Source organism: Chroococcidiopsis sp. [FACHB-1243], assembly GCF_014696895.1.
Lineage (GTDB): Bacteria > Cyanobacteriota > Cyanobacteriia > Cyanobacteriales > Chroococcidiopsidaceae > Chroococcidiopsis.
Genome location: NZ_JACJQX010000037.1, coordinates 1 through 57,671 on the forward strand (window position 1 = coordinate 1; position 57,671 = coordinate 57,671).

The window sequence follows — 57,671 nt, forward strand, 5'->3', positions numbered from 1 at the left end:
GGTATCATCAATCGTTAACATTTATTATTTCTATTCAGCTCAAAAGTTATCACATTTTGGGCTGCTTTTTTATGGCGATTTCTTAACATTCAACACTTCTGCTTACATACTAGAAAGTAGGTAGCAGCAATAATTGGGATCGGAAAACTTCTCAACTAATTTTAAAGAAAAGATTAAATAACTGTGTCTGTCCGAAAAGTAGGTTTATAACCTCGCTGTTTCCAACCTAGTTTTTTTCGGTAAAACCAATGAATCATCGGCAAATCACAAGACGGCTAGCAATTGCTCTAGGGTTAAGTACCTTTGCAGGTGTAAGCGTATCACCACTGCTGAAACTTGACAATCTAAGCCAACAGGTTGAAGCAGTAGAAAGTGGAACGCAAGATTTTACGGTTGTCGGCAATGGAAGTTTACGCGATCGAGCAGCAGCCAAAAGATTTCTTTTTGGCGCAGCAACGGGATACTATAAACTAACCAACGATGCAGCACTCAATACGAAATTTCGCCAAGATTGTGCCATTTTAATGGCAGAAGAAGATTTATTATGGGGTGCGCTTCGTCCAGATGCAGACACTTTTGCTTTTACTAAAGGTGATTGGCTAATTGATTACGCTCGCCAACACAAAATGTTAGTTGGTGCTACTCATTTAGTATGGCATGAATATATGCCTCAGTGGTTGGAAGAAAAGCTGAATAAGCAAAATGCCGAACAGATACTACTTCAACATATTAATAAAGTCGTGACACGCTATGCTAAAAAGATTCATTTTTGGTCTGTAGTGAACGAAGCAATTTTAACTTCCGATAAACGACCGGATGGGTTAAGAAAAACGCCGTGGTTAGAATTTTTAGGACCCGATTATATTGAGATGGCATTTCGTGCTGCTGCCGCTGCAGATCCGCAAGCTTTGTTGTTATACAATGACAACGCTTTGGAGTATGACATACCCTATCACGACGAAAGACGAGCAGCAGTATTAAAATGGTTAGAAAAATTGAAATCTAAAGGTACTCCCATACACGGTTTAGGTTTACAATCTCATATAGGTAAATTAGATAATTTTAGCCCTAAAAAACTGAAAACTTTTTTGCGTGATGTGGCTAGTCTGGGTTTAAAGATTGTTATTACTGAAATGGATGTTGGAGATGCAGGAATGCCGACAGACATTCAAGTGCGCGATCGCATGGTTGCTGAAGTTTACAAACAGTTTCTCTCGGTAGTCTTGGAAGAACCAGCAGTTTTAGGCGCAATTACTTGGGGATTGAGCGATAAGTATACCTGGCTTTCTAATTATGCACCTAGAGAAGATGGCACGCCAGTACGCTCGCTACCGTATGATGCTGAAATGAATCGTAAGTTAGCTTGGAATGGCATTGCTCTTGCTTTTGAGCAGCTTAAACAGCGTCGTAAATCTTCTAAACTTTGGCTGGCATGGAGAAGGCTTCAAACACAAGTTTAAAAGTGAGAGTTGTTTAATCAATATTTGATGACTACGCCGCAGAAGATCCCCCCAACCCCCCTTAAAAAGGGGGGCATTGTTTCCCTGATTATGAAGGAAAGCATTATTTTTTCCTCATTAACACAATAATTATTTCTTCCCTCATTAAGGAAAGTGTATTGTTTCTCTCCTTAATAAGGGGGGATAGGGGCGGCTCTTTGCCATCATAGGCAGAATTATTGTTAGTGGCTAGCAATGAGTGGCAAGCCTTTTTCATCTAAAACTCACGACGAGAGAACACAATAATTGCGATCGCTAACATTAACACTGTATAAACTACACCATAGATAGCATTAGTTATTAGCGTCATCGCATCGGGTAAAGCAGAAAAGCCATAAACAGCTTGATTTTTTAAATCTAGTCGCGATAGATCGGGTAAGACAAGATACAAATTCCTCACTAATTGTTCGATCGCGGGATTTTTACTCAAGCGTCCAAACTCTAATAAATCTTGACTCAAATTTCCCATTAAATAAACGCCAAAACAGAGTAATGTAGCAAGAACTGTACTAGTAAATACTCCTAAAACTAACGCGATCGCAGTTATTAAAGATAACTGCAAAAATAAATAAACGACTGCTAAAAGTATGCTACCTAAAGGATAGGCTAATTGATTTAATTGCAGCAAAGCGAGAAAAATAGCTGTCATGGCTGTTAGCAAAGCGCCTAAAACAGATGCTAGTCCTAAATGTTTACCCGTAATAAACTCGCTATGACTGATAGGTTTAGCAATTAATACTAATACGGTACGTTTTTCAATCTCTTTATTCACCAATCCCGTACCGACAAACACCGCGACAATTAAACCCAAAATATTCATCGCCGCCAAACCGAAATCCAGAATAATTTTATCCTCAGCCCCTCCTGCAATTTGAGGAATTAGCATCACCGCCCCACCCAAGAGTAGAGCATATAGAGCGATGATATAGAGAATGCGATCGCGCACCACTTCCCGAAACACATTCGAGCCAATTGTAAACACCCTAGTTGGATTCATGTCAGTTATCAGTTATCAGGGAACGAAGAGCCTCTAATCAATGACCAATGACCAATGACCAATGACCAATTCTGTTTTAACTGTTGTAATTGCTAATGCCCAGAGGATAGAGGCTTCAGTTACAATTTAAGACGGCACGCCAAGAGGGGACGACTGTGAGTAGGAACGGTATCGGAATAAAAACGGCTCAGGTGCGATCGCAGCGGGTTGTCGGTCAGATTCACGTTTACGATGGCGCGGGTAAAGGTAAGTCTCAAGCGGCTTTAGGCGTGGTTTTGCGATCGATTGGCTTAGGAATTCACAGCCGCAACGATACCCGTGTCTTGCTACTGCGGTTTCTTAAGGGACCAGGACGGGCTTACGATGAAGATGGGGCAATTAAGGCTCTACAACAAGGTTTTCCTCATTTAATCGACCAAGTACGGACGGGACGAGCCGAATTTTTTGGTCCTGACGAAATTACCCGTTTCGATCGCCTAGAAGCACAGCGGGGTTGGGATATTGCTAAAGGGGCGATCGCTTCTGGTTTATATTCCGTGATTGTTTTAGACGAACTCAATCCGGTGTTAGATTTAGGTTTGCTACCTGTGGATGAAGTTGTCAGCGTTCTCTCCTCCAAGCTAGAAGAAATCGAAATTATCGCCACAGGACGCGGCGCACCCCAAAAACTGCTCGATATTGCCGATCTCCACTCAGAAATGCGCCCGCACCATCACCCTACAGCTGAGATGCAGGGAATTGCTGGAATTGAAATTTATACGGGGGCGGGTAAAGGTAAGTCTACCAGCGCCCTTGGTAAGGCACTGCAAGCGATTGGCAGAGGGATTAGTCAGGATAATTCCCACCGCGTTCTGATTATGCAGTGGCTCAAAGGTGGTAGCGGCTACACTGAGGATGCCGCAATCGCGGCTTTACAACAAACTTATCCGAATTTGGTTGACCATCAGCGCTGCGGACGCGATGCGATCGTCTGGCGCGGACAACAGCAAGAACTCGACTATGTAGAAGCCGAACGGGGTTGGGAAATTGCTAGAGTGGCGATCGCTTCTGGTTTGTACAAAACTATTATCCTCGACGAGTTGAACCCGACTGTAGATTTAGAATTGTTGCCAATTGAGCCAATTATGCAAGCGCTACTGCGCAAGCCCCGCGACACGGAGATTATCATCACTGGGCGCTGTCACAATCCCCCTGCTTATTTCGACTTGGCTGAAGTTCACTCCGAGGTATACTGTCACAAGCACTATGCTAATAGTGGAGTAGAACTCAAAAGCGGCGTTGATTTTTAACTGTAGAGATGTTGCGTGCAACGTCTCTACAAAGTACCCATAAAAATTCATGGAAAATACTCAAACATTAGATCTGATTACTGGTGGCATTGCGATCGCGATCCTAATTGGCGGTTATTTGATGATGTTCACCGATATTTTTACTAGGAAAAAGAAGTAGTTTCTTCTGTTGAAAGTATTGATATAGCTTGGTTTGAGCGCTAGCCCTCGTAGCAATTTTCTGTTTTTACGAGTTTTTTAGTATTGACTAAACAACCTAAATGCTATACTGTTATTATTGCTAATCGCAAGAAAATGTTATGACTTAAGAACTGAAAGCGACAAAACACGCTAAAGGTAAACTGAGTTATTATTGGCAGGTTATCTAAAAATTGCGCGAATTTCCTAGCCTTTAGCTGCAAAGCACAAAAACAAGGCAACTTTTATGTATTATCAAGCAGGAATACCTGATATATAGCTATTTTTCTAAAACGCTTTGTAAGATTTAGCGTTGTGGCTGTCATTGGTCATTAGTCATTGGTGACTGATAACTAGTGACAATAATAACTGTTGCCTTCAGTTGCCGCGATCGCAGCGAATAAATTTAGAGTGTTTCTGTCTAAAGTTATAGCTGGCACTGAACATAGGTTTTAAATCTTTTCTCGTTGATTTCAGCTTCTCTTCTGATAACTGCTAGTTTCCTTTTGGAAGGCGATCGCAGTTATAAGGGTTTAGTAGTGCCATCTTCTTATATGGTGAAATCTGCATAGACATAAATATTTTTTGCGCCTATTTTTTCGGACTTGAGTTAAGCCTGAAAATATCTGGTGTTTGAATCAGTTTTGGTTTGTAGTGGGCGTTGCCCACACGACTAGTTCTGGTGTCTCAATCAATTTTAGTTTGTATTTGGCGATGCCCTACAAGCTACTGATAAATGACTGACCAATTACCATTTACCATAAGATGAAAAGTTATGCTGACCCGCAGAAACTTCATCGAACAAGCAATTATTACTCCAATTCAAGCTGTAGCAGCCGCCAAAGTTTTTAGTTTATTTTCAATTAATTACAAACCAAAAGTTATCATTATTGGTGCTGGGTTATCAGGACTCGCAGCAGGATACCTTTTATCTCAGAAAGGAATCGATTTAACTGTTTTAGAAGCACGTTCTCGCCTGGGCGGGCGCGTTTATTCTCAGACGATTGATGAAAATGAAAATTTAGCAGTGGAACTGGGTGCAGAGTGGATTGGTGCTTCTCATCAGCGAGTTATTTCTCTTTGTCAAGAATTAGGATTAGAATTGCACAATAATCAATTCAATACTCATTTGTTATATCAAGGTAAATATTTTCGTCAAAATGAATGGGATTTTTCCGATGCTTGCAATCATAAATTAGATAATTTGCTACAGGCTTACTCAAATCTAAGTGAAGCCAATAAGATGAAATTGGATAAGATTGACTTGTGGCGTTATTTAGTTGACAACGGTATTAAAGATAAAGACTTAGACTTTATCGAGTTAATTAAAAGTACAGATTTGGGTGAAAGTATTCGTTTTGCTTCTGCTTTTCTTGCCTTAGATGAATATGTTGAATCGCAAGAAACCTATCATATGGACTATAAAATTAAAGGAGGTAATAGTAAGCTAGTCAAAACTTTAGCGGAGGAAATTGGACGAGATAATATTCTACTCAATCGTCAAGTTATAGCAATTGAACAAACGGGGCGATCGGTAACAATTACCTGTGCTAATGGAGACAAACTCGTTGCTGATAAAGTTATTTGTACTTTGCCGACAACGGTAATGAAAGATATTCGCTGGAATCCAGTTTTACCAGCAGATAAATTAGAGGCGATCGACGCATTACAATATAGTCGAATCAATAAATATGCCACTTTGTACAATCGTAGATTTTGGCAGGATGAAAGCTTCGATCTGATCACTGATGGACCCGCTCATTACTTCTACCACGCTACTAAAAATCAAGTTTCTACCAAAGGTGCATTAGTCTCTTATACGATTGGTGATAAAGCTGATATTTTTGCTAGGCAATCCAATGCGGGGAGAAATGCATTAGTTGAAAGTGCGTTAAAACCAATTTTTGGTGATACAGAACAGTATGCTTTAAAGCAGATTAATCATTATTGGGGAAATGATGAATTTGCGAGAGGAAGCTATGCTTTTTACGGCAAAAATCAGTGGTTTAATATTCGTCCTATTTTGCAAAGAAAGTTTAAACACGTTCACTTTGCAGGGGAACATATAGCTGATTGGCAGGGATATATGGAAGGAGCAATTGAGACGGGTGAAGCCGCTGTTGCTGCTATTTTGGGATAAATATCTCTCCCTAAATTCCCCTTGAAAAGGGTAGAACCGAAATCCAATACACGCCAAGATAGACAGGACTGATATTGTTGTATTCAATAACCTGATGCCGGAGTACACTTCAGATAGATATAGCACTCGAAGCAAAGGATAGGAAATAATAGAAGAGAAGTAAACGAAGTCAACAGATGAAACAATAGCAAGTTTTGATGACAAGTTAACGATAATTGAGTTATAGCTGCTCAATTTCATTGCGAGGCTAAAACGAGTAAATCGAGTTGGTTTACTTTTTTTCTGTCTATCTATTTAATTTTGTGCTTGACTTTGTTTCACACTCCACACGGTCACTTGTGTGCGGGGATTTCCTCCGTTGAGCAAAGTGACCTCCTCTATGCAAGCTCAACCCTCTATACGAACAAGTTGTTGCGCTTCGCTTCAAAGCTCTAACTTGCCTAGCAGATGAGTGCGGTGAAGATATATCTCTATCGCTAAGTAAGAAATGCGATCGCATTTCTTAAGTTTAAGAAAGTCGAATATGACAGATGTAATGGATTTGACGTGACATTTATTCGATGCGATCGCTCGCTCCTTAGCGATAAATTAAGGCTAACGAACGAGGGAAACCTCGCCGCCCAACAAAACTAGCAATTCAATAAAAAACCATACCTTCAGGAGACGAAACATGAAACTGACCTATCGCGGTATAAGATAGGATCGCCATCCTTCTCAAGCTGACAATCGCCCATTTCAACAAGTTCGCGAACCTGGAGCAGCTGATGATCTCAGTTACCGTGGCGTGACCTATCGGCTCGATCCTAACGCCCAACCTGTAGAATCTGCACGACCAGTAACCTATCAAGCAATCTATCGAGGCATCACCTATTTTGTTCGCAAAACGGATTGTTTATTAACACCTCCAGCTCATTTACAAGATTTGATGGTAGCAATGGCTGAAAATCCAGAAATTATCAAAGATTACTTACAAGGTTTCAACCATCCACCTAGCTTATCCCCCTGGTTTTTTGAACCTGTTGCTGCTAAGAATTATTTAGCACAAAAGAATGCAATGCCCAGTATCTATTGCAAAACTGTTTTAGCAGTATGAATTAATTGCGTTCGCATTCAAACAAATTATTCAGAAACCAAGAAATATAAAAGATGAAACGACTAATTGTATGCTGCGATGGGACTTGGCAAAACTTATCTAGCCCGTATCCAACTAACGTTGTTAAAATTGCCCAAGCGATCGAACCTATAGACAGTAATGGAATTCCTCAACTTGTCTTCTACGATGAAGGTATCGGAGCGGGAAATCAAGCAGAAAAGCTACTTGCTAGAGCTGATAGAATTCTGGGTGGAGCCTTCGGAATTGGTATTGACACTAATATTCAGGATGCCTATCGCTTTTTGTGTCTAAATTATGAGATTGGTGACGAGATTTACTTATTTGGTTTCAGTCGAGGTGCTTATACTGTACGCAGTCTCGCGGGATTAATTCGTTGTACCGGAGGTTTACTGCTGCGTCAAAATATCCGCGAAGCACCTTATATGTATCAGATATATCGCGATCGCCAACTCACTTTGCAGGAGAAAGAGAAATTCCGCCAAGTACCTAGAATTCCCCAAAAAGGCGCATATAGTTCTGAAGCAGAGCAGGTTTATCAACAGCAAGATCGGCTTTATCAAGAATGCCGAGATCGGGCGTATCAAATTTATCGCGATCGCCGCTTTCTTTCATTAGAAGAAGCAACAGAAAATCCTGATTCAGAAAAAACACGACAGGATTTGCAACAGAAAGAGGAGAAAGTGCGAGAATTATTAAATCGCGCTCAAATTCCACTGCTAGGCGATCGAGAGAGTAGACGCGAGGTTAAGATTACCCTCTTAGGATGTTGGGATACAGTTGGAGCGTTAGGCGTACCCGATCGAATTCCGGTTCTGAGCAGATTAATAAATCGCAAATATAAATTTCACGATACCTATCTCAGTTCAATTATTCAGAATGCCTTGCACGCTATAGCAATTGACGAGATTCGCAGAGTCTTTAATGTCACCCCAATGCAAAAAAGTTCTAGAGCGGGCGATCAAACGCTGGAGCAAGTATGGTTTCCAGGCGCTCACGGCTGTACTGGTGGTGGTAGTTGGAATGAGACGGGGCTATCAGATGCAGCTTTAGCATGGATGATGGATCGAATCACAGGTCTGGGTCTAAAGCTGGAGTTCGACCGGACGGCGGTTGAAGGCGGAATTAACTACAACTATCGGGCTGCATTCAACAACGAAGCCGATATCTTTTATAGATTAGCAGGGGGACATTGGCGCGAAATTACTGGAGTTGCCAATTTAGAATCTGCCCAATTTCATGAGAGTGTAAAAAACCGCTGGCATTACGCCTTTAACAAAGATAACCCTCCTACTAAACTTTATCGACCAAAAAATCTTGAGAAATATATTCAAGAATATCCAGAACAGTTTCCAGGCTGGAAAATATAGCGTTTCCATGTATGTGCAATATATCTTTAGGGGCGCACGGCTATGCGTCCCTAAAGAATTGTAGGACAATCCACTTCACTCACTTGCCGTCGATCGTAGAATGTTTAACTTGACTACCCAACCCTAATCTATCCAACAAAAACGCATAATCAAAAGCAGTTTCCTTCAAGCTTTCATAACGCCCAGACGCACCTCCATGTCCTGCACCCATATTCGTTTTGAGTAAGAGAACATTGCGATCTGTCTTGAGTTCTCTTAACTTTGCCGTCCATTTCGCTGGTTCCCAATATTGCACGCGAGAATCATTCAAACCTGCATTAATTAGTAAATCTGGATACTCCTTCGCCTCCACATTGTCATAAGGAGAATAAGATTTGATGTAATCGTAATAAACTTTGTCGTTGGGATTTCCCCATTCATCCCACTCAATTGTAGTTAGTGGCAAAGAAGTATCGAGGATAGTTGTCACGACATCGACAAACGGCACGTCAGCAATAACTGCTTTAAATAAGTCAGGACGCAGATTTACAACTGCACCCATTAATAAACCACCCGCGCTACCACCAGAAATAGTCAAGCGATCGCTATGCGTCCAGCCTTGAGAAATCAAATACTCCGCACATGCAATAAAATCAGTAAATGTATTTTTCTTGTGCAAAAACTTACCATTCTCATACCATTTTCGCCCCATTTCGCTGCCACCGCGAATGTGTGCGATCGCAAATACTACACCGCGATCGAGTAGCGACAAGCGATTAGAAGAAAATGCAGCGGGATAGGAATAACCGTAAGAACCATATCCGGTTAAAAATAATGGATTTTCTCCATTTTTTTGGATTCCCTTTTTATAAATAATTGAAATTGGCACTTGTACCCCATCTTCCGCTGTTGCCATCAGCCATTCACTTTGATATTGAGTGCGATCGTAGCCTCCTAGCACTGAGGTTTCTTTTTTCAACTCCCGTTGTTGAGTTTCCATGTCAAAATCGAACACGGAATTAGGAGTAATTAAAGAAGTGTAATTGAAGCGTAAAGTTTTAGTATTAAATTCTGGATTACTTCCTTCATAAACGGCATAAGTTGGTTCGGGAAAAGTCATTTCATATTCCTCTCCCGTGGCGAATTTTTGGACTCGTACCGTTGGCAATCCACTTTGGCGTTCGTAAATGACTAAATGTTCGCTAAAAGCACTCACACCCAATAAAAATATGTCTTCTTGATGAGGAATTATCGTTTCCCAATTATCTTTTGTTGGGGAGCTAACGGGAGCTTTCATCAATTTAAAATTGATTGCCTCGTCATTAGTTGTAATATAAAAATTATCGCTGTGATGCTCGATATCATACTCCATCCCATCTGTACGCGGATGGATGAGTTGAAAATCACCTGTAGGATTATTTGCTGCCAGATAATGCACTTCCGAGGTAATCATGCTGCCTAATTCTAGTAGGATATAAGCTTGAGAGCGAGTTTTACCTACAGATAAATGGAAGGCTTCGTCAGTTTCTTCATAAACTAGAATATCTTCAGCGAATGGTGCATCTAATGAATGTCGCCAAAGTTGAAACGGACGGTTAGCATCATCAACTTTGGTGTAAAAAACTGTACGGTTATCGTTTCCCCAAGCAAAAGAATAATAAGTATCTTCGATGCTTTGCTCGTCAAGCTGCGATCTGTTTAAATCTAAAAAATACATCGTGTATCTTTCAGCACCAGTGGTATCAACTGAGTAAGCTAATAGCTGATGATTGGGACTAACTTGCAACACACCAATATTGAAAAACTCGTGTCCTTCTGCAAGTAGATTTTGATCTAGCAAAATTTCTTCAGCAGCATCTAGACTACCTTTTTTGCGACAATAAATTGGATATGCCTTTCCCGCCTCAGTACGAGAATAATAGTAATATTCATCTTTGCGATAAGGAACAGATAGATCGGTTTCCTGAATGCGATCCAGCATCTCTTTATACAGTTTTTCTTGCAGAACTTCTGTATGCTGCATCATTGTTTGAGTATAAGAATTTTCCGCTTCCAGATAAGCAATAACTTCAGAATTTTCCTTTTCTCTGAGCCAATAATAGTTATCTACTCGTTCGTCGTTATGTAAAATCAGCGACTGCGGCTTTTTTGCAGCAATGGGTGGAGTTAACTTATTTTGTGGAAGACGATCCTGACTCATAATTTGTAATTATTGAAATTTGTGATTTTTGACACTAAAGATGATTCGATAAGTCTCCTTTGAAAAGGAGGACTTTGAGATACTCTTTAAAAAGAAGGACTTTTGTATCGCTTCAAGACGGAATCAGCGAAAGTATCTTTTAGGCGATCGATCGCCACGAAACGTAAATCGCGCATTTGATAAATTAACTTGACATCTTTTTGCTTAAAATTCAAAAATTCTAGCCCTTGTTCTTGACCGCTCATCAAAAAATCATTAATTGCTACGCGGTAGTTCTTGTCTTTTTCAAGGGGTTCGCCATTCACCATCCAAGTACCAATATCAGCTTTTTTACTTACATTTGCTGTTTGTAAAAACCCACCCGTACCTCTGTTAGCTTGTCCTTGTTCTAATACTTTTTCTAACAAACTTCCCTTCATTTCTACAGCTAAGACTTTACCTCCAAATGGCAAAACTCGAATAATATCGTATTGAGTAATTCTTCCTGGGGGAATGAAATCGTCAATCCGAATTGACCCACTATTAAATATAGCTAAATCTGCTTGATAAACCTCTCGCAACATAGCTTGAGCGATTAATGCTGTGAGGTTGGTGGCGCGATTGCGGACGCTCGATTCTAAACCATCTAAAGCAATATTTGTAGTTGCGATCGCCTCTTCTGGAGTAAAGCCCTCTGCCCTAAATCCCTGATATGCTTTTTCTATCCATGCATTCACGATTTTTGCCACGCGAGGATCTTCAGGAATTGTCTCTGTAACTGACTGTAATTGAGAATCTACAACTAGTTTTTTTGTCTCGGTATCGTAGCGCAAATTGTGAATATAAACGCTACGCGCATTTGCGTCGGCTTTAAATAAAGGTGTAAAATCTTCTCCCCGCCATTGTTGAATATTTTCATGTTCGTGTCCCCCTAAAATCAAATCGATTTCTGGGACTTCTGCGGCGAGTTTTTGGTCTTGAGCCAGGTTTAAATGAGTTAAAGCAATAATAAGATCGGCTTGACCTTTAAGTGCTGCAACTTGAGTGCGGGCGGCTTGAATTGGATCGGCATAGCTGACATACTTTTGTTTATTACTATCTATCGTTAATCCGATTAAACCGACTCTAACGATTGTACCGCGATCGCTTTTTACATTTAATATTTGCGATTCTGCGACACCAGGAAAAGATTTACCTCGATTATCCCTGACATTACTAGATATCCACTTAAATTGAGATTCTTTTAGGCGTTGTAAAAACTCGGATTTGGCTAAATCGAATTCATGGTTCCCAAAGGTAGCGTAGTCGAAACCAGCAGCGTTCATCACCGCCACCATTTGTTGACCAGCCAAAGGTTTACCATTCACCTTCGCAGTCCCCAAAGCCGAGGGGCTAAAAGCGTCTCCAGCTAGTACGGTGTAGGTACGAGGATTTCGGCTAAGTAATTCTTGTTGCAAAGTTGCAACCCGCGCTAATCCGCCTCGTTTTCCCCCTTCCACTGGGGCGATTTCATAAACATCGTTCAGATGTAGCAAAGTAATCTCTACAACCTCAGCCAACGCAGGGCTAGCGATACATAAAGCTACAATTTGCAGCACCAAACCCCATGCGACAGAGAACGATTTCATCTTCGGTTACATATTTAACGCCAAGCGTCTTTGTAACACAATCATCACCAAATTGGTAATCAAACAGGTGCTAGCGAGTCCTAGTAGGATGTATGTAGGAGCCATCACCACCCCAATTGATAGCCAAGTTGCGACGTGCAGGATCATAATAAAGGCAAAAAAGCCAGCGACTCCTGCTGCTTGCCAAACCCGCGCTTGAGGGTGGCGCAGCGCCGTGAAAATCATCGTCGCCATAGTCGCAACTAAAGTTGCTGGAACCAAAAAGGCACAGATACTAACGCAGTGGGTGCGCGAAAACTCCGCCATGACATGTAAATCCAACATTAGTTCTCCCGATCGCGTTGCCAAATATTACAACAGTTACCACCCCAGACTCTAGCAACTTTAAACTTTTTGAAACAATATGAGGGAGTAGGGAGTTGGTAGTTGACAAGTTGTGAGTTCTTCTCCGTTCCCTGTTCCCTGACAGATGATAATGCGATCGCTTGTTTTTTACATGATTAAGCGCTGGATTCAAGGTAAGTTTCCGACTGTGAAGTGGTTGAAGACTCGACAGTTGGTAGGGTGGTTGCGCGATCGCACTCAGCCGCAGCCGCTTTTACTCGATGCCCGCACTGAGGCAGAATATCAGGTTAGCCACCTGCCGCAAGCCCAGCGCATCGATCCGCATCATCCTAACTTAGAGGATATTGCTGTGGATAAAGATGTACCTGTGGTCGTATATTGCTCTATAGGCTATCGCAGCGCCAGAATTGCCCAGCAACTCGAACTGTCAGGATTTACGAATGTTTACAATCTGGAGGGCAGCATATTTCAATGGGTAAATGAAGGCAACCCAGTCTTTCAAGGCGATCGCCCAACCGTTCGAGTTCATCCTTACAATGCTAATTGGGGCAGATTGTTAAAGGCTAAATATCGTAGTGAGGGGTAATTGGTAATTGGTAATTGGTAATTGGTAATTGGTAATTGGTAATTGGTAATTGGTGAGAGGCAAGTAGCAAGACGTATAGTTTTGACTTTTGACTTTTGACTTTTGACTTACTTTAGTCCTTTTTCAGTACAGATAGCATGTAATGGAATATCCCAAGGATCTGTGGGGAGGTGGGGTAGGTAGGCAAATTCAAACACGATGCCGATAGTGGGTTTCGATCGCCACTCAGGAGAAGATAGGAGGCGATCGTAGTAACCGCCACCGTAACCTAAGCGATAGCCGCGATAGTCGCAAGCAACTGCTGGAACGAGGATTAAATCGACTGCTGAGGGTGATATGGTGGGGGCTGTGGAGAGGGGTTCGCAAATCCCATACGCGCCAACTTGAATTTCATCCCTAGGTTTCCAGATGTGCCAAGCTAAATTTTCGCCGACACAGCGAGGAAGTCCCCAGTTGTAATGATTATGGTGAAATAAGGAATTTAGATCGGGTTCTTGACGACAACTAAAATAAGCCAGGATGGTTTTATTTGCGGTAAATAAGGGTGAAGCGAGCAGATGGGAGACAATTCGATCGCTTTTTTCGCGCCATTCTTGCTGAGATAATGATTTACGTTTTTGAAGTAGCGATCGCCTCAACTCTACTTTATCCATGACTATTTATCCGTGACTACAAAATTCCGCGATCGCTTGAGCCTTAAGTTTTTCTAATGGGAAGCTATTAGGATAGGTCGAAAACATTAACATAATACCTTGGAGCGTTGAGGAAAAATAAAGCGATCGCTGTCGCGGTTCTGCGACTCCAAGCTGGACAAACATGTTAGTCTGAATTTCAAATTGCCTTGCTTGCTCGTCCATCAACTTCTGGCTGTATTTTGCTACCACTGGATCGAGACGCGGCTGGGTAAATAAATTTAGGTAGAATCGGAAGACTTCGGGTTGACGGCGGACATCTTCGAGCGCACCTTCAACAATATACTGAATTTGTTCGGCAGGGGTTTTTTTAGCTACAGCCGCGTTCATCACGACTAAAACATCGTTGATTCGGAGATCGACTAGCGCCGCTAGCAAATCTTCTTTGCCTTTAAAGTAGTGATAGAGCAGCCCTTTTGAGATCTGAGCTTGCTTGGCAACATCATCAATTGACGTAGAATAGTAGCCCTTCTCACAGAACAGAGTCATGGCTGTTTTAAGAATCTGTTCTGTGGTGGCGCGACGGATGCGTTCGTTTTCTGTTGGAGTGCGTGGCATTAATATTAATCTTGTGACTCGCTCAAGAATTGAATGATGAGACGATACACCTCTTGCGGATGTGTCAGCGTGGGTATATGGTCTGCGCCTTCAATTTGGGCAAAGCGAATGTCGGGAACCTGTTTGAAAAATTCAGCGATGCGGTAGCAGTCTTCACTATCTTGAGTACCAATAATGAATAGCGTTTTGGATTTTAGCTCATTTAGCCGTTCGATCGCGGGTGGTTGTGTCCAAACTTGGTCGAAGTTTTTCCATTCAAATGCTCTTAAAACATTGTGATGTTTTATTTGGTAAAAGCGATCGCGCTGCGGGCTGTTCATGACAACGTGGACGGCATACACTGGAGAGTTCAAAGTCACATCAAGCATTTTCTCTACATCTGGAACTGCTGCCCAAATTGCTTGGACATAGCGATCGAGTTCTGGTGAGAATTGAAAACCTGTCAACCCAGGAGCGACAAGCACGAGTTTGGTGACTCGTTCTGGATTACCTAAAGTAAAATCGGTGGCAATTTGTCCGCCAATCGAATGACCTACCAAAACAGCTTTATCGATCTCTAAAGAGTCTAGTAGCTGTCTAAAATCCTCAACGTGATTTACAGGTTCGAGCCGTGGCGATGACTTGCCAGCACCGCGTTGGTCGTAAGTAATGACTTGATGAGTTTGAGCCAACTGTGGGGCGATAAACTGCCAGTCACGCGAATCGACTCCGCCACTATGCAGCAGGACGACCGGATCGCCCTTTCCTTGAATGTCATAATGCAAATCCATTTTGACCTCCTGTACCTCAACGCCGTGCTAGTAGCTGAGAGCGCTGTTTTTGCTCATTGTTGCGATACTACTAGCTTATTTTAGACTGAATAGTCAGTCAACATAAATTCGAGTTTAGTAACCAATACGGTTCAGATGAGACAATTCCCCCAACCCCCCGCAGGATCGGAGGGCTATGATTCCCCCCTTTTTAAGGGGGGTTAGGGGGGATCTTCGAGGATCGATCGCTTTTTAACTTTTGACTTTCTTACTCACCAACACAAATCCCCGCGTCTTACCTGAAACCCGATCTTCTGTATCCATTGCTTGCCATAAATCCGTTGCTTTTACCCATACTGGAGGATATTTATAGCGCGAAACATCGAGAATTAAAAATCGATCTGTTTGTTGGTTATAGGCGGCGAGAGGAGAAATATGTCCGCCTCTTTCTTGTCCAATTTTGCGACGTAAGTAATTAATCAAAACAAAGTTATTTTCTTGGCGTAAATTCTGTGCGACAAGCTGACGAAACTGCTCTAGATTAGTATCAGTACTGTGATAAACTTTAGCTTCTACACCATAGCTAGCAAGTAGCTGTCCTAACTGTTCTAAAGTCATACCTTGACGGGCAACAACTTCAGGTGCAAGAACTTTTTTAGTGGATGCGTTATTAAAAAAGTTTGCCTGGGTAAATACTCGATAAGGTGTATATTCAGGAGCAATGGGAGCGGGAATTGAGAGGGCATTTAATACCATTACTATACTGGCAACCCCACAGTAAGCTTGAGTATTTTGGGTGACATACTGCGTACTCAAAGCCCAAAAATCTTCTCGTGCTTTACTTTGTAGTAATAATTGTTCTCCCGTTTCGGAGTTGAAGGAAATTAAATTATTAGGTAAGGGTAGTGTCTGCGTCAATACGCTATCCCCAACCAGAAACAACGCGACTGCGCCAAATTTAATTAGTGAAGCAAACGTCTTGATTGTCATTTGTTAGTTGTCATTGGTGAGTAACTAGTGATTAGACTCAACTCTTGTCACCAGCCACTAGTCACTAGTCACTGATAACTGATTTTTCAGTCTCCTACTTTACCAAACCTTTTGCAGTTAAAAATTCGCGCACGACTTCCTTAATGTCGCGAAATTCACCTTCGACTTGATAATTTAAATTGCGCATTTCCTCTTCATTAATCTTTCCACCGAGTTGCGCGATCGCCGGACGTAGTTTGGGATACTTTTTCAAAGTTGCCTGTCGCACGATGGGAGTTGCTTCATAAGGGGGGAAATAACCCTTATCATCTTGCAGAATAGTTAAGTCTAAACGAGCGATTTGAGCATCAGTAGAGTTCCCTGCAACTATATCTACTTGTTTATCAATTATTGCCCGATAAATTAACCCCAAATCCATCACGCGAGGTGGTTTATTTAACTTCAGATCGTAGGTTTTTGCTAATCCTGGAAACCCATCCTCGCGGCTGATAAATTCATAGCCGAAGCCAGCTTGCCACTGGGGTGCGTATTGGGTAGCTTGCGAGAGAGTGCGAAGATTGTACTTGCGTGCATCTTCGCCGCGAATAATCATGGCAAAAGTATTTTCAAATCCTAAAGCTGGGGTAACTTCTAATTGAAACTGCTCGTAGCCAGATTTTACCCGCTGATAAACAGCATTTGGATCGCTAATTGGCTTTTGTTTTAAAATAGTTGTAAATGCCGTTCCCGTATATTCGATATAAGCATCAACTTGTCCGGCGAGCATTGCTTGATGGCAAACAAACGTTCCTCCTAAATCTAGACGACGAGCGACTTTTAGTCCAGTTGCAGATTCAATTTGTTGCGCTAATAGTTCGCCTAAAATATTTTGTTCAGTAAAATTTTTGGAAGCAACGACAATCTCACCATTACCCTCAGAAGTGTTAGGATTGCAACTGGCGATCGCCAACACCAAACTCACAGTAATTAAACATAAAAGAATAAATTTTTTCATGTTTCATAATATTTGTTCTTGATAAGATTAACGGTAATTTGCTAATAATTGCGGAATGTAATCGTACCCATCTACACCGATCGCAGTCATAAATTGCGGTCGATATTGTGCCAATACTTTTTGAAAAGCATCCTGTCCCATTTGCCCTTGTAGTATAGTCAACAAACCTGCTGCTTGTCGCCACTCAGGAGAAGCAATACGCTCTAACATATACATACCTATACAACCAACATAAATCGCTTTTTCTGTCTGTTGTAAGCCATAATATGCTTCTGCTAAGTTAACTAAGTTGAGTCCTTGAAGATACAAATCGCCGGAAGCTTGAGCGGCTTGAAATCCAGATTGAAGATAATCGATCGCCGCTTGAGGTTGAGATAAAACTAAATGCGCTGCACCAAGGCTACTGCAACATAATGACAAGCTTTGTCTGTCGTTTAACTGCTGAGATAGCTTCAATCCTTGTTGTAAATAACCGATCGCCATTTCATAAACTTCTGGTTCCGATCTTTCTATAGCCTGAGCCGAATACACCTCACTGTAACCCAAATTTGCTAAAGCATTGGCTTCACCTAATTTGTCTCCTACCTGGCGACTGAGAAGTAATGCCCGCTGGCTGTAATTAATTGCCTCTGCGTACTGTTTCTTAGCCACGCAAATTCGGCTGAGATGATTTAAATCGGCAATTTCACAAGGTACATCCTCCGCAGCACGGGCAATTTCCAAAGCGCGATCGTAAAACTGGGTTGCTTGCTGATAATTTCCCACAGCCTGCTGCGAATAACCTAAAAGTGTCAAAATTCGCGCTTTTTCCTGAGTTCCTTCGACTTGTCGTAAAGGTAAATCTAAATAGTCGAGGGCAGATTGTAGGTGTCCGCCATTGAACGAAGCAAAAACACCACCGTAGAGGGGAAAGTATTGCTTTTGAGCAAAAGCGCGTAAAATTTGCAGTGCAATCTGAAAACAACCATCCGCTAGCCGTTCGCGATGGCTGGAATTGAGGCTAGTTGCTTGCATGAATCCATTCGCTAACTCACCCCAAACTGCGGCAAACGTGAGAAAGCAAGAAATTGCTAGACTTGACCCCAGCTTGGCATCATAAATTCGCTGTTCCGTCCACCCAACGAGTCCCCGTTGCAAAAACTGCAAAATCAGCGCAATTTCCACCCAATCATCGAGATGGAAATATTGCTGAGTCGTCCATTCTAATAGAGATTGCTCTAGAGCCAGAGTTTGAAATAATGCTTGTGGAATCGGACTATTAACCTGTTTTGCCCACAGCGCCCAAGGTCCGCGTTGTCCTGGTACGTTCTCAAAACCGATCGCGCTTTGCCCCCCATCGTACACCCAGCTAACTAAATATCCTTCCAAATGCTGCCAAGACTGCAAGCCGCGATCGATCCCCATCGCAACTTGTTGCACCTCCGCCGCCATTTCTGGATCGATTTCAGTTGCTTGTTGTTTTAAAGCCGCAGCTAATTGTTTGAGTTGGGCGATTGTCAGTGCTTGCTTTTGATTTGGATCGATAACTTGTAATAAATCGGCAAGTAAATAGGCTGGTTCGGAAGCGGCGATCTGTTCCGCTGCTTTAGCGATCGCGCTAGCGGCTTGATTTTGGGCGGCGGCGCGTTCCCATTCGCTAGCGATCGTTTTGATCGCTCTTTGGGAACGAGTCGCTTTCGCTTGCTTTAATTCATCCTTTACCGTCTCGATCTCATGTTCGATCTCCATCGTGCGTTCGTCCAAACAGCGCTCGAAAATCTCTGCCGTACCGGGAACGACTTGTTGCGCTAGCATTTGATAAACTTGCTCTTTAGAACGAATTTGCCCTTTCAGGGTAATTTGTACGATCTGGTCTATCAACGCCAAATAGCGATCGCGCAGCGTCGGAGAATTGGAATGAGATAGAGAATCGGACATGATTGTTGGTAGTTGGTAATTGGTAATTGGTAGTTGGTAGTTGGTAATTGGTAGTTGTTGGGAGTTACCGATCGTTATCATTATCCTAACCCTTCACTCCTCACTCCTCACTCCTATGTTCCGCAAAATTGTATTAATTGCCACGATAAGTGCGATCGCTGCCGCTATATTTCAATTATCTAATTCGGCTCGAACGCAAAATGTTGCCCAAATTTATGTTTTTGGCGATAGCCTTTCCGATCCTGGCAATGTGTTTAAAGCGTCCCAAGGACAATTTCCACCCAGTCCACCTTATTTTCGCGGCAGATATGCAGATGGTTTAGTTTGGACGGAATATCTCGCTCAACAATTGAAATTAAACGCTAATTCCAATACTAATTTTGCTTACGGTGGCGCTACCACAGGCAATTCACAGGAAGTTCCGCTAGGATTGCTAGCACAAATCGATCGCTATCGGGCTAGTCATGCCTCTACTTCTAATAATGCTTTATACATAATCTGGGCTGGAGCAAATGATTATTTGGGAGGTGGAAATGACACAGATCGACCAGTTAATAATTCAGTTGAAGCTGTCAAATTCCTGGTTCAAAGTGGCGCGAAAAATATTTTAGTGGTTAATCTGCCAGATTTAGGCAAACTACCAGGAACGCGCAATACCCAACAATCTGAAGTACTAAGCCAACTAACTCACAAGCATAACTCTCAACTAGCTAATGCTTTGAAGAACTTACAGCAACAGCTTAAATCTGAACCCAATATTATTTATTATGATGTCAACGATCTATTTAATCGAGTTATGAACGAGCCAACTAAATTTGGCTTTCTCAATGTTATGAATACCTGTTTAAATGGCGAACTTAGCCAATATATGATTTGTTCCAACCCAGATAAATATTTATTTTGGGATGATATCCATCCCTCTACTGCTGCCCATAAATTGTTAGCCACAACAGTTGCTAACAGGTTAAAATCTGCGACTACACAAACTCAGTCTGCTTATGCCAATTGAAAACAAGATTAACCCGCTCCAGCAGATTTCGTCTGTGTAGTTCTGCAAACTCTATTCGCGCAACATCTGAAAACTTCAGTTAGATTTTAAAGCTTCGTCTAGCACTTTTCGCGCTTCTTCTGCTTTAGCTTTTGCTTCCTGATAGCGGACATTTGCTTGAGCAAAAGTTTTTAGTACTTTAAATCCTTCCTTTAATCGGGCGATTTCTTCATCACTAACAGATTTATCAGTAAATAGCACGTCAACCGCTTTACGAATTTCCAACGCCTCCGTGCGAGATTCTTGTACCTTCAGCTTTAAGGTAGCTAAGTTATTGAGTATCTGTACGGCTTGGGTAATTGCATCCTCATCGCTACTGAGATTATCCATCGGCTGTTCTTTGACTTCAATCAATTGCTGCGAACTAAATCCCTCCGCTAAATCGGTGGGTAGTTCCCCAGCATCGATTAGTTCCATCAGCCGATCCATCGCTTTATCGCGAGCTTTGGCTGAATCTTTACCAGAGACATTCAGGACAACTTCTGGAGCTTGGGGGAGAGTATATTTCGCCATAACCTAATTATATGCAAGAAGAGTTACGCAGCTACACTGTTTTAGCCAGCGCGATCGCGTTACATGCTTTATTTTACGGTAAAAGTCAACTGTCATAGTACATGGGTATTAATTTATCATTTGTCATTTATCATTTGGTAATGGGTAATGGGTAATGGGTAATGGGTAAGAAAGTAGTGCGTGGTGCGTGTTTTAATTGTGAATTGTGAATTGTGACTTATGACTTGTCGCTCCTAGCCTACTACCATTACCCCATCTTATGGAAATTAGCTTACTACTACGGGGACTAGCAATTGGTTTAGCGATCGCCGCACCTGTAGGACCAATTGGTATCCTCTGCATCCGTCAGTCACTTGCATTCGGTTGGCTACATGGATTTGCAGCTGGTTTAGGCGCAGCAACAGCAGACGCAATGTATGGTTGTGTGGCTGCATTTGGACTTACCTTCGTCACTAACTTCTTAATCGAACAACAGTTTTGGCTGCGGTTAGTTGGCGGTGCTTTCCTTTGCTACTTGGGAGTCAAAACATTTATTAGTATTCCATCTGAAACTACGGCATCCACCAGAGGCAACACTCTTACTGGAGTTTATACGTCAACATGGATGCTCACACTGACAAATCCCGCAACAATCTTAGCTTTTGCAGCTATTTTTTCTGGATTAGGCTTAGCCAGCATCAAACAAAATTACCTGTCAGCAATTCTCCTAGTAATTGGAGTTTTTGGCGGTTCTGCACTGTGGTGGCTGCTATTGAGTACTACCGTCACGCTAGCAAAGACAAAACTGAATTTGAAATGGGTTAATCGCCTCTCAGGTGTCGTCATCACAGCATTTGGAATTATCGCATTGCTAAATTTGTGACACCTCACATAAAAATCCCCTTTGTGTTCTTCTTTTTTGCGTCTACTCTACGAGAACGCTGCGCGTATGCGCCTTTGCGCGACACAAAATCATTTTTGTAAATTTTTATATTTATCGTATAAATGTTGCACAAAAGACAGAAATTCTGCTCGGTATAAGCAAATAAAATTCACTTCCGACCCGCGATCGCGAGAACCTTCTATCATTTTTGCAAGCAAGTATTAAATTAGATAAAGTTAAGTAAACTAAGTTAAATGCACCTGCCAAAAATCATCAAGGGGTAGTATTTTTTGGTAGGAAAATGGTACTCTGTTCGCTTATAGCTATAAATTAAATTCTCACAATAAACTCTCATAGATTCGTTTCCATCGTTCGCGATCGCAATCTAACTGGAACTACCGATCTTTAAAGGCTTACCCACTGTCTTCTTTATCGATCGATCGTTCCTGTCTGTATCGTTTGCCCAAAACACTAATCGAACTCAGGATCTATGTTACTGAGCATTGCTAATACATTCATTAAGCGACCAGTCTTAACTACAGTCTGTACCGTGGTTATTCTTTTACTAGGAGCAATTTGCATTCCGCTGTTGCCCTTAGATAAACTCCCAGAAATGGCATTAAAACAAGTTACCGTGACGGCAAATTATCTCGGTAGCGATGCCAAAACCGCAGAAGAAAACGTTACCACCGTACTAGAACGACAAATCAACGGTACTGAGCGGGCTGTATATATGTCCTCTCAAACAACAAATAATGGTGATACGACCATTAACGTCTCCTTTCCTACGGAGATGGACAGAAATACCGCTCAAGTCCTCGTTCAAAACAACGTCGCCGTTGCTGAAGCAGAACTACCAGAAGAAGTGAATCGTACGGGTGTCGTTACTCAAAAACAATCTCCAACAATTACTATTGCTTATGCCTTTTATTCAGAAAAAAACGAGCAAGGTAACTATATCTACGACAACGTATTTATTAGTAATTATGTCGATCGCCTGATTTTTGATGAAATCAAACGAATTGAGGGCGTAGGCAATTTAAGAATAATTGGCGAACGAAGATATGCAATGCGGATTTGGCTCAATCCCGATGCTTTGGCAGCGAGAAATTTATCAGCCCAAGATGTCATCAATGCCATTTCCGAGCAAAACATTCAAGTAGGGGCGGGTAGGATCGGTCAGCAGCCTACCCAAGCCAAACAAGAGTATGAAATCGCCTTACGCGCGATCGGTCGCTTTACGACTCCCGAAGAGGCTGAAGATATTGTCGTCCAAGTGGGTCAAAACGGGACACTAACTCGGCTCAAAGATGTCGGTCGTGCTGAAGTTGGGGCGCAAGACTATAGCGCTACGACTCTATTTGATGGCGCTCCTTCAGTGATTTTGTTAGCCTATCAATTGCCTGGAAGTAATGCTTGGAATACAGCCAACTTAATTAAGGCGAGGATGGCGGAGTTAGAGCAAAGTTTTCCGCCAGGATTGAAAGCAACGGTTGGTTTAGATAACACGTTGTTTGTCTCAGCTTCCCTAGATGAAGCCTTTAAAACTCTAATGGAAGCGATCGCCTTAGTCTTTTTGGTGATCTTTATTTTCCTCCAAGACTGGCGCACCACAATTATTCCCGCCCTGGCAATTCCCGTGTCCTTAATTGGGGCGATGGCGTTTGCTTTTATGTTTGGGTTTAGCCTGAATCAGTTAACGCTATTCGGGGTAATTTTAGCCACAGGTCTAGTTGTAGACGATGGGATTGTGGTTGTAGAAGCGATCGCCGCTAAATTATCTCAGGGAATGCGACCAGTGCAAGCTGCGATCGATGCGATGGGAGAACTCACTGGAGCAATTATTGCTACATCTGTGGTGCTGATGGCAGTATTTATTCCCGTTACTTTCTTTCCAGGAACGACGGGAATTGTCTACAGACAGTTTGCCTTAATTATTGCCTTTGCGATCGCTATTTCTACCTTTAACGCCCTTACCTTTTCCCCTAGCATGTCAGCCATCATCATGCGGCGACAACAGGAGGTGCATGGATCCTTGGGCTGGTTTTTTGGGTGGTTTAATCGCGGGTTTGACTGGTTTAAAGCACAGTATGGCAAGTCAGTAGAGTTTTTGATCCGCCTACGAATGATAGTTATCCCAATTTTTCTAGCAGGTTTAGTTGCTACGGGTTGGCTTTACCAGACTACCCCCCAAGGATTTATTCCCGAAGAAGATCAAGGCTATTTCTTTGCGATCGCCGAAGCTCCTTCGGGTGTCTCTTTAAATTACACCACCAATCTCGTCCAAAAAGTTACCCAGATTATCAAACCCCTACCAGAAGTCGAACACGTTGTTGGCAACGCTGGCTTTGGTTTTCAGGGTAATGCGAGTAACAAAGCGCTGTTTTTCGTCAAGCTTAAAGATTGGAAAGAACGCCCCGGTGCAGACAAGTCAATTTTCGGACTCCTGCAACAAATTAACCAAAAATTGCAGGCAAACGTTCCCGAAGCCAGACTAATCGCTGTCAACGCACCACCAGTGGATGGTTTGGGGAGTACGGGTGGTTTCGAGATGTACATCCAAAACCGCCAAGCCTTACCAATGGAAGCCTTAATTGACAACACGCAAAAAGTGGTCGAAGCAGCAAGAAAGCGTCCAGAGTTAGCGGGTGTATTTACTCAATTTACCTTCGGTGCGCCCATGATGGAAATCTCCATCGATCGCGAACAAGCTAAAGCCTTGAACGTCCAATTAAGCGATATTTTCAATACGATGCAGACATATTTGGGGGCGAGATATGTCAATCAATACGTTCTCGGCGGACGACTGTATCGCGTGCAAGTGCAAGCAGAAGAGACATCGCGCTCTAATCCCGATGATATCGGTCGTTTGTACGTCCGTTCTGTAGATGGGAATTCCGTACCACTGAGTAACGTGGTGAGAGTCGAGCAAATGACCTATCCACCAATTATTACTCACTACAATGTTTATCCATCGATCAATATTCAAGGCGCACCCGCCCCAGGTTATAGTACCGGACAAGCGATGACAGCGATGGAAGAGGTAGCAGAGCAAGCGTTGCAACCAGGATTCGGTTACGCCTGGACGGGGACGGCTTTTCAAGAAAAAGCTTCTGGTGGTGCTGCTCCGATTATTTTTGGTTTAGCCTTTGTGATGGTGTTTTTAGTGTTGGCGGCGCAGTACGAAAGTTACGTTGACCCCATCATCATCATGATTACCGTACCTTTAGCAATTTTAGGCGCGATCGGGGCGTTGCTGCTCCGTGCCAATTTGCTCCAAGCAGGTTCGGTTTGGCCTGTTGTCAACAATAACATTTACGCTCAAGTCGCTCTCGTCATGCTTATCGGTCTGGCAAGTAAAAACGCAATTCTGATCGTAGAATTTGCCAACCAGTCAGCAGAACTAGGCATGAGCTACACCAAAGCAGCAATTCGAGCCGCAGAGGAACGCTTGCGACCGATTCTGATGACAGCCATTTCTGGTTTAGTTGGTTTTTGGCCCTTGGTCATAGCGGCGGGTGCAGGAGCCATGAGTCGCTGGTCTTTAGGAACGGCACTATTCGGCGGCTACCTATTTTCGACGCTGCTCAGTCTGTTCTTAGTTCCGGTGCTGTACGTTGTCATTAAGAATATGGAAGAAAATTTCTTGAAACCAAGTAAACCAAAACAGATTCAGCCTAAAGAAGACAGACAGCCGCAACCATTGGCTAGATAGTTGATGGTTAATGATTGTTGGTTGTCAATTAATTGTAACTTCTGACTCTTGTGCGGGCGGGTTTTGGACGCAGCGCTCTTGCTATCAGCCATGAATCTGTTGCTAAACCCGCCCCTACAACTACTGACTGACCTCAGACTCTTGTGCGGGCGGGTTTTGGACGCAGCGCTCTTGCTATCAGCCATGAATCTGTTGCTAAACCCGCCCCTACAACTACTGACTTACCCATTACCAATTACCCATTACCAAATCATGTTTCGCAACTGGACTCTTGACGACTGGATCAACCACGTTTTGTTTATAGCTACAATTCTGTATCTGTTTTACTCCTTCTTTTTGCATCACTGAGCAGTTATCAGGGAGCAGGGAGCGCACGAGCAGGGAGTAGGGACAAATAGATAAATGACTAATGACCAATGACCAATGACGACCCAAAAACAGCAAAATAGTAATTGAGGATACATCTGTAGGAGCGATTCATGCATTCAAGCACCCAGCCGCAGGATTTGGCGTGGCAGTTCTGGCTGGCTTTACCACTCTATCCATTTGGCAAGCGGCGGACGCTTTGCACGGAAGTTGTGCAGGATACGATCTGGACGTTTGACCAACTTCAGGGCTTTTTCTATGCGGTTGTCACGATTCGGATGACTGTTGTTAAGCTTAATGCTGGTGGTTTGCTGATCTATGCACCCGTTGCTCCAACAAAAGAGTGCATTCGCATGGTGAATGAGTTGGTGGCAAAGTATGGTGATGTGAAGTATATTATTTTGCCTACCAGTTCGGGATTGGAACACAAGATTTTCGTTGGTCCTTTCGCTCGATGCTTTCCTCAAGCCCAGGTTTTTGTGGCTCCGAATCAGTGGAGTTTCCCGCTCAATTTGCCTCTATCGTGGTTAGGATTTCCCCGAAAACGCACTCAAGTACTACCGGAAAACTCTAAACAGGCTCCCTTTGGGGCAGAATTTGACTATGCCGTGTTGGATCTGGACTTAGGCAAGGGATCTTTTGCAGAAGTCGCACTTCTCCACAGGCGATCGCGCACTCTACTATTAACTGATTCCATCATTTCCATTCCAGAAGAACCACCCGCGCTGTTGCAGTTAGACCCCTATCCCTTACTGTTTCATGCGAGAGACAGTGGGGACGAGGCAATAGAAGACACTCCCGCCAATCGCCGTAAGGGATGGCAGCGGATTTGCTTGTTTGCAATTTACTTCCGTCCTAGAGCGGTAGAAACATCTGGGCTGGTGCAAATGTGGCGCGATGTTGCCAAAGCCAAAGAGCGATCGCGACAAGCTTACTTTGGCTTATACCCGTTCCGTTGGCAAGCGGGTTGGCAGCAGTCATTTAATCAGTTGCGTGGCAACGGTCGTCCGTTTGTCGCTCCAATCTTGCAAACTCTAATTTTTCCCCAAGCACCAAAACAAGTCTTAGACTGGGCAGATAAGGTAGCAACTTGGGATTTTGGCAGAATTATTAGCTGTCACTTGGATGCACCGATCGCTACAACTCCTGATGAATTCCGACAGGCTTTTGCTTGCCTAGAACAAAATGCCCGCACGAGCCAAAATGCGCCTCTACCAGAAGAAGATTTTGGATTCTTGCGGCAACTAGAAACATTTTTAGTCAGATATGGCGTTGCCACACCAGTTAAAGAAAAAGTTTAACAAACAGTTATCAGTCAGTGTAGAGACGTTACATGTAACGTCTCTACAAAGTTATCAGTTGACTTGTCCTCACACCCCACACCCCATTCTTCACCGATCGCTGGTTCAATGCGGCAGTATATACTGTATGTCAGGAAGCGTCGCCAGCTGTGATTCATGAACTCAGAATTGTTGACAAGATTGCGCGCTTGCTGTAGGGATGAAGCGGCATTCGAGCAGATGCAACAACTTCTGATTGACAAAATTCAACCTTTAGAGCAAGAAATCGATCGCGGGAATTTTCAGGTGGAACGACAAAAAGCCTTGTCCAACGCGATCGCCCGACTCCAAGAAACCCTCGATCTGGAAACAATTTTTCAAGCCACTGCTACCGAGGTGCGTCAACTTTTGGCAGCAGACCGCGTGGGTATGTTTCGCTTCTATGCCGATTCTGGGTGGAATGATGGAGAATTTGTGTCTGAGGATGTCGCTGCCGATCTCGCCTCAGCGATCGCGCAAAAAGTTCACGACCATTGCTTTGGCGAGCAATTTGCCGTCCATTACCAACGGGGACGGGTGCAGGCAGTTGCCGATATCTACAACGCGGGGCTGAGCGATTGCCACATTCAGATCCTCGCCCAATTTCAGGTGCGGGCTAACTTGGTCGTGCCGCTCTTGCAAGGTCACAACCTCTGGGGATTGCTCTGCATTCATCAATGTCGCGCCCCGCGTCAGTGGCAGGAAACCGAGATCGAATTTGTCCATCAGATTGCCGATCGCTTAGGGGTGGCTCTCCAGCACGCTGAACTACTAGCAGAACTGCGGGCAGAGATTGTCGAACGACAGCAAGCCGAACAACGCGCTCAGGAGTTGAATCAGGAATTGCAGCAAGCGATCGTCGAACTGAAGGCGGTGAATAAGGAATTGGAAGCCTTTAGCTATTCAGTTTCCCACGATCTGCGCGCGCCCTTACGCAGCATTGATGGCTTCAGTCAAGCATTGCTGGAAGACTGCCTTGACCAATTAGATAACACCGGACAAGACTATCTGCATCGCATCCGTTTCGCCACCCAGCGAATGGGGCAGTTGATTGACGATCTTCTCACCCTATCGCGAGTCACCCGCAGCGATATGACTAGGGAAGCAGTCGATCTGAGTCAATTAGCCAGTCGTATCTGCACGGATTTACAGCAAGCTCATCCAGATCGGCAGATGGAGTTTGCGGTTCAACCTGGCTTAGTCGTCCAAGGAGATGCCCGGTTGCTGCAGGTGTTGTTGGAGAATTTACTGAATAATGCTTGGAAATTTACCTCTAGGCAGTTGCAGGCAAAAATTGAATTTGGGGCGATCGCACAAGAAAATGGAATTCCCGCCTTCTTCTTGCGGGATAATGGCGTAGGTTTTGACATGGTCTATGTTGACAAGTTATTTAAACCGTTTCAGCGATTGCATGGCATGAATGAATTTTCTGGTAATGGGATTGGACTTGCTACGGTGCAGCGAATCGTGCATCGGCATGGGGGACAGGTATGGGCAGAAGGGGCATTGACACGAGGAGCGACTTTTTATTTCACGCTCTTCACAGAGGAGGTCGAGGCATGAATGGGAATGGCGATCGCAAAGTCATTCTTTTGGTAGAAGATAATCCTGACGACGAAGCACTGGCAATCCGCGCCCTCAAACGCCATCACATCGGTAATGATATTGTCGTCGCCCATGATGGAGTCGAAGCCCTGGACTACCTGTTTGGCACGGGCATATATGCACAACGAGATGTCAGCAGCAAACCAACAGTAGTTTTGCTAGATCTAAAGCTGCCTCGCGTCGATGGGCTTGAAGTTTTACGCCGTTTACGGGAAGATGAACGCACTAAACTATTGCCCGTGGTAGTTTTAACGACTTCTAGCGAAGAGCGAGATTTGCTCAATAGTTACAGCTTGGGGTGCAACAGTTATATTCGCAAACCCGTGGATTTTCTTCAGTTTTCGGAGGCAATTCGGCAATTAGGGATGTATTGGCTATTGATGAACGAACCACCACCGCTTTAGGAAAGCGCGATGAACCTTCACCTAAGCATTCTAGTTGTTGAAGATTCGGAAGACGATATGCTGCTAATGCTGCGGGAACTGCGGCGGAGCGGCTATAGCGTGGATTACGAGCGGGTAGAGACTGCTGCCCAGATGCAGGCAGCGCTCGATCGCCAGTCGTGGGATATTGTCATTGCCGATTACACTCTACCTGCGTTTAGCGCCCCAGATGCCCTAAAACTACTGCAAAGCCAGCAGCGAGATTTACCGTTTATCATTGTCTCCGGTACGATTGGTGAAGAAACTGCTGTTGCTGCTATGAAAGCAGGAGCGCACGACTACATCACCAAGGGTAATTTAGCTCGGTTAATGCCTGCGGTGGAGCGAGAACTGCGCGAGGCGAAGGAACGACAAAAACGACATAACGCAGAACAGGCATTAAGAGAAAGCGAAGAACGGTTTCGCCAATTGGCAGAAAACATTGCTGAGAGCGTGTTTTGGATGTCAGACCCCAAAGCGCGTCAGCAACTCTACGTCAGCCCTGCCTACGAACGTATCTGGGGGCGATCCTGCGAGAGTTTGTATACCAACTTTATGCAATGGTTAGAGGCAATTCATCCTGAAGATCGGCAACGCATTCAAACGAACTTCTTCGAGCAGGCTTTAGCAGGTCATTATGATGAAGAGTATCGAATTATCCGTCCCGATGGTTCGATCCGATGGATTCGCGATCGCGGTTTTCCAATTCAAAATGACTCTGGTGCATCTTACCGCGTGGTAGGCATTGCGGAAGATATCACTACTCGCAAGCTGACAGAAGCAGCCCTGCGCCACGCCCAACGTTTGGAAAGTCTGGGGACTCTGGCAAGTGGCATTGCCCACGACTTCAACAACATTCTCACTCCGATTCTGGCAACCGCTCAACTGCTATCTTTAAAACTCCCCCTAGACGAGCAGGATCGACACCTACTCCAGCTGATCGAAGACAGTGCCAAACGCGGGGCAGATTTGGTCAAGCAAATTTTAGCCTTTGCCCGTGGGGTGGAAGGCAAGCGAGTGCCACTGCAAGTTCGGCATATATTGTCAGAAGTCATGCACGTTGCCCGCCAAACCTTCCCCAAACCCATTGAAATTTATACAGACTTTCCCACTGCTAATCTTTGGACGGTTGCTGCCGATGCTACCCAACTGCATCAGGTATTCATGAACCTCTGCGTTAATGCCCGCGATGCCATGCCCAATGGTGGAACTCTCGGGCTTGCAGCTGAAAATAAACTCGTTGATGAAGCCTGTACTCGGATGAATCCAGAAGCTAGCCCAGGTTCTTACGTGGCGATCGCGATTTCGGATACAGGAACGGGAATTCCAGCCGAACTGTTAGAGCGAATTTTTGACCCCTTTTTCACGACTAAAGAAGTAGGCAAAGGAACGGGACTGGGTTTATCCACTGCGTTAGGCATTGTGAAAAACCACGGCGGTTTTGTCAAGGTGTACAGCGAGGTGGGAAGAGGGTCGCAATTTAAAGTATACTTACCTGCGATCGAAGATGCAGAAACTCAGCCAGCAGCAGAACTCGCGCTTTTGACTGGCAACAACGAGTTAATTCTGATTGTGGAAGACGAACTATCGATCCAACAGGTGACTCAAACCTCCTTGGAAGAGTACAATTACAGGACTCTGATTGCCAAAGATGGGATTGAGGCGATCGCTCTCTATGCCGCTCGTAAGTATGAGATCGATCTCGTGCTGATGGATGTGATGATGCCGTTGATGGATGGGTTAACTGCAACTCGCACCCTACAAAAACTCAATCCTAAAATCAAGGCGATCGTTACGAGTGGTTTAGCATCGAATAGCCTGATGGCTGAAATAACCGAAATTGGTGTCAAAGCATTTTTACCCAAGCCCTACACGACGAAAGAATTATTAGACGCAATACATAAAGTTTTGCAGAATTGGTAATTGGTAGTTGCTCCCTCCGCCCCTCTGCTCTCTCGTCCCTCTGCTCGTGCGCTCGTGCGCTCCCGATTCCTGTAAGGGCGGGTTTAGCAAATAAATTAACTGCGAGAACCGAAAATTTTTGGTCAAAACCCGCCCCTACGATAACTAACAACGGATTTACAACTCAAATTCTACTTTGACGACATCTGCTGCTCGATGCAGGTAGAAGCCGAGTTTTTCGCAGACTTTTTGCATGGCTCGATTTTCGGCGAGAATTTCGGCAGTAATGCGATCGAGTTTTTCGTCACGTCCGACTTGTAATAGACGACTCAATAATTCCGTACCTAACCCTTGTCGCTGATGGCGATCGCCCACTAACATAGCAAACTCTGCTTCGTTGTAACCGTGTATTTTACTCAGACGACCAACTGCCAATATTTCTCGTGTTGCTGTCTGTGGATCGTGGTACTCTGCGACTAATGCCATTTCGCGATCGTAATCGATAAAGCATATCCGCGTTAGTCTTTCGTGTGCGATCCGCTGACTCAACTTAATTAAATGAAAATAGCGAAAATAGACACTTTCTTCCGATAAAGTTTGATGAAACTGCACCATTAAAGGTTCGTCTTCGGGACGAATCGGACGAATAGTAACGATCGTGCCATCTCTCATCGTCCATTGATTCACGTACTGCTGGGGATAGGGACGAATCGCCAGTTTCGGCAACCGATCTTCTGGTGTTTCCGGTGAGTGCAAAACGATCCGCGCATCCAGTGCAAGGAGAGAATCAGGACGAGCTAGCAACGGATTGATATCAATCTCCTTAATCCACCGTTGTTCGACTACGAGTTGACTGAATAATACTAAAAGTTGTTCTAGTGCTTCTAGATCGATGCTTTTTCTACCTCTGACTCCTTGCAATGCTTTGTAAATTTTGGTTTGTTCCATCATTCGGCGTGCCAGAGTGGTATTTAAGGGAGGTAGGGCGATCGCTCGATCTTTGAATACCTCCACTAACTGTCCCCCTAAGCCAAATAGCAGCGTAGAACCGAATTGTGGATCGAGACTGCTGCCAATAATCAATTCGTAACCATCCAATTTCAGCATTGGTTGAACGGTAACGCCTAGAAATGGGGTGTAGGTAGGGGCGGGTTTGGAAACCCGCCCGTACCCCAGTTGTGAGTCGGGTGTTGTAGGGGCGCACAACCGTGCGCCCATACCGGAGTGAGGAGGATTCTTTTGGACGTATTGGTTGACAGAAGTTTCAATTTTGTGGTAGGCAGAACGAACGGCATCGGCATCGGGTAAATTTAACTGCACACCGCCGACATCGGTTTTGTGGGTAATGGTTTCGGAAAAGAGTTTCAGGACGACAGGATAACCAATGCGATCGCTATATTCAACTGCTTCTGCTTCACTTCTGGCAATGTAAGTCGGAACGACGGGAATACCGTAAGCAGCTAGCACTTGCTTAGATTCAACCTCCGTCAAAATCGTGCGTCCCTGCTGTCGTGCTGTATCAATAATTTGTGTCACCAGGGAACAGCTGTTGCTATCTGCTAAATTTACTGGTAGAGCAGGAGTTTCATATATTCCCCGCAAGTTGTAGCTATAACGCCACATGAGACTGAATACGCGGGCGGCTGTATCTGGATATTGATAAGTAGGAATGCCAGCATCGTTAAGAATCTTTTCCCCTTCGATGACATCTGCACCGCCCATCCAACTCGCCAGAATCGGTTTATCTTGTAGAGACGTTACATGTAACGTCTCTACATAAGATTTCAATGCTTCTGCCGTCTTGGTAGGGTCAGTCATAGCTTGTGGGGTCAAAATTACCAACAAACCATCACTATTTGGGTCTTTTGCTGCGACCTCTAAGGCTTGAGTGTAACGCTGGGGTTCGGCATCTCCTAGAATATCAATTGGGTTGCTGCGGCTCCAGTGGGTAGGTAGGAATCGATTCAATTCGGTGCGAGTCTCCTCGGTTAATTCTGACAGTTCTCCCCCCGTAGCAATTAAGGCATCGGTAGTCAGTACCCCAGGTCCACCAGCATTGGTCAGAATCGTTAAGCGCCGACCTTTGGGACGGGGTTGTTTTGCTAAAACCTCCGCCATATCAAATAAGTCAGAGATCCGGTTGACTTGCAACACGCCGGAACGCCGGAAAGCTGCATCTAATACCACATCGCTACCAGCTAGCGCTCCTGTATGGGAAGCCGCCGCTTTTGCTGCTGCCTCCGTCCGACCTGCTTTGAGGACGATAATTGGTTTGGTCAGTGCAACTTCCCTAGCTGCCGAAAGGAACGATCGCGCATTACCAATTGATTCCATATAAATGACGATACTTTTGGTATGAGGATCGTCACCGAGATAGTAGATTAAATCGCCCCAATTAACATCGAGCATGGAACCGATGGAGACAAAGGTGCTAAATCCAACATTTTCTTGCTTGCTCCAATCGAGGATCGCCGTGCAGAGCGCTCCACTTTGGCTGATGAAACCAACATTACCAGGTCGGGCGATCGCGCTGGCAAACGTAGCATTTAACCCTGTATGCGGACTCATTACTCCCAGGCAGTTAGGTCCGACAATTCGCAGATTGCCTCGACGTGCTTGTTCCAGCACTTGCCGTTCTAACTCAATCCCAGCTACTCCAGCTTCTTTAAATCCAGCAGAAATAATAATTGCACCTTTAACTCCTGCGGCGACACACTCTGCGATCGCCCCTGGTACGGCGGGTGCGGGGATGGCTATGACTGCGAGATCGACTGGCGCGGGAACATCTTGAATGGTGGGATAAGCTTTAATTCCCAACACGCTAGGACGTTTAGGATTGACGGGAAATACAGTTCCACCAAATGGATTGCTGATGAGATTCCATAGCAGGGTACGCCCGACGCTACCTTGTTTTTCGCTAGCTCCAATTACAGCAACGTTCTGGGGAGCAAAAATTGAGTTGAGGGGGTTGCTCGACTGCTCGGAGCGGAGAATGTCATGAGCGCCTTCGGCGATCGTTTGTTGTCTCACTGCGGCTCACCTTTGCTAAGTCAAAAGTTGTAGGGGCGGGTTTTGACCAAAAGTCGAAGGCTTTGCTGTCAATCTATCTGCTAAACCCTCCCGTACAAAAGTCAAAATCGGTAATTCTAGCTTTAGTTGAGATCCATTTTTGTTCTCTGTAGAGATGTTACATGTAACGTCTCTACACATGTAACATCTCTACAGAAAAATGTTCGTATATGGATTCAATAAAGTTCTGCAAAATAGGCGATCGCTCGTCCTTTTGCCATGCTACAGCAATTTCAATTTCAGGGGTTGGTTCTATAAGCGATTGATATATCACTCCGGCTCGCTGTAAATTTTGTAGAGAAGACGGTACTAGCGCCACTCCTACACCACCTGCTACTAAACTAATGCTAGTTTGTAGTTGTATTGCTTCTTGTACTGCTATTGGACTAAACTCCGTCTGTTGAAAAAATTGCCTAATTTGATTGTAAAGTCCACTACCTAAACGGGCAGGTGGCAAAATGAATAATTCTTGACTCAAGGCTCGGATTGATATTTGAGTGGATGTAGCGAGAGGATGAGTTTCTGGAATTGCGATCGCCATGCCTTCTTTTAACACGGAAACTATTTCTAACTCTATTTCTTCTAAATCGATTGGTAAGTAAAGAATACCCGCATCAATTTGCTGTTGTTGTAACTGCAAGATTTGTTGCGGCGTTGTCAATTCATGTAAATCCAATACTACCTCTGGACATCGTTCTCGAAAGGCTTTTAATAAGGTGGGTAAAACGCTATATGTCGCCGAACTATTAAACCCCAAGCTCAAACGCCCAATTTCGCCGCGACTTGCTCGTTGTGCTGCTTCCACAGCTTGCTCGATTTGCCTAAGTGACTGTCGTACTTTTTCTAAAAATACTCGACCCGCAGCAGTCAATTCTACACGTCGTTTAGTGCGATCGAACAATCTGACTCCAATTTCAGCTTCTAAATCGCGGATTTGCTGACTTAACGGTGGTTGAGCAATATGCAGGCGTTCGGCAGCGCGACTGAAATTTAATTCCTCCGCGACAGCGATGAAATAGCGTAGGTGGCGAAGTTCCATGATGGTAATTGGTAGTTGGTAGTTGGTGGTTGGTGGTTGTAGTTATCCTCCGTGTCTTCCTTGTCCCCGACTCCCGACTCCGTACAGGCGCACAGAGAAAGCGCTCCTACCGACTCCCCGTATTTATATCTTTAAAGTATAAATATTGCACCAAATATATATTGGACATATGAAAAAAGCTTTTCTACAGTACGGGTAAGTAAGTAATGGATACATCAAATGAGCGATATAAATATTCAAATTCGATTGGCAACAGTTGAGGATTTAGAGCAAGTATTTTCGTTTATCTGTCAAAAAGCAGCATTTGATGGATATCTGGACGAACTGCAAGCAACTCCCCAGCAGCTAGAGAAAACATTATTTGGGCGATCGCCACTAGCGAGAGTATTATTGGCAGAAGTCGATAACTGCGCGATCGCATTTGCCTTATTTTTCTACACCTACTCCAGTTTTCTCGGTAAACCGAGTATCTGGCTCGACGATTTATTTGTACAGCCACATATGCGCGGACAAAGAGTCGGAACCGCATTACTCAACTACTTATCAACCCTCGCCAGCGAGAACGATTGCGGACGCATAGAATGGACAGTGAACGTCAACAACAATCGCGGCATCGAATTTTACCAAAAACAAGGCGCGCAAATTCTCAACAACCTGCGCTTGTGTCGTCTCAGTTATTAGTGACTGGTGACTAGTGGCTGGTGGCTAGAAAAGAATCCAGTCACTAGCTACTCACAAATGACAAATGACTAATGACTAATGACCCTTAAAATTATTTACGGCACACATGGAGATCGATCGTGGCAAAGATTAACGATAACTACCTGAAACTCAAAGCAGGCTACCTGTTTCCTGAAATTGCGCGGCGGGTGAATGCATTTGCTGAGGCGAATCCCGATGCGAAAATTATCCGGTTGGGAATTGGCGATGTCACCGAACCATTACCAGAAGCTTGTCGTAGCGCAATGATTCAAGCTGTAGATGAAATGGGCGATCGCGCTACTTTTAAAGGCTACGGTCCCGAACAAGGTTATGCTTGGTTACGGGAGAAGATTGCTAGCCACGATTTTCAATCGCGAGGATGCGATATTGACGCATCAGAAATTTTTATTTCTGATGGTTCTAAGTGCGATACGGGCAATATTCTCGATATTTTTGGCAAAGATAACACGATTGCCGTTACCGATCCTGTATATCCCGTGTATGTCGATACGAATGTGATGGCTGGACATACGGGAGAGGCAAATGAGAAAGGCGAGTATGGGGGGTTAGTCTATCTTCCCGTGACGGCAGAAAACAACTTTACTGCCGAAATTCCGACTCAAAAAGTCGATTTGATTTATTTGTGTTTCCCTAACAACCCTACAGGTGCGACGGCAACGCGGGAACATCTCCAAGCGTGGGTAAACTACGCCAAAGCTAACAATTCCATTATTTTCTTCGATGCTGCCTACGAAGCATACATCACAGATCCCGATCTACCCCATTCTATTTATGAAATTGAGGGGGCTAGAGATTGCGCGATCGAATTTCGTTCTTTTTCTAAAAATGCTGGCTTTACAGGTACGCGCTGCGCTTTAACTGTCGTACCCAAAACCCTCAAGGCAAAAGCTGCTAATGGTTCCGATGTAGAACTGTGGAAATTGTGGAATCGTCGTCAATCCACTAAATTTAATGGTGTATCTTACATCGTGCAGCGTGGTGCTGAGGCAGTTTATTCGGCAGCAGGTAAGGCACAAATTAACGCTCTTGTCAATTTTTATCTAGAAAATGCCAAAATCATCCGTACTCAACTGATGGCTGCGGGTTTAGAAGTGTATGGCGGCGTGAATGCACCTTATGTTTGGGTAAAAACCCCGCACGGTTTATCCAGTTGGGATTTCTTTGATAAATTGCTGCAAGTTTGTAATGTGGTGGGAACGCCTGGTTCTGGATTTGGTGCGGCTGGTGAAGGCTACTTCCGTATCTCTGCATTCAACAGTCGCGAGAACGTGGAAGAGGCAATGAAACGGATTGTCGAGAAATTTAAAGTGTAAAGCGAAAATATAGTGTAGGGGCGAGTTCACCAAAAATCTCTATACTTAGGTGAAGATCTATCTAAACTCGCCCTGACTCGATATATTGTCAATCTTCCTATGACTACCACAAGTTCTGTCGTCAAACCTGTTAGCCAAATGCAGCTGGCTCCTGGTAGTGTAGTGACTATTCCCAACGTTAGTTGGCAAGAATTTGAGTTAATCTTGCACGAATTAGGCGAACATCGAGCCGCAAGAATAGCCTACAGTCAGAATACTTTAGAAATAATGGTTCCCTTACCCGAACACGAACGACCAAAAGATATAATTTCAGATATTATTAAAATCTTGTTGAAAAGAACGGGTAGAAGATACGAACCTTTTGGTTCAACTACTTTTACACAAGAGGATATAGCAGGGGTTGAACCCGATGCCTGTTTCTATATTCAAAACTATCAACGTATGGTTGGTCGTCGTAGATTACAACCTGGCGATCCTCCCCCAGATTTGGCAATAGAAATAGATGTGACTTCCAAAACAACCTTAGATGCATATAAAGACATTGGCTTTCCCGAAATTTGGGTTTATGACAGTGGTAGGTTAAGACTTTATCTCCTTAGAAATGGCGAGTATATAGAGTCGAATACTAGTCCGATTTTTCCTCAAATATCTTTAAATCAAATCATTTCTGCTACAGTAGAACGGGCTTGGCAGGTAGGAAGCGTACAAGCTTTAGAAGAATTTGAAGAAGCGATCGCCACATATCAAATTAATAGCTAGCGATCGCCATATTTCACTTATTTATCTTGACTAGATTCCGATTCCTCTGGACGCTGATAAGCAGGGGGATAATCTACAAATTCGTCGATTCTAGTTGTATTAGTTGTAGCTCCTTCTAGTAAGATATCTTCTGTGGGATCGGTTGATTTGTCAGCGGCGATATCCATTTGACCCGCTGCATTTGTATTGGGTTTATCGCTTGTGCCTTTATGATTTGCATGACCGCTAGGCATGATCTTTTCCTCGCATTTTCTATATACTTTTAGATTAGACAGAGCGATCGCGAAATAAACCCTATCAAAAGGCTAAGATTTCTATGCCAGATTCGACTATTTTAAGCAAGATTCTCTCCGAACATCGTCCGCCAGAAGCAATTTTTTCAGCTTTACTACCAGCATTAGGAGATCTATTACAATGCGATCGCTGTTTTCTCTATTTACGCCATCCTCAAACTAATATTGGTAAAGTTGTCAGTTGTTGGTGTCGCAGTCCTGAATATCCTGATGTAACTGATTCAGACTGGAAAGCAGAACCCACCGATTTAATCAACAACGAAGACCCTTTATTTGCATCTGCTTTGCGTGCCGAACCATCAATTTTTGTGGAAGATGTGGAGACAGCAGATCCAAAGGTTGTGAATAAAGATTTTGAGCGTAAAAATTTCGGACACCGAGCTTTAATTCACGCTCATTTATGCGACAAAAATCAATTATGGGGTATTTTACAACCCTGTGTATTTGGTCAACCGAGAGTTTGGACTGAAACAGATCGTGAAATAATTGCAGATGTAATAGATAAGCTTACGCCTATAGTTGTTGATTACATGAAAAGTATCCAAAATTAAATCGAAAGTTACTGTAGGGGCGGCTTCACCGATAATCTCTCATTCTGCACAAAAATCTTTATAAACCCGCCTCCCGCATATTTGAAATAATTCAACCACCTAGAAACACGATAAAATTATATTTTTACGGCAACCACGCGAATTCTCCGATAATCTGCCCACCATTTTTCATCGCGATATAACATAGGTTTTAACTGCTGTTCTACTAACTCTAAAACTCGCCTTTGGTGTTCTGTAGATAATTCGGCTAAAAAACGACTGGCAAACATTTGTATCCAGTTCCTCATTCCCAAATCTCCACCTTCTAGAGGCGTGAGACGGTCGAACAAAACCGCATATGTCACTTCCATGCCTACTTTTTCTAGCTGGCTAGAATACTCGCTAATACTAGGAAAATACCAAGAACTTGCTGTTTGCGGTACTGAGTAGCCTAGCTGATTGAAAGCATGAGTAAGGCTAGTTGCGATCGCCTTTATATTTCCTTTTCCACCGAACTCAGCAACAAATCTTCCACCTGGTTTTAATACTTTGTGAATGCAATAAATAACTGCTTCTGATTCTACAATCCAGTGTAATACGGCATTAGAAAAAACTGCATCAAATGACTGAGAAAATTGAAATTCTCTAGCATCAATTACATCAAATTGCAACTGAGGATAATTCTGCTTTGCCTTCTCAATCATAGTACGATCGCTGTCAATTCCTATAACATCGGCTCCCGCGATCGCAATTTTTTCTGTTAATTGTCCCGTGCCGCAACCGAGATCTAAAATTCTTTCTCCTGACTGCGGTGACAGTAACTCTAGCAGTGATTCGCCGTACTGCCACACAAACGCATGTTTACTCTCGTAGAGGGATGTATTCCAAGCATTTTCTGGCATATTTTTATCTTCGTCTGCTATCCCGCTTTTCAGATAAGCGGTAGTCTCCACTTATCGTAAGTGTAGCAAAGCGCTCGAAAGAGTTGACAAATAAACTCATAACGAGTACGCTCTCTATATGTATATGTAGATTTGTGAAGTGAAGGAGATACCGTGCTGTCTAACCGCGAAGGACAAAAAGTACCCAGCGTTAAATTTCGGACTCGCCAGAATAATAGCTGGTTAGATATGTCTACTGACGAGATATTTAATGGTAAGACAGTTGTAGTTTTCTCCTTACCAGGGGCATATACGCCAACTTGCTCGTCAACCCACGTTCCAGGCTACAACGATTTAGCACCAGCTTTCAAAGAGAACGGTGTAGATGATATCGTTTGCGTTTCTGTCAATGATGCCTTTGTCATGAGCGAATGGGCAAAAGACCAAGGTGCAGACAAGGTAACTTTTCTTCCCGATGGCAACGGCGAGTTTACTAACGGGATGGGAATGTTAGTAGACAAATCGGATTTAGGATTTGGTAAGCGTTCTTGGCGCTATTCCATGCTAGTAAAAGATGGCGTAGTAGAAAGGATGTTTATCGAGCCACAGGAACCAGGCGATCCCTTTAAAGTATCCGATGCCGAAACCATGCTTAATTACATCAACCCAGAAGCAGCAAAACCGAAGTGCGTCTCTTTGTTTGCCAAAGTCGGTTGTCCGTTCTGCGCCCGTGCCAAGAAAATGTTGCAAGAACGCGGCATTGAATACGAAGAAATTGTTTTAGGGCAAGATGCGACAACCCGTTCTCTACGGGCAATGACGGGAGCAATGACAGTACCACAAGTCTTTATCGATGGAAGGCTTATCGGTGGTTCGGAAGCATTAGAAGCCTACTTGAGTACAAACTAGGTGGTTCTTGATTGAATGAGATACTAGGGTCTGTAGGGGCGCACAGCTGTGCGCCCCTACAAGATGTATACTGCGATCGACTGAGAACTGCTATAACTCCTAGTTCCTGAATTTCTACTTCTCTCCAATGACTGAGTACTCATACTGCCCTAAGCTGTCACAATCGCGATAGAAGACTAAGGAAAGGATAAACAAGAATGATTCCGTCTTGGTTAGCGATTGGAGGAATAACATTTCTCGTCGCCTTCGGTGGCTTTTTCTTTAAGCCTCGCGATTTGAAATGGGCAGTTCAACTGGAACGCCCACATTGGTTAACTTTTGAGCCATTAATTCCAGTAATATGGATGGTGATTTTTACGTGTGGGGCAATTTCAGCTTATATTGTTTGGGAAGCAGAACCAGGTAGCCTCAAGACCTGGTTATTAATGGGCTTATACCTAGTTTTAGAATTAATTACCGTTGCTTATTTACCAGTGACGCTACAACTACGTAGTTTGGCGATCGGTACATTTGTTGGATTCATAGGCGTACTCTTAAGCGTATTGTTGTTACTAGCTATCTTGCAAATCTCTGGATGGGCAGCAGCTTTGCTCATACCTTATACAATTTGGAGTCCCATCGGCACGTTTACAACCTGGGAAATGATTCGCCTCAATCCTACAGAGCAGTGAACAGTTGTCATTTGTCATTTGTCATTTGTGAGTAGTTAGCAGATTTTTACTTACGACTTACGACTTACGACTTATCATGATTAAATCTTGGATGGTAATCGGGGCTGTGACGCTGTTGGTGGCACTTGGTTCAAATTTCTTTACACCAAGCGATCGCAAATGGTTTAAGCGCCTGCGCCGCCCCAATTGGTTGACGTTTGAAGCGTTAATTCCCGTCATTTGGACGGTCGTATTTATTTGCGGTGCTTGGTCGGCTTATATCGTGTGGGAAAATACGGGTAGTTGGTTGCTGATGGGGTTTTACTTGTTGGTAGAAATTCTAATCGTCTCCTACACGCTTGTGATGTTTAGGACTCGCAGCCTCAAAATTGGGACGATTATCGGTGGTACGGGGGCGATCGCTGGTCTATTATTAGCCTTAACTGTCCTCAGCGTTTCCCCTTGGGCGGCGGCTTTACTCCTACCGTATCTAATTTGGAGTCCGATTGGCACTTACACGACTTGGGAAATGGCAAAATTGAATCCCCAGGATGTCTAGCGATAAGTTGTAGCTTGCTTCTACCCCTGTTTGCATGTAAGTTGATACACTAAAAGCTCAACCATTACTTCGATCGCGGGTAAAATCAGCACATAATGTTACCTGAGGCAACCCCTTTCGGGAGTCGTTTATGCCGCAGGACAATCCAATTGCAATCGAATTTCGTGATGTCACGTTCATTCAGAACGGACGGGCGCTGGTATCAAATCTCAATTTCACCATTGGGCGAGGTGAAGTTTTAGTCCTATTAGGACGCAGTGGTAGTGGCAAAACTACGACCATGAAGTTAATCAATCGCCTGTTCGTCCCTTCTCATGGTGAGATTCTGTTTGAAGGCATTCCTACAACCAAGTGGGATGAAATCAAATTACGCCGTCAGATGGGATACGTGATTCAGGAGACAGGTTTGTTTCCGCATTTCACGATCGAACGAAATGTGGGCTTAGTGCCAGCTTTAGAAAGTTGGAAACCCAAACAAATTAAGGCACGAGTTTACGAACTGTTAAACTTAGTTGGTTTGGAACCGGAGCAATTCGCTCATCGTTACCCCCGCGAACTTTCTGGAGGACAACGACAGCGTGTAGGAGTCGCTAGGGCGCTAGCTGCCGATCCGCCCGTGTTATTGATGGACGAACCTTTCGGCGCGCTCGATCCAGTCACTCGTCTAGAAATTCAACAGCAGTTTCGCCGCTTGCAACAGCAGTTAGGCAAAACCGTAATTTTCGTAACGCACGATATTCAAGAAGCTTTTATTTTGGCTTCCCGAATTGGTCTCATGCAAGCAGGACGGATGCTGGTGTTAAGTACGCCAGAAGAGTTTTTAAAATCTCCCAAGCCAGAGGCGCGTGCTTTTATCAAAGGGCTACCGCCGTTTGCTCAGATTTATAATTCTGGTGAGAAGAACGGAAAATGAACTTGAGTGAATTTTTTCTGGTGAAGTACGCGCCGGAGATTTTACAGGAAACTGCTACCCATATCCTCTTGGTAGGAATTTCAATTGGTGTTGCGACTTTGGTAGGTATTCCGCTAGGGATCTGCATCACCCGTAAACCCAGCCTGCGTCAGCCAATCTTGGGAATTGCTAACGTGTTGCAAACAATTCCTAGTTTGGCACTATTTGGATTTTTAATTTCCGTGCCGCTAATTGGCGGAATTGGGGCGCGGACGGCGATTATTGCTCTAACCCTCTATTCTCTCCTACCAATTATTCGCAATACCTATACAGGAATTATTAACGTCGATCCGGCAATTCGTGAGGCAGGAAAGGGGATGGGCATGACCGATCGCCAGTTACTCTTGCAAGTCGAGGTTCCGTTGGCTCTAGGGGTGATTTTAGCAGGGGTAAGGGTAGCTACGGTGATTGCGATCGGGGTTGCCACGATCGCAGCAGCAATTGGCGCTGGCGGCTTGGGCGTGTTTGTATTTCGGGGAATTGCAATGGTCAACAATCAGTTGATTCTGGCAGGGGCAGTTCCGGCGGCGGTGTTAGCAATTTTAGCAGATTGGGCGATCGCTACTTTGGAGCGCCGTTTAACGCGCCGAGGTACTTGGGAGCAGAGGAGACTAGGAGCAGAGGAGCAGGGGGGATTGGTACAGTCTTAACAGTTATCAGTTATCAGTTATTGTAGGGGCGGGTTTTGACCAAAAATTTTCGGTTCTAGCAGTTAATTTATTTGCTAAACCCGCCCTTACAGAGAGCAGAGAGCGCACGAGCAGGGAACCTATGCTTTCAAGCATAGGATTGAAATGTAAATTTTACTCAACTAAATAGGTGACATAATTGCCGTGCGAATTTGTTCGATATACTGATAAAAATTCCCGCTGTTAAGCCGATAACTTAAAGGATGAGCGATCAGTCTTGCCGTACTTTCAAACAATGTTTCAATCTCGATTAATCCATTTTCTTGTAGCGTTCTACCAGTAGAAACTAAGTCAACAATTGCCTCAGACATACCCGTAATTGGTCCCAATTCTACAGAACCGTATAAAGTAATAATTTCTACTGGTAAATCTAAATTTTCAAAATACTCGCGGGCGCAATTAACAAACTTAGAAGCAACTCTTCCGTGAGCTGGTAATTCTAAAGCCGAACGATAAGGACTAGAAGCTTTGACAGCCACAGAGAGCCGACAAGAACCGAATTTTAAATCGGCTAGATTGGCAACTTTCGGTTTTTTCTCGCGCAATACGTCATAGCCAACAATTCCTAATTGTGCCTGTCCGTATTCTACGTAAACGGGTACATCTTGCGCCCGTACTAATAAAGCTTTGGCAATATTATTCGAGTCTTGAATCTGTAATTGGCGATTGCTGGAATCGAGAAATGCACTAAAATCTAAACCGACAGATTGCAACAAACGGATACTATCTTTTAAAAGTGCGCCTTTGGGTAGTGCTACGGTAATCATGGCTAGGGAGTAGGGAGTAGGGGAAGAAACAGAAGACAAGTCATCATTCTCACAAAAAACTATTATGCCCTGAAACTAGAACGATCGCGATTGTATAATTCTGATTTTCTATATTAGTGAGACACTGCCAGATTGCAGCCAGTGTAAGAATAGAAATATCGCGTAATCTATCCGTGCAGCCAAGATTGATATGAAAATCTTGTTAGTTGACGATGAAGTTGAACTAACCGATCCTCTTAGTCGCCTCCTCAGCCGTGAAGGATACGAGGTTGATGTGGCATATGATGGGAACAAAGGTAGCAATTTGGCTACTCAGAAGACTTATGACTTACTGATCCTCGATTGGATGCTCCCCCACCAATCGGGGTTAGATATTTGTCAGCAATTACGGCGCAGTGGTAAAAATACACCTGTCCTCTTCCTGACTGCTAAAGATACGATAGACGATCGCGTGCAAGGTTTAGACGCGGGTGCAGATGATTATATTGTTAAGCCTTTTGAATTACGCGAATTACTTGCAAGAGTCCGCGCTTTGTTACGGCGAGGTGCTGTAGATTTAAATCTAGCTACAACTCAACGTTTACAAGTTGCAGATTTAGAATTAGATGTTGAAAATCGTTTAGCTTATCGTCAAGGACGCACGATTGAATTGTCAGAAAAAGAGACTAAGCTTTTAGAATATTTTATGCGTCATGTCGGACAAGTTTTAACTCACGACCAAATTCATCAATATTTATGGACTGAAGAAGAACAACCAAGCAGTAATGTTTTAGCTGCTTTAGTTCGGTTATTAAGACGCAAAATTGAAGCTAAGGGAGAAATAGTGTTAGTTCATACTGTTTATGGTAAGGGTTATCGGTTTGGGGATGGTAATTGATAATTGGTAAATGGTAATAGAAAGTATCAAATGTTTGGTAAACTCGCTCCTACAGATGCTACGCTATCTCAATGCGATATTCTAATAAATATAAAATATTTCCATTTGTCTTTTTGTGTTCGTATTCTCTCACAACTTTTCCGCCCAATGTTTCTGGAATTTTGCGACTGGCAATGTTGGCGCGATCGACAGGATAGAGAAAATATTCATAATCTAAATTCTGCTCAGCCCAATTTTTGATACCTGTAATTGCTTCTATTCCATACTTATGACCCTGGGCTGTTTTTTTTAACCAAATTCCAAGTTCTGGAGTCTTACCAAGCATACCATGAAGACCTGCACAGCCTAAGAATTCTTGCGAATCCTTTTTTAGGATCGCTAATACGAGATCGCTACCCTTTTTTAAATCTACAATTGCATTCTCAATAAATGCTTCTATTTCAGCAATATGTTGGGGCGATCGCGGACACATATAAAAAGTCACTTCTTCAGTAAATTCTGAAAATATTTCCTCTTTATACGCCATCGATACAGGTTTTAATCTAAGGCGATTTGTTAATATCTCCACGCTGAGTAAATCCATTTTTATGTCGCGCATCAGCCGTAGGCGAAGCGTAGCGTTAGACGCAAAGGCGCTAAGAAGAACACAAAGAGTAATCGCTACTTACTCCTCACTCCTCCAAAACAAAACCAGCGTCGCGAATCATTTCTAAGTCCATTTGTGTTGCTTGTCCTGGGGTGGTGAGATAATCGCCAATGAAGATGGAGTTGGCGGGATATAATCCTAACGGTTGGAGCGATCGCAAATGGACTTCTCTACCTCCGGCAATCCGAATTTCTTGTGATGGTAGCAAGAATCGAAATAAGCATAATATCCGTAGACAGCGTTGCGGATTGAGTTGTTGTAATCCTGCGAGTGGTGTACCTGGAATCGGGATTAAAAAGTTAATTGGTACGCTCGTCACTTCTAATTGTCGCAGTGACAGAGCTAAATCGATGATATCGTCGTCTGACTCGCCCATGCCTATGATTCCGCCCGAACAAGTCGTAATTCCGGCAGCTTTAACATTCTCCACCGTCGCCACGCGATCGCTAAAAGTATGAGTCGTACAAATTTGTTCGTGGTGTGACTCTGCTGTATTGAGATTGTGGTTGACTCTATCGACTCCGGCTGCTGCTAAACGCTGCGTTTGTGACTCACTCAATAACCCCAAACAAGCACAGATTTTCAAATCGTAATTTGCCTTGACTTCTCGCACGGCTGCTAAAAATTTGGCAAAAGTTGTTTCGTTAGGCGATCGCCCAGACAGTACCATGCAGAATGTACCTGCTTTTAAACTAGCCGCCCGTGCTGCGGCAGCTAAAATTTTTTCTTGTGCCATCAACGGATATTTCTCAATTTCTGCTGTCGAGATTTTTGACTGAGAACAGTAATGGCAATCTTCAGGGCAAAGTCCACTTTGGGCATTGAGTAAAAAGTGCAGTCGAACGCGATTACCCCAATAATGTTTGCGAACTTTATAAGCTGCTGCTAGCTGTTCGAGTAACACTTCATTAGGGGCGCTGAGTACGGCTAAAGCTGCCTCACGGCTGAGGATATCTCCTGCTAAGGAGCGATCGGCAAGTTGATTCCAATTTGGTAAGGTGATGGTTTGGGGCATCGTATAAGAGTTGTTGGTTGTTGGTTATTGGTTAGCAATAATTTTTTGACTTTTGACTCACTCATCCACAACCCGACGAATCACTTCGTAAATCGATTCGAGTTGAGTCGGGGTGATGCAGTAGGGTGGCATGAGGTAAATGGTATTACCGAGAGGGCGTAAGAGGAAGCCTAATTCGAGAAAGCGCGATCGCAGTTTTGAACCTGTGGCGTTTAAGTAGCTTTCGCTATCAGCTTTCAGATCCAGGGCTGCTATTGTACCGCAGATGCGGGTACGTTCGATTTTTGGATGCCCGCTCAACCATGTTTCCATGTAGCGACGGTGTAAGGCTTCCATTCCTGCAAATGCGGCTGGATTTTGATTTAACAATTCCAGCGAAGCGATGCCTGTGGCGCAAGCTAGGGGATTTCCCATGAAAGAATGACTGTGGAAGAAGGCGCGATCGATGTCATCGCTGTAAAAAGCTTGGTAAATCTCCTCTGTTGCTACAGTCACAGATAGAGGTAAACAGCCACCTGATAAACCTTTAGATAAGCAAAGTAGATCGGGACAAGTACTTGACTTTAAACAAGCAAATAATTCTCCCGTTCTACCAAAGCCCGTCATGATCTCGTCATAGATTAGCAGCACCCCATGCGTGCGGGCGAGTTGAGCGAGTTCCTGCAAAAATTGGGGACGACACAGGCGCATCCCTGCTGCTCCCTGTACTAATGGCTCGATAAATATGCCTGCGTAGCTGTGCGAATTTTTTTGCAATAATTCCGCCAGTTGCTCTAAAGCCTGTGCTTCGCGGGTAGCGACGTTTAGATCTTCGTCGAATGTTGCAGGAAAAGGTACGATATCCGTTGCAAACATCAAAGTTTTGAAAGTTTGCCACCAAGGAGAACTACTACCAACTGACATTGCTCCTACAGTGTCGCCGTGATAGCCGCCTTCAAAGCTAATGAATCGAGTTCGTTGTTTTTCCCCTTGGTTAAACCAATACTGGTATGCCATTTTCAGCGCAACTTCGATCGCTGTAGAGCCGTTATCGGAGAAAAATACCCGTGTCAGAGGTTTAGGTAGATGTTTCAATAGCCCAGTGGCTAATTTTTCGGCTGGCTCGTGGGTAAACCCAGCAAAAATCACTTGTTCTAGTTGTTTTGCTTGTTGGTAAAGAGCCTCAGCTAGTACGGGGTGGCTGTGTCCGTGGATCGTCACCCACCAACTCGAAATACAATCAAGAATCTGCCTTCCATCCTCCAATTCCAACATCACCCCCTCTCCCCTTTTGACTTTCAAAGGAGGAGGAGCCGTTTTCATCTGGGTGAAAGGATGCCAAATTGGATTGTTGCTCATAACTAGAGGCTAGAGATAAGGGTAAGGAATGGGAGACAAACAACAATATACATTTTCCCCTTGTTCCCTTGTCCCCCCTGCTCCCTGCTCCCTACTCCCTACTCCCTGCTCTCTGCTCCCTGCTCCCTGCTCTCTAATTTTCTGCTTGACTGCTGTTGAAAGTTAAGCGAAACTGACAAATAATTACTGTACGAGTTCACTCTATTGCTAAATTTTGTTAACTTTTTCATCTATATAATTCGATGGATGAAACATTATGTAGCAGTAGGGATATTAAGATAGGGGATCGCGTCGCTCAAAGCAAGCTATCCTGCCCAAAAGCTGGATCTAAGTGTCAGATAACCTGAAAACCTGTTGTGTTGGCTAGAAGCATGGAAACCTTAGAATTTGTCATCTATCCCGATGGTCGCGTACAGGAAAAAGTCACGGGGATCGTCGGTTCCTCCTGTACGGAAGTTACGGCAGCGCTGGAAGCAGAACTAGGGCAAACAATTAGCCAGCAGCCAACGTCAGAATATTTTAATCAAGTTAATACACAAGCTGATGTCTCAATCGCTCAAGCATCGTTTAGCGAATGGTAGCTTTTTTTATTTAGTTATTTACCCTAGTTAATTTACGTCGAGCTAAAAACACTATGTCACACTTTAGCCAAATCAAAACTCAAATCCGCAATTTAACATCCTTGCAAGCAGCTCTCACCGATCTAGAAGTTGATTGGAAATCTGGATCTCGGCAAGTCAGAGGCTATCAGGGACAAACGCGGAATGCCGAAGTGACAATCGAGCAAGATAACGGTTACGATGTAGGGTTTAGTTGGAATGGTAAAGAGTACGAACTCGTCGCCGATATGCAATATTGGCAGCAGCCTTTATCAGTAGAAGGTTTCTTGCGCCAAGTGACGCAGCGTTATGCATACCACACCGTAGTTAACGAAACAGCAAGACAAGGTTTTCAAGTCACCGAACAACAGAAAAACTCAGATGGCTCGATCAGACTGTTAGTACAGCGCTGGAGTGGCTGATGGACGATCTTGGCACATCGAATTATTCTGACTCGGAGCGATCGCACCTAGAACCCGAGTTGGGGGGAAATCTGCGTGATGCTGCCAATCGTTCTGGACTAGAGCCAGAATTGGGCGGTGTTACCCGGCAAAAGGGTGTATACGTTGACGAAATCACTTGTATTGGGTGCAAGCACTGCGCTCATGTCGCTCGCAACACCTTTTACATAGAACCAGATTACGGTCGCTCTCGTGTCGTCCGTCAAGATGGTGACGTGGAGGAACTGATCCAAGAGGCGATCGATACTTGTCCGGTAGATTGCATCCATTGGGTCGATTACACTGAGTTAAAGCGGCTAGAACAAGACAGACAATATCAAGTCATTCCCCCAGTTGTAGGATATCCCGTAGATGGCGCTGTGGCTGCTGCCCAAAAGCGCCGTCGCAAGCAGCAGTTAACCCGCAAAAAAGCCAAGTATTAATATATCCAAACAGGCGATCGCCTTTCAAGGAGACTGGATTGCACAGTCTCCTTGTTTTTATCTCAGTAGGGACGTTACATGTAACGTCCCTACACTAAATAACTGATAACTAACTACTGATTTAGTTTTGTTCCAGAAAAGACTGAACTTTCCCGTCAGCGCCGAGTATGACTCTAACTCTGGGTGTTTCGCCTTGGGGGTTAGCAGAGACAAAGGGTTCGCCGATTAAAGGTAAACCAGAACTCTCGATGTAGTTTCTAGCTGCTTTGCCTAAAGGTTCGATCCGCTGCACCGAGCCGTCTACATCTAGGACAATACTGTATTCTAACGGTTCGCTGAGTCCAGAAGGGGGCTGCCAACGCTGTTGGAAGTATTCTCTGACTTCATTAACTTGCGGCGTAGGGGCAAAAGCTGCCGCTTGGGGTGCTTGTCGTGACGGTTTAGCTGACGGCTCCTCAACTGGCTTACCTTCCAAAGCCGCTCTAATCCTTTCTCTGGGTGTCAAGCCTTCTACTGATGGCGGCGGAGCTGGATTGCTGGGTGGTGCGGCAGGAACATCGATTGTGGGGGGAGTCTGAGCTGAGCGATCGGGGCTGGGAGGACTGGGAAGGTTATTATTGGTAGTAATTCCTGGTAAGGTAGCAATGCTACCTGGTTGCACGGCAGGCTGATTAGCTGGTTGATTAGCCGATGACTTGGGTGTTTGAGTAGAACCAGATGGTGCTTGAGCAATACCAGGTAGGGGGCTAGCTCCAGCGTTAGGGGGTGCAGGTGGGGCAGTAGTTGTAAAGGGTGGCGTGGTTGGTGCGGTAGACAGGGGAGTGTCTGGCAGAGGTGAGGGAATTGGCGAACTCCCCACAGTTGGAGTTTTTGGTAAATTCCCTAAAGTTGGGCTTGTCGTCGGCGATGGTAGATCGCTTGTGGGTGGCACAGACGGTACAGCCTCTGGAGATAGGGTGGGCGAGGGAGAAGGCTGTTGTGGCGGACGACTGGCTGTTTGTGGCTCGTCAGAACGGTTGAGCAGATGTACGAGTCCTGCGGTTAAACCTACTCCTACCAGAAGTACGGCTGCTATCCCCGCCCAAGCTGTAGAAGGAGTAGCAGCAAAACGAGTCGGGCTATTAAAGTTAGCTGGGACAGCTAAAACATCAGCAGCATATTCATCTAAAGCGTTTGCTAGATCGAATAGTTGCGTCATGCTCAAAGGAATGAATTGCCCCGTACTAGGAGTTGCTAAAGCTCCTAAAAACAAATTATGGGATAATCCTTCACCAGGTTGAATGTATATTCCTCCTGTTGGAGCTGGTGCAGGCGTGCTAGAGGAATCTAATTCTGCCGGTAGGGTGGGTGTATTGGCAGCATCTTCTACCAACAAAGCATTGAATCGTTCTGGCGATGAAGCGAGAACTCTCTGCACGTAGTTTTTGACAACTTCATGCAATTCTACTAAAGAGTGGCGATCGCCCTGAATGCGAATTTGCTCCGCTTCTGGTAGTTGGGAGTCATGAAAGCGCACCTCGAAATGAATTGGTGCATTCATCGATCTAGCGCCCCGATCCGATCCTGGCGTGCGCTCGGTAACCTGTAACGTACAAGAAGCTTGCGTATATTTTTTTATAATCGGTTCTGACAGAGACATAAGCGGGGATAAGGGAGTAGGGAGTAGGGAGCAGGGAGTAGGGAGTAGGGAGTGAGGGGACAAGGGGGACAAGGGGGACAAGTGGGACAAAGGAGAAATTAGTCACACCCCACACCCCACATCCCACACCCCACACTCTATCAACACTCACCACTTTTCTCCCCGACTCCCTAGTTACAATTGCGAACGATCGAGTAAGGTAAGCCATAAGTGCCGATGACCGACAGCACCGCTATAAAATAACAGATCGACTAAGAGCTTGAAGCCTAATTGACTCAGCCAATTGGTTGATAGATGTTCGGCATCTTCCATGCGCTCTTGATAGAGATTGCTGAAACTATCGATGTAGTCGCCCAATACGCCGATTTTATGAGGAACTTCTCGATTGGCGATCGCCTGCTCTAATAACATGACGGCGCGGCGAATTTGGGTCTGATATTGTTTGGCTAGGTGACAAATAATTAAAACTAGCGATCGCGCTTCTTCTATATCTAATTTTTTCCTACCCCCGTCACCTTTACGTAAAGGATTTGATTGCCTCAAACGCCATAATGCTACCCGATCGGGAATTTTTGTTGCCAAATTTAATTCTTCTGCTGCCGATAACATTGCCTCAGAACCAATACCTACTAAAGCTTCTAGCGCCAACAATATCAGATCGAGTTGAGCTTTGATATTGTTGAGCTGCACGGGTGCAGGCTCGGCGCGAGTGAGATCGTTCCACTTAGTACTTTGATTGGGAGATTGGGCGCTAGAGTGCATAGTCTTCAGCATAGGTGGTACGACTAAGATACACTGAGCTGTTACCCAATTTGAAACCGTGTTTCTTTGGTTTTGGCTTGTTTTCTCCAGCTAGCAACAAATTTGCCGCTCAAGCAGCTCAGGTTCAGAAATTTTGCTCAGTCAATTTTTACCACATCCTACACGTTGACGCTACCGCAAAAAAACTACTGTCACCCCAGAGCCACCATCTTCAGGAGCCGCAGCCTCGAAGCGACTTACCATAGGATGCTGTTGCAAAAAATTGTGAACTCCTTGTCTCAGTTTCCCCGTACCGTGACCGTGAATAATCCATATTGTTCCAAACGCTTCGGCGATCGCCTTATCTAGCACGATCTCCGCATCAGCCACCCGACTACCTCGAATATCGAAGGTGTTTTGGGAAGTCCTGATTGTGGGGGAGTCGGGAATAAGTGGTGCGTGATGAATAGGGTGTGGGGGAGCCAGCGCCGTGCGGGGGTGTCCCCCGTTGAGGCGACTGGCGTTGTGGGGTGTGGGGAATTGGTAGTTGGTAGTTGCCCCTCTGCTCCCCTGCCCCTCTGCTCCCCTGCTTCCTTGTCCCCCTTGTCCCCCTTGTCTCTTCTCTTGGAAATTGGCTTTTTTTCCATCTAGCGATTCAATGTCTTCTAACTTAACGGTCATTTTCATCAGTCCGAAGCGGACGATTAATTCGCCGTCATCGTTGGGTTCGTTCAAAACTTCTGCGGTTTGCCCTAAACGGGGAATGCGAATGCGATCGCCTACTTGGGGGCGAAATTCGGCTTTGGGCTTGGGTACTGGAGGAGTATGCTGTTGGGCAAGCCGATCGATCGCCACTGTTGCTTGCTGTGCGGCTTGAGCTGTAGGAGTCCCTTGCTGCAACTTGCGAATCACCTGGGCAATTTCGGCTTTAGCTTGGGCGATCGCCTGTTGAATTGCTTGTTCTTGAGAGGCACGTAATTCTCGTTCTCGCGCGTCTAGCTGAGCAGTCCGTTCCGAGAGTTGACGATACAATCGCTCTGTTTGCTGTAATAACTGTTGGGCTTGGGCGGCTTTCGTTTCTTGTTGTCGCCGTTGGGCTTCAAGTCCGGCAATGACCTGGTTCACGTCTTCCGTTGCTTCGCCTACTTGATGTTTTGCTTGCTCGATCACCTCTGGTTTTAATCCCAAACGAGCTGCGATCGCTAAAGCATTAGAGCGACCAGGAATCCCCCACAACAAGCGATAGGTAGGCGATAAAGATTCCTCATTAAATTCCACCGAGGCATTTTCAAACCGCTCGTCTTGATATTTCAACGCTTTCAATTCGCCAAAGTGAGTTGTCGCCATACTCAGCTCGGCATTATCGGCAAGGTGACGCAAAAGGGCGATCGCCAAAGCACTGCCCTCGACTGGATCGGTTCCCGCACCTACTTCGTCTAGGAGAACAAGTGAGTAGCTAGTGGCTGGTGGCTGGTGACTAGTAGCTAGAATTTCTCCCTTGTCTTCCTTGTCTTCCTTGTCTTCCTTGTCTTCCTTGTCTTCCTTGTCTTCTTCTCCCCTACTCCCTGCTCCCACCTCGTCCCTGCTCCCTACTTCACCAATCACCTCTAATATCCGACTAATTCGCCGAATGTGACCGGAGAAGGTAGAAAGACTCTGTTGTAATGACTGTTCGTCGCCAATATCTGCCAATACCATGTCAAACCAAGGAATCTCTACAGGTTCTTTGGCAGGAATAAATAACCCGACTTTTGCCATCAAAGCTGCTAAACCAAGAGTTTTTAGCGTTACCGTTTTCCCTCCAGTGTTGGGTCCGGTGATCGTAATGACGCGAATGTGGGGCTGAACGATAATATCTACAGGAATGACTGGCTGCCCTTGTTCGTGCTGATTTTGCCATACGAGCAGGGGATGGCGCAATTGACGTAATGTGGTGTTTTCCCCTTGGGAGCGATCGCAAAAGCGGGGTGGATTGGCTTGCAACCAGTAGCTATAACGAGCGCGGGCGCTGGCAAGGTCTATTATCGTTACAACCGCTAATAATTTTTCTAAATCTGGCTTGACATCTGCGACTTTCTCAGTTAGTCGTCTGCGAATTGCCTCTTCTTCTGCTTGCTCTCTGGCAATGTATTGTCGCAGTTGATTGCCTAAAGCCACGATCGCGTTTGGCTCTACATACAAAGTTGCTCCGCTCATGGATGCATCGTGGACGATACCGGGAATTGCGTCTTTTTGCGGTGCTTTGACGGGAATAACGAAGCGATCGCCTCTTTGGGTAATAAGTTGTTCCTGTACGGCGTTGGCTTGGCGCTGCAAGATTCCTTGTAGGGTTTGGGTAATTCGTTGGCGCAATTGCCGCACGCGATCGCGAATCTCGGCTAATTTAAGGCTAGCGCGGTCTGCTACCTTACCCTGTTCGTCAATACAGTACAAAATGTCCTGTTCTAATTCAGGATCGGTTTTGACAGTAGAGACTAATTCCTGTAAAGCTGGCAAATCTTGCTGTTGGTCGATGCTGCGCCGTAACTGTCTCGTTCCGGTGAGAGTTGTGGCGATCGCGAGTAACTGCTCTGCGGTTAATATACCCTGTAACTCTGCTCGTTCTAAAGATTCGCCAATATCTTGAATTCCGGCAAACGACAACCCAGCACTCAGACGACTATCTAACTCGTAGACTTCTTTGGTTTGGTTTAACAATTCCTGACTTTTTGCCTGCGTGTCGGGAATGACCAAATTCCGAGCGGCGATCGCTCCTAGTTTAGTCGCCGTAAAAGTTGCCAAGTGCTGACACAAGCGCGACCATTCTAATAGTTCTAACGTTTCTGATTGAATCAAAGCTTGGTGTTTCAATTTTATTAAAAGGGAGCAGGGATTAGAGGACAGAATTTATGTCAAGTAATTATTCTGTCTTTGATTTAAAACTTTTTAGATCGCAGAAATTCAAATAAAAGGCTTTTAGGTATCAACTCTACGTTAAACTCAAGCAAAAGCTGAAAGCTGTCGCTTTTTTGAGCGGGTTTTGTACGTGCGATCGCGAATTTTTTCGTTTTAGCTTAGTGTTGAATACATTCGAGCTAACAATACATTTTGACTTTAATTCCATTGTAGTACGCTCTCAGTCAGTCTCAATCGTACTAAAGCCTGAATTTCCCTACCCATTTGTAGTACTATCCCTCTTTTAGGGAGCAGGGAAAAGAGAGTACCAGGTTGCTGAGGGAGCATTCATCAAGTTGTAATTACTAGCCACTAGCCACTAGCCACGCACTCCTCACTAACAAAAATCCCCCAACTTCTAACCAAACCCCTCGCGAATTTGGTACTCTAGCGAAATAGTTTGGGAACGGGTAAAGAAACGTGAATATTCAAATTGGACGTGGCAAAACCGCACGCCGCGCATACGGCATTGATGAAATTGCACTGGCTCCAGGGCAACGCACTATAGACCCCAGTTTAGCGGATACCAGTTGGCAGATTGGCGCGATCGAGCGAGAAATTCCCATTATTGCAAGTGCGATGGATGGAGTTGTCGATGTGCAGATGGCTGTACTGCTTTCCCAGTTAGGAGCTTTGGGCGTACTCAACTTAGAAGGTATTCAAACTCGCTACGCCGACCCAGAGCCAATTTTACAACGGATTGCCTCAGTAGGAACTCATGAATTTGTCCCGCTGATGCAAGAATTGTATGCCGAACCAGTCAAACCCGAATTAATCGAGCAGCGAATTGGGGAAATTAAGCAGCAAGGTGGTATTGCAGCTGTCAGCGCGACTCCTGCTGGTGCGAGTAAATATGCTAGTGCGGTGGCAAAGGCTGGCGCAGATTTATTTTTTATTCAAGCTACTGTTGTATCGACAGCTCACATAGCTCCATCTGAGTTAACCAACCTTGACTTGGCGAAATTTTGTCGAGAAATGCCCATGCCCGTCGTGTTGGGCAACTGCGTCACTTACGAAGTGACTTTAAGTTTAATGAAGGCAGGAGCAGCAGCAGTTTTAGTTGGGATTGGTCCTGGGGCGGCTTGTACTTCTCGCGGTGTTTTAGGTGTGGGCGTACCTCAAGCCACGGCGATCGCAGATTGTGCCGCAGCACGAGAAGATTACTATCAGGAAACTGGCAATTACATCCCAGTGATTGCTGATGGTGGCTTGATTACAGGTGGAGATATCTGTAAGTGTATCGCTTGCGGTGCAGACGGCGTGATGATAGGTTCTCCCTTTGCTAGAGCCGCCGAAGCACCAGGTAAAGGCTTTCACTGGGGCATGGCAACCCCTAGCCCCGTTCTGCCGCGTGGAACTCGAATTCGTGTCGGTACGACTGGTACTTGCGAACAAATTTTACGTGGACCCGCTCAACTCGACGACGGGACGCACAATTTCTTGGGCGCTTTAAAAACGAGCATGGGAACTCTGGGGGCAAAAGACATTCGCGAGATGCAACAAGTCGAAGTCGTGATTGCTCCTTCATTGCTCACCGAAGGCAAAGTCTATCAGAAGGCACAGCAACTCGGTATGGGTAAGTAGATTGAAGTCGGAAGTTGTCTGACTTCCCCAATGAGTAGCTTTACTTAGAACAAAATACCGACAACTTAAAACTTTCCATAATCTTGAGCAGAGTACTGGAAAAAATAAAACAGTCGCCTACAATAGAGGAAGCGGAGACGCATGTTTCCGTTCACTCCTCACACCACACTCCGCCCGGACTACTGTTCGGGCGGTTCCTTATGTATGGGAATTTAGGTATAGTAATCCTTACTTTTCACATCAACTACAATCGCACAGCGATCGCCACAGAGGATCTATCTAATTACAGATACTCAGGAGGTAAAAATGCTTGGTTTTACTGTGATAAAATTTTCAGCAAAGTAAGCAACAATATAGCCAAGGATTTTCAGGCATGTCAGCAGCCGCGCAAGTTACAGATTCTTCTTTTAAGCAAGAAGTACTAGATAGTGAAATCCCAGTTTTAGTGGATTTTTGGGCTCCTTGGTGCGGTCCTTGCCGCATGGTCGCCCCTGTTGTCGATGAGATCGCACAGCAGTACGACGGGCAAGTCAAGGTAGTGAAGCTCAACACCGACGAAAACCCCAATATTGCCAGTCAGTACGGTATCCGCAGTATCCCCACTCTGATGATTTTCAAAGGGGGTCAAAAAGTTGACATGGTAGTAGGTGCCGTACCAAAAACAACACTGTCGAATACTCTAGAAAAGTATTTGTAGAGCTGGGTTAGCACGAAAAAAGACTTGCAAGCGCCTGAGGTTTTGGCTATATGGCGCTTTTTGCTCTATACATTCATTAGGGTAGCAATTCTGCTGATTGTAAGACGTGAAATTTTGCGTCTCTGTAATTTCCTCTCAACAGATGTCCCAAATCTCGCTAAAATAGAGTGCCGACCCGTGCAGCAGCACTCATGACTTCATCCCGTTCATTAGACACCATAGACACGCTTAAATCAGAGTTAGCTACCCTGTTAGAGCATTTGCCAGATTTGCAACATCGGCAATTGATCCAGCAGGCGATCGCAACTATTATTCGGTTAGCACACAGCGAGATTGACCGTCTCGATTGGAAAATCTTAGCGGCTTCTCTAGCTGATATGGAGCGAGGGTTAGAATTATTTCATACCTATCGCCACGTTCGGAAGGTAACAATTTTTGGTTCGGCACGTACTCCGGTAGATAGTCCGGCGTATAAAATGGCAGCAGACTTCGCCCGTTGCGTCACTCAGTTAGGGTTTATGGTGATGACTGGTGGTGGTGGCGGAATCATGCAGGCGGGAAATGAGGGTGCGGGAAGGGAAAATTCTTTTGGGTTGAATATTCAACTACCATTTGAGCAAGAAGCAAATCCTT

Annotated in this window: 51 protein-coding genes and 2 pseudogenes (1 of these 53 running past the window's edge); 30 read left to right on the plus strand and 23 right to left on the minus strand. The window is 44.6% G+C overall.

The window, feature by feature from the left end; translation table 11 throughout:
* The first annotated feature begins 248 nt into the window (after window positions 1–248).
* Complete coding sequence (locus H6G17_RS23935; protein WP_192161102.1) at window positions 249–1,460, plus strand: endo-1,4-beta-xylanase; 1,212 nt, start codon at window positions 249–251, stop codon at window positions 1,458–1,460.
* Window positions 1,461–1,716: 256 nt separating this feature from the next.
* Here the strand turns inward: H6G17_RS23935 and H6G17_RS23940 are convergent, their stop codons facing one another.
* Window positions 1,717–2,496 carry an ABC transporter permease subunit gene (locus tag H6G17_RS23940; protein ID WP_192161103.1) on the minus strand — a complete coding sequence of 260 codons (780 nt, stop codon included), beginning with the start codon at window positions 2,494–2,496 and terminating at the stop codon, window positions 1,717–1,719.
* A 155-nt stretch (window positions 2,497–2,651) separates the two neighbouring features.
* Between H6G17_RS23940 and H6G17_RS23945 the strand changes: the two genes are divergently transcribed.
* The 5 genes and pseudogenes from H6G17_RS23945 to H6G17_RS23965 all read left to right on the plus strand — a co-directional run bounded on the left by H6G17_RS23945 (window position 2,652) and on the right by H6G17_RS23965 (window position 8,583).
* Window positions 2,652–3,785 (plus strand): cob(I)yrinic acid a,c-diamide adenosyltransferase, encoded by a 1,134-nt coding sequence (locus H6G17_RS23945; RefSeq protein WP_015154426.1) that lies wholly within the window; start codon window positions 2,652–2,654, stop codon window positions 3,783–3,785.
* Between the two features lie 952 nt (window positions 3,786–4,737).
* Window positions 4,738–6,102, plus strand: a complete 1,365-nt coding sequence (locus tag H6G17_RS23950; protein ID WP_192161104.1) for an NAD(P)/FAD-dependent oxidoreductase — start codon at window positions 4,738–4,740, stop codon at window positions 6,100–6,102.
* Between the two features lie 371 nt (window positions 6,103–6,473).
* A pseudogene (locus tag H6G17_RS33575) lies at window positions 6,474–6,608 on the plus strand (Mo-dependent nitrogenase C-terminal domain-containing protein); the annotation flags it as partial.
* A gap of 278 nt (window positions 6,609–6,886) precedes the next feature.
* Entirely contained in the window at window positions 6,887–7,195 is a 309-nt protein-coding gene (locus tag H6G17_RS32840; RefSeq protein WP_347276464.1) for a hypothetical protein, read from the plus strand.
* Between the two features lie 53 nt (window positions 7,196–7,248).
* Window positions 7,249–8,583, plus strand: coding sequence for a DUF2235 domain-containing protein (locus tag H6G17_RS23965; RefSeq protein ID WP_192161105.1), 1,335 nt, complete (start codon window positions 7,249–7,251; stop codon window positions 8,581–8,583).
* Between the two features lie 79 nt (window positions 8,584–8,662).
* Here H6G17_RS23965 and H6G17_RS23970 read toward each other — a convergent pair whose 3' ends face one another.
* The 3 genes from H6G17_RS23970 to H6G17_RS23980 form a co-directional block, all read right to left on the minus strand.
* Complete coding sequence (locus H6G17_RS23970) at window positions 8,663–10,762, minus strand: S9 family peptidase (RefSeq protein ID WP_192161106.1); 2,100 nt, start codon at window positions 10,760–10,762, stop codon at window positions 8,663–8,665.
* 86 nt (window positions 10,763–10,848) lie between these two features.
* Window positions 10,849–12,369, minus strand: coding sequence for a bifunctional metallophosphatase/5'-nucleotidase (locus H6G17_RS23975; protein ID WP_192161107.1), 1,521 nt, complete (start codon window positions 12,367–12,369; stop codon window positions 10,849–10,851).
* Window positions 12,370–12,375: 6 nt separating this feature from the next.
* A complete protein-coding gene (locus tag H6G17_RS23980) occupies window positions 12,376–12,693 on the minus strand; it encodes a hypothetical protein (protein ID WP_192161108.1) in 318 nt (105 codons plus the stop codon).
* A gap of 172 nt (window positions 12,694–12,865) precedes the next feature.
* On the opposite strand from H6G17_RS23980, the gene H6G17_RS23985 reads away from it, so the two are divergent.
* A complete protein-coding gene (locus tag H6G17_RS23985) occupies window positions 12,866–13,300 on the plus strand; it encodes a rhodanese-like domain-containing protein (protein ID WP_242038570.1) in 435 nt (144 codons plus the stop codon).
* Window positions 13,301–13,407: 107 nt separating this feature from the next.
* On the opposite strand, the gene H6G17_RS23990 is transcribed toward H6G17_RS23985, so the two are convergent.
* The 6 genes from H6G17_RS23990 to H6G17_RS24015 form a co-directional block, all read right to left on the minus strand.
* Window positions 13,408–13,953 carry a 5-formyltetrahydrofolate cyclo-ligase gene (locus tag H6G17_RS23990; RefSeq protein ID WP_192161110.1) on the minus strand — a complete coding sequence of 182 codons (546 nt, stop codon included), beginning with the start codon at window positions 13,951–13,953 and terminating at the stop codon, window positions 13,408–13,410.
* A 6-nt stretch (window positions 13,954–13,959) separates the two neighbouring features.
* Window positions 13,960–14,550: a TetR/AcrR family transcriptional regulator gene (locus H6G17_RS23995; RefSeq protein WP_192161111.1), complete on the minus strand. Its 591-nt coding sequence runs from the start codon at window positions 14,548–14,550 to the stop codon at window positions 13,960–13,962.
* Window positions 14,551–14,555: 5 nt separating this feature from the next.
* A complete protein-coding gene (locus H6G17_RS24000; RefSeq protein ID WP_192161112.1) occupies window positions 14,556–15,320 on the minus strand; it encodes an alpha/beta hydrolase in 765 nt (254 codons plus the stop codon).
* Between the two features lie 231 nt (window positions 15,321–15,551).
* Window positions 15,552–16,289, minus strand: a complete 738-nt coding sequence (locus H6G17_RS24005; protein ID WP_192161113.1) for a phytochelatin synthase family protein — start codon at window positions 16,287–16,289, stop codon at window positions 15,552–15,554.
* Window positions 16,290–16,383: 94 nt separating this feature from the next.
* On the minus strand, window positions 16,384–17,283 hold the full coding sequence (locus H6G17_RS24010) for a glycine betaine ABC transporter substrate-binding protein (RefSeq protein ID WP_192161114.1): 900 nt from the start codon (window positions 17,281–17,283) through the stop codon (window positions 16,384–16,386).
* Between the two features lie 27 nt (window positions 17,284–17,310).
* Window positions 17,311–19,200, minus strand: coding sequence for a tetratricopeptide repeat protein (locus H6G17_RS24015; protein WP_192161161.1), 1,890 nt, complete (start codon window positions 19,198–19,200; stop codon window positions 17,311–17,313).
* 115 nt (window positions 19,201–19,315) lie between these two features.
* On the opposite strand from H6G17_RS24015, the gene H6G17_RS24020 reads away from it, so the two are divergent.
* On the plus strand, window positions 19,316–20,209 hold the full coding sequence (locus H6G17_RS24020) for an SGNH/GDSL hydrolase family protein (RefSeq protein ID WP_192161115.1): 894 nt from the start codon (window positions 19,316–19,318) through the stop codon (window positions 20,207–20,209).
* Window positions 20,210–20,284: 75 nt separating this feature from the next.
* On the opposite strand, the gene H6G17_RS24025 is transcribed toward H6G17_RS24020, so the two are convergent.
* Window positions 20,285–20,761 (minus strand): hypothetical protein, encoded by a 477-nt coding sequence (locus tag H6G17_RS24025; RefSeq protein WP_015154444.1) that lies wholly within the window; start codon window positions 20,759–20,761, stop codon window positions 20,285–20,287.
* Window positions 20,762–21,020: 259 nt separating this feature from the next.
* Between H6G17_RS24025 and H6G17_RS24030 the strand changes: the two genes are divergently transcribed.
* The 3 genes from H6G17_RS24030 to H6G17_RS24040 all read left to right on the plus strand — a co-directional run bounded on the left by H6G17_RS24030 (window position 21,021) and on the right by H6G17_RS24040 (window position 27,005).
* Window positions 21,021–21,623, plus strand: coding sequence for a LysE family transporter (locus H6G17_RS24030; RefSeq protein WP_192161116.1), 603 nt, complete (start codon window positions 21,021–21,023; stop codon window positions 21,621–21,623).
* 490 nt (window positions 21,624–22,113) lie between these two features.
* Entirely contained in the window at window positions 22,114–25,338 is a 3,225-nt protein-coding gene (locus tag H6G17_RS24035) for an efflux RND transporter permease subunit (protein ID WP_192161117.1), read from the plus strand.
* A 479-nt stretch (window positions 25,339–25,817) separates the two neighbouring features.
* Window positions 25,818–27,005 (plus strand): DUF4336 domain-containing protein, encoded by a 1,188-nt coding sequence (locus H6G17_RS24040; protein WP_192161118.1) that lies wholly within the window; start codon window positions 25,818–25,820, stop codon window positions 27,003–27,005.
* Window positions 27,006–27,019: 14 nt separating this feature from the next.
* Here H6G17_RS24040 and H6G17_RS24045 read toward each other — a convergent pair whose 3' ends face one another.
* Window positions 27,020–27,163, minus strand: coding sequence for a hypothetical protein (locus H6G17_RS24045; protein ID WP_192161119.1), 144 nt, complete (start codon window positions 27,161–27,163; stop codon window positions 27,020–27,022).
* On the opposite strand from H6G17_RS24045, the gene H6G17_RS24050 reads away from it, so the two are divergent.
* The 3 genes from H6G17_RS24050 to H6G17_RS24060 are packed head-to-tail and all read left to right on the plus strand — an operon-like array spanning window position 27,162 to window position 30,973.
* Window positions 27,162–28,586, plus strand: a complete 1,425-nt coding sequence (locus H6G17_RS24050) for a GAF domain-containing protein (protein ID WP_192161120.1) — start codon at window positions 27,162–27,164, stop codon at window positions 28,584–28,586. The two genes, H6G17_RS24045 and H6G17_RS24050, sit on opposite strands and share 2 nt — an antisense overlap.
* Window positions 28,583–29,032: a response regulator gene (locus H6G17_RS24055; protein ID WP_015154449.1), complete on the plus strand. Its 450-nt coding sequence runs from the start codon at window positions 28,583–28,585 to the stop codon at window positions 29,030–29,032. The genes H6G17_RS24050 and H6G17_RS24055 overlap by 4 nt, the downstream gene beginning before the upstream one ends.
* A gap of 9 nt (window positions 29,033–29,041) precedes the next feature.
* Window positions 29,042–30,973, plus strand: coding sequence for a response regulator (locus H6G17_RS24060; protein ID WP_192161121.1), 1,932 nt, complete (start codon window positions 29,042–29,044; stop codon window positions 30,971–30,973).
* A 156-nt stretch (window positions 30,974–31,129) separates the two neighbouring features.
* Here the strand turns inward: H6G17_RS24060 and H6G17_RS24065 are convergent, their stop codons facing one another.
* Both H6G17_RS24065 and H6G17_RS24070 read right to left on the minus strand, forming a co-directional pair.
* The gene (locus tag H6G17_RS24065) at window positions 31,130–33,982 is read right to left on the minus strand and encodes a GNAT family N-acetyltransferase (RefSeq protein WP_192161122.1); all 2,853 of its coding nucleotides are present in this window, start codon (window positions 33,980–33,982) and stop codon (window positions 31,130–31,132) included.
* Between the two features lie 172 nt (window positions 33,983–34,154).
* Entirely contained in the window at window positions 34,155–35,060 is a 906-nt protein-coding gene (locus H6G17_RS24070; RefSeq protein WP_192161123.1) for a LysR substrate-binding domain-containing protein, read from the minus strand.
* 219 nt (window positions 35,061–35,279) lie between these two features.
* Here H6G17_RS24070 and H6G17_RS24075 point away from each other — a divergent pair, with 219 nt between their 5' ends.
* The 3 genes from H6G17_RS24075 to H6G17_RS24085 all read left to right on the plus strand — a co-directional run bounded on the left by H6G17_RS24075 (window position 35,280) and on the right by H6G17_RS24085 (window position 37,855).
* Window positions 35,280–35,741: a GNAT family N-acetyltransferase gene (locus H6G17_RS24075; protein ID WP_192161124.1), complete on the plus strand. Its 462-nt coding sequence runs from the start codon at window positions 35,280–35,282 to the stop codon at window positions 35,739–35,741.
* 119 nt (window positions 35,742–35,860) lie between these two features.
* Window positions 35,861–37,096 carry an LL-diaminopimelate aminotransferase gene (locus H6G17_RS24080; protein WP_192161125.1) on the plus strand — a complete coding sequence of 412 codons (1,236 nt, stop codon included), beginning with the start codon at window positions 35,861–35,863 and terminating at the stop codon, window positions 37,094–37,096.
* A 99-nt stretch (window positions 37,097–37,195) separates the two neighbouring features.
* Complete coding sequence (locus H6G17_RS24085; protein WP_192161126.1) at window positions 37,196–37,855, plus strand: Uma2 family endonuclease; 660 nt, start codon at window positions 37,196–37,198, stop codon at window positions 37,853–37,855.
* Between the two features lie 17 nt (window positions 37,856–37,872).
* Here the strand turns inward: H6G17_RS24085 and H6G17_RS24090 are convergent, their stop codons facing one another.
* Window positions 37,873–38,088 (minus strand): hypothetical protein, encoded by a 216-nt coding sequence (locus H6G17_RS24090; RefSeq protein WP_192161127.1) that lies wholly within the window; start codon window positions 38,086–38,088, stop codon window positions 37,873–37,875.
* Between the two features lie 83 nt (window positions 38,089–38,171).
* On the opposite strand from H6G17_RS24090, the gene H6G17_RS24095 reads away from it, so the two are divergent.
* Window positions 38,172–38,699 carry a GAF domain-containing protein gene (locus H6G17_RS24095; protein ID WP_192161128.1) on the plus strand — a complete coding sequence of 176 codons (528 nt, stop codon included), beginning with the start codon at window positions 38,172–38,174 and terminating at the stop codon, window positions 38,697–38,699.
* A 116-nt stretch (window positions 38,700–38,815) separates the two neighbouring features.
* Here H6G17_RS24095 and H6G17_RS24100 read toward each other — a convergent pair whose 3' ends face one another.
* Entirely contained in the window at window positions 38,816–39,580 is a 765-nt protein-coding gene (locus H6G17_RS24100) for a class I SAM-dependent methyltransferase (protein ID WP_192161162.1), read from the minus strand.
* Between the two features lie 153 nt (window positions 39,581–39,733).
* Here H6G17_RS24100 and H6G17_RS24105 point away from each other — a divergent pair, with 153 nt between their 5' ends.
* From H6G17_RS24105 to H6G17_RS24125, 5 genes are all read left to right on the plus strand, one after another.
* Complete coding sequence (locus tag H6G17_RS24105) at window positions 39,734–40,468, plus strand: redoxin family protein (RefSeq protein WP_192161129.1); 735 nt, start codon at window positions 39,734–39,736, stop codon at window positions 40,466–40,468.
* Window positions 40,469–40,665: 197 nt separating this feature from the next.
* Window positions 40,666–41,139, plus strand: coding sequence for a TspO/MBR family protein (locus H6G17_RS24110; RefSeq protein ID WP_192161130.1), 474 nt, complete (start codon window positions 40,666–40,668; stop codon window positions 41,137–41,139).
* A 76-nt stretch (window positions 41,140–41,215) separates the two neighbouring features.
* Window positions 41,216–41,677 carry a TspO/MBR family protein gene (locus tag H6G17_RS24115; protein WP_192161131.1) on the plus strand — a complete coding sequence of 154 codons (462 nt, stop codon included), beginning with the start codon at window positions 41,216–41,218 and terminating at the stop codon, window positions 41,675–41,677.
* Between the two features lie 130 nt (window positions 41,678–41,807).
* On the plus strand, window positions 41,808–42,590 hold the full coding sequence (locus H6G17_RS24120; protein WP_015154462.1) for an ATP-binding cassette domain-containing protein: 783 nt from the start codon (window positions 41,808–41,810) through the stop codon (window positions 42,588–42,590).
* A complete protein-coding gene (locus H6G17_RS24125; RefSeq protein ID WP_192161132.1) occupies window positions 42,587–43,279 on the plus strand; it encodes an ABC transporter permease in 693 nt (230 codons plus the stop codon). Before H6G17_RS24120 ends, H6G17_RS24125 begins: the two co-directional genes overlap by 4 nt.
* Window positions 43,280–43,440: 161 nt before the next feature.
* Here the strand turns inward: H6G17_RS24125 and hisG are convergent, their stop codons facing one another.
* The gene (gene hisG / locus H6G17_RS24130; RefSeq protein WP_192161133.1) at window positions 43,441–44,085 is read right to left on the minus strand and encodes an ATP phosphoribosyltransferase; all 645 of its coding nucleotides are present in this window, start codon (window positions 44,083–44,085) and stop codon (window positions 43,441–43,443) included.
* A gap of 190 nt (window positions 44,086–44,275) precedes the next feature.
* Here hisG and rppA point away from each other — a divergent pair, with 190 nt between their 5' ends.
* Window positions 44,276–44,962, plus strand: a complete 687-nt coding sequence (gene rppA / locus H6G17_RS24135) for a two-component system response regulator RppA (RefSeq protein ID WP_192161134.1) — start codon at window positions 44,276–44,278, stop codon at window positions 44,960–44,962.
* Between the two features lie 58 nt (window positions 44,963–45,020).
* On the opposite strand, the gene H6G17_RS24140 is transcribed toward rppA, so the two are convergent.
* From H6G17_RS24140 to bioA, 3 genes are all read right to left on the minus strand, one after another.
* Window positions 45,021–45,560 (minus strand): GNAT family N-acetyltransferase, encoded by a 540-nt coding sequence (locus H6G17_RS24140; protein WP_192161135.1) that lies wholly within the window; start codon window positions 45,558–45,560, stop codon window positions 45,021–45,023.
* A gap of 73 nt (window positions 45,561–45,633) precedes the next feature.
* Entirely contained in the window at window positions 45,634–46,623 is a 990-nt protein-coding gene (gene bioB, locus H6G17_RS24145) for a biotin synthase BioB (RefSeq protein ID WP_192161136.1), read from the minus strand.
* Between the two features lie 57 nt (window positions 46,624–46,680).
* The gene (bioA, locus tag H6G17_RS24150; protein ID WP_192161137.1) at window positions 46,681–47,961 is read right to left on the minus strand and encodes an adenosylmethionine--8-amino-7-oxononanoate transaminase; all 1,281 of its coding nucleotides are present in this window, start codon (window positions 47,959–47,961) and stop codon (window positions 46,681–46,683) included.
* 371 nt (window positions 47,962–48,332) lie between these two features.
* Here bioA and H6G17_RS24155 point away from each other — a divergent pair, with 371 nt between their 5' ends.
* Genes H6G17_RS24155 through H6G17_RS24165 form a run of 3 tightly spaced genes read left to right on the plus strand, consistent with a single transcriptional unit; the run spans window position 48,333 to window position 49,443 of the window.
* Window positions 48,333–48,542 (plus strand): DUF2997 domain-containing protein, encoded by a 210-nt coding sequence (locus H6G17_RS24155; RefSeq protein WP_039716585.1) that lies wholly within the window; start codon window positions 48,333–48,335, stop codon window positions 48,540–48,542.
* A 53-nt stretch (window positions 48,543–48,595) separates the two neighbouring features.
* Window positions 48,596–48,982, plus strand: a complete 387-nt coding sequence (locus H6G17_RS24160; RefSeq protein ID WP_192161138.1) for a DUF1257 domain-containing protein — start codon at window positions 48,596–48,598, stop codon at window positions 48,980–48,982.
* Window positions 48,982–49,443, plus strand: coding sequence for a ferredoxin (locus H6G17_RS24165; protein ID WP_192161139.1), 462 nt, complete (start codon window positions 48,982–48,984; stop codon window positions 49,441–49,443). Before H6G17_RS24160 ends, H6G17_RS24165 begins: the two co-directional genes overlap by 1 nt.
* Before the next feature lie 121 nt (window positions 49,444–49,564).
* Here the strand turns inward: H6G17_RS24165 and H6G17_RS24170 are convergent, their stop codons facing one another.
* The 3 genes from H6G17_RS24170 to H6G17_RS24180 all read right to left on the minus strand — a co-directional run bounded on the left by H6G17_RS24170 (window position 49,565) and on the right by H6G17_RS24180 (window position 54,658).
* Window positions 49,565–51,082: a DUF4335 domain-containing protein gene (locus tag H6G17_RS24170; protein WP_192161140.1), complete on the minus strand. Its 1,518-nt coding sequence runs from the start codon at window positions 51,080–51,082 to the stop codon at window positions 49,565–49,567.
* A 174-nt stretch (window positions 51,083–51,256) separates the two neighbouring features.
* The gene (locus tag H6G17_RS24175) at window positions 51,257–51,856 is read right to left on the minus strand and encodes a DUF3038 domain-containing protein (RefSeq protein WP_015154474.1); all 600 of its coding nucleotides are present in this window, start codon (window positions 51,854–51,856) and stop codon (window positions 51,257–51,259) included.
* Window positions 51,857–52,015: 159 nt separating this feature from the next.
* Entirely contained in the window at window positions 52,016–54,658 is a 2,643-nt protein-coding gene (locus H6G17_RS24180) for an endonuclease MutS2 (RefSeq protein WP_192161141.1), read from the minus strand.
* 519 nt (window positions 54,659–55,177) lie between these two features.
* Here H6G17_RS24180 and H6G17_RS24185 point away from each other — a divergent pair.
* The 3 genes and pseudogenes from H6G17_RS24185 to H6G17_RS24195 form a co-directional block, all read left to right on the plus strand.
* A complete protein-coding gene (locus tag H6G17_RS24185) occupies window positions 55,178–56,341 on the plus strand; it encodes a GuaB3 family IMP dehydrogenase-related protein (protein WP_192161142.1) in 1,164 nt (387 codons plus the stop codon).
* Window positions 56,342–56,705: 364 nt separating this feature from the next.
* Window positions 56,706–57,038 (plus strand): annotated as a pseudogene (gene trxA, locus H6G17_RS24190) (thioredoxin); the annotation flags it as partial.
* 191 nt (window positions 57,039–57,229) lie between these two features.
* Window positions 57,230–57,671, plus strand: partial view of an LOG family protein gene (locus tag H6G17_RS24195; RefSeq protein WP_192161143.1) — the 5' portion only. The gene runs 629 nt beyond the window's last position; 442 of the gene's 1,071 nt are visible here — the first part of the coding sequence; it begins with the start codon at window positions 57,230–57,232; the stop codon falls past the right edge of the window.

Bases quoted from the DNA above. Each gene is read 5' to 3' on its own strand.
- H6G17_RS23935 (WP_192161102.1), top strand. From the start codon at position 249: ATGAATCATCGGCAAATCACAAGACGGCTAGCAATTGCTCTAGGGTTA.
- H6G17_RS23940 (WP_192161103.1), bottom strand. From the start codon at position 2,496: ATGAATCCAACTAGGGTGTTTACAATTGGCTCGAATGTGTTTCGGGAA.
- H6G17_RS23950 (WP_192161104.1), top strand. From the start codon at position 4,738: ATGCTGACCCGCAGAAACTTCATCGAACAAGCAATTATTACTCCAATT.
- H6G17_RS23965 (WP_192161105.1), top strand. From the start codon at position 7,249: ATGAAACGACTAATTGTATGCTGCGATGGGACTTGGCAAAACTTATCT.
- H6G17_RS23970 (WP_192161106.1), bottom strand. From the start codon at position 10,762: ATGAGTCAGGATCGTCTTCCACAAAATAAGTTAACTCCACCCATTGCT.
- H6G17_RS23975 (WP_192161107.1), bottom strand. From the start codon at position 12,369: ATGAAATCGTTCTCTGTCGCATGGGGTTTGGTGCTGCAAATTGTAGCT.
- H6G17_RS23980 (WP_192161108.1), bottom strand. From the start codon at position 12,693: ATGTTGGATTTACATGTCATGGCGGAGTTTTCGCGCACCCACTGCGTT.
- H6G17_RS23985 (WP_242038570.1), top strand. From the start codon at position 12,866: ATGATTAAGCGCTGGATTCAAGGTAAGTTTCCGACTGTGAAGTGGTTG.
- H6G17_RS23990 (WP_192161110.1), bottom strand. From the start codon at position 13,953: ATGGATAAAGTAGAGTTGAGGCGATCGCTACTTCAAAAACGTAAATCA.
- H6G17_RS23995 (WP_192161111.1), bottom strand. From the start codon at position 14,550: ATGCCACGCACTCCAACAGAAAACGAACGCATCCGTCGCGCCACCACA.
- H6G17_RS24000 (WP_192161112.1), bottom strand. From the start codon at position 15,320: ATGGATTTGCATTATGACATTCAAGGAAAGGGCGATCCGGTCGTCCTG.
- H6G17_RS24005 (WP_192161113.1), bottom strand. From the start codon at position 16,289: ATGACAATCAAGACGTTTGCTTCACTAATTAAATTTGGCGCAGTCGCG.
- H6G17_RS24010 (WP_192161114.1), bottom strand. From the start codon at position 17,283: ATGAAAAAATTTATTCTTTTATGTTTAATTACTGTGAGTTTGGTGTTG.
- H6G17_RS24015 (WP_192161161.1), bottom strand. From the start codon at position 19,200: ATGTCCGATTCTCTATCTCATTCCAATTCTCCGACGCTGCGCGATCGC.
- H6G17_RS24020 (WP_192161115.1), top strand. From the start codon at position 19,316: ATGTTCCGCAAAATTGTATTAATTGCCACGATAAGTGCGATCGCTGCC.
- H6G17_RS24025 (WP_015154444.1), bottom strand. From the start codon at position 20,761: ATGGCGAAATATACTCTCCCCCAAGCTCCAGAAGTTGTCCTGAATGTC.
- H6G17_RS24030 (WP_192161116.1), top strand. From the start codon at position 21,021: ATGGAAATTAGCTTACTACTACGGGGACTAGCAATTGGTTTAGCGATC.
- H6G17_RS24035 (WP_192161117.1), top strand. From the start codon at position 22,114: ATGTTACTGAGCATTGCTAATACATTCATTAAGCGACCAGTCTTAACT.
- H6G17_RS24040 (WP_192161118.1), top strand. From the start codon at position 25,818: ATGCATTCAAGCACCCAGCCGCAGGATTTGGCGTGGCAGTTCTGGCTG.
- H6G17_RS24050 (WP_192161120.1), top strand. From the start codon at position 27,162: ATGAACTCAGAATTGTTGACAAGATTGCGCGCTTGCTGTAGGGATGAA.
- H6G17_RS24045 (WP_192161119.1), bottom strand. From the start codon at position 27,163: ATGAATCACAGCTGGCGACGCTTCCTGACATACAGTATATACTGCCGC.
- H6G17_RS24055 (WP_015154449.1), top strand. From the start codon at position 28,583: ATGAATGGGAATGGCGATCGCAAAGTCATTCTTTTGGTAGAAGATAAT.
- H6G17_RS24060 (WP_192161121.1), top strand. From the start codon at position 29,042: ATGAACCTTCACCTAAGCATTCTAGTTGTTGAAGATTCGGAAGACGAT.
- H6G17_RS24070 (WP_192161123.1), bottom strand. From the start codon at position 35,060: ATGGAACTTCGCCACCTACGCTATTTCATCGCTGTCGCGGAGGAATTA.
- H6G17_RS24075 (WP_192161124.1), top strand. From the start codon at position 35,280: ATGAGCGATATAAATATTCAAATTCGATTGGCAACAGTTGAGGATTTA.
- H6G17_RS24085 (WP_192161126.1), top strand. From the start codon at position 37,196: ATGACTACCACAAGTTCTGTCGTCAAACCTGTTAGCCAAATGCAGCTG.
- H6G17_RS24090 (WP_192161127.1), bottom strand. From the start codon at position 38,088: ATGCCTAGCGGTCATGCAAATCATAAAGGCACAAGCGATAAACCCAAT.
- H6G17_RS24095 (WP_192161128.1), top strand. From the start codon at position 38,172: ATGCCAGATTCGACTATTTTAAGCAAGATTCTCTCCGAACATCGTCCG.
- H6G17_RS24100 (WP_192161162.1), bottom strand. From the start codon at position 39,580: ATGCCAGAAAATGCTTGGAATACATCCCTCTACGAGAGTAAACATGCG.
- H6G17_RS24110 (WP_192161130.1), top strand. From the start codon at position 40,666: ATGATTCCGTCTTGGTTAGCGATTGGAGGAATAACATTTCTCGTCGCC.
- H6G17_RS24115 (WP_192161131.1), top strand. From the start codon at position 41,216: ATGATTAAATCTTGGATGGTAATCGGGGCTGTGACGCTGTTGGTGGCA.
- H6G17_RS24120 (WP_015154462.1), top strand. From the start codon at position 41,808: ATGCCGCAGGACAATCCAATTGCAATCGAATTTCGTGATGTCACGTTC.
- H6G17_RS24125 (WP_192161132.1), top strand. From the start codon at position 42,587: ATGAACTTGAGTGAATTTTTTCTGGTGAAGTACGCGCCGGAGATTTTA.
- hisG (WP_192161133.1), bottom strand. From the start codon at position 44,085: ATGATTACCGTAGCACTACCCAAAGGCGCACTTTTAAAAGATAGTATC.
- rppA (WP_192161134.1), top strand. From the start codon at position 44,276: ATGAAAATCTTGTTAGTTGACGATGAAGTTGAACTAACCGATCCTCTT.
- H6G17_RS24140 (WP_192161135.1), bottom strand. From the start codon at position 45,560: ATGCGCGACATAAAAATGGATTTACTCAGCGTGGAGATATTAACAAAT.
- bioB (WP_192161136.1), bottom strand. From the start codon at position 46,623: ATGCCCCAAACCATCACCTTACCAAATTGGAATCAACTTGCCGATCGC.
- bioA (WP_192161137.1), bottom strand. From the start codon at position 47,961: ATGAGCAACAATCCAATTTGGCATCCTTTCACCCAGATGAAAACGGCT.
- H6G17_RS24155 (WP_039716585.1), top strand. From the start codon at position 48,333: ATGGAAACCTTAGAATTTGTCATCTATCCCGATGGTCGCGTACAGGAA.
- H6G17_RS24160 (WP_192161138.1), top strand. From the start codon at position 48,596: ATGTCACACTTTAGCCAAATCAAAACTCAAATCCGCAATTTAACATCC.
- H6G17_RS24165 (WP_192161139.1), top strand. From the start codon at position 48,982: ATGGACGATCTTGGCACATCGAATTATTCTGACTCGGAGCGATCGCAC.
- H6G17_RS24170 (WP_192161140.1), bottom strand. From the start codon at position 51,082: ATGTCTCTGTCAGAACCGATTATAAAAAAATATACGCAAGCTTCTTGT.
- H6G17_RS24175 (WP_015154474.1), bottom strand. From the start codon at position 51,856: ATGCTGAAGACTATGCACTCTAGCGCCCAATCTCCCAATCAAAGTACT.